This window comes from Streptomyces sp. NPDC017448, from assembly GCF_044330565.1.
GTDB lineage: Bacteria > Actinomycetota > Actinomycetes > Streptomycetales > Streptomycetaceae > Streptomyces.
In genome coordinates this window covers 112,214-156,358 of the sequence record NZ_JBIRLM010000019.1, presented here as the reverse complement: position 1 = coordinate 156,358, position 44,145 = coordinate 112,214, and the positions used below count along the sequence as shown (strand labels likewise).

The 44,145-nt window shown below is 72.2% G+C and carries 34 protein-coding genes, 1 tRNA gene and 4 pseudogenes (1 of these 39 running past the window's edge); 10 read left to right on the top strand and 29 right to left on the bottom strand.

Going from position 1 to position 44,145, the window contains the following annotated elements; all coding sequences use genetic code 11:
* Positions 1 to 149 precede the first annotated feature (149 nt).
* The 3 genes from ACH4K1_RS26770 (at position 150) to ACH4K1_RS26760 (ending at position 2,842) form a co-directional block, all read left to right on the top strand.
* A complete protein-coding gene (locus ACH4K1_RS26770) occupies positions 150 to 827 on the top strand; it encodes a class F sortase (RefSeq protein ID WP_398092110.1) in 678 nt (225 codons plus the stop codon).
* Between the two features lie 162 nt (positions 828 to 989).
* Positions 990 to 1,970 carry a sphingomyelin phosphodiesterase gene (gene sph / locus ACH4K1_RS26765; protein ID WP_398092109.1) on the top strand — a complete coding sequence of 327 codons (981 nt, stop codon included), beginning with the start codon at positions 990 to 992 and terminating at the stop codon, positions 1,968 to 1,970.
* A 68-nt stretch (positions 1,971 to 2,038) separates the two neighbouring features.
* Complete coding sequence (locus tag ACH4K1_RS26760) at positions 2,039 to 2,842, top strand: N-formylglutamate amidohydrolase (RefSeq protein WP_398092107.1); 804 nt, start codon at positions 2,039 to 2,041, stop codon at positions 2,840 to 2,842.
* 62 nt (positions 2,843 to 2,904) lie between these two features.
* Here the strand turns inward: ACH4K1_RS26760 and rbsD are convergent, their stop codons facing one another.
* From rbsD to ACH4K1_RS26725, 7 genes and pseudogenes are all read right to left on the bottom strand, one after another.
* Positions 2,905 to 3,294 carry a D-ribose pyranase gene (gene rbsD, locus ACH4K1_RS26755; RefSeq protein ID WP_398092106.1) on the bottom strand — a complete coding sequence of 130 codons (390 nt, stop codon included), beginning with the start codon at positions 3,292 to 3,294 and terminating at the stop codon, positions 2,905 to 2,907.
* Positions 3,291 to 4,214, bottom strand: a complete 924-nt coding sequence (locus ACH4K1_RS26750) for a ribokinase (protein WP_398092105.1) — start codon at positions 4,212 to 4,214, stop codon at positions 3,291 to 3,293. The genes rbsD and ACH4K1_RS26750 overlap by 4 nt, the downstream gene beginning before the upstream one ends.
* Before the next feature lie 70 nt (positions 4,215 to 4,284).
* Complete coding sequence (locus ACH4K1_RS26745) at positions 4,285 to 6,240, bottom strand: substrate-binding domain-containing protein (RefSeq protein WP_398092103.1); 1,956 nt, start codon at positions 6,238 to 6,240, stop codon at positions 4,285 to 4,287.
* Positions 6,230 to 7,816 (bottom strand): sugar ABC transporter ATP-binding protein, encoded by a 1,587-nt coding sequence (locus ACH4K1_RS26740; RefSeq protein WP_398092102.1) that lies wholly within the window; start codon positions 7,814 to 7,816, stop codon positions 6,230 to 6,232. The genes ACH4K1_RS26745 and ACH4K1_RS26740 overlap by 11 nt, the downstream gene beginning before the upstream one ends.
* Complete coding sequence (locus tag ACH4K1_RS26735; RefSeq protein ID WP_398092101.1) at positions 7,813 to 8,829, bottom strand: LacI family DNA-binding transcriptional regulator; 1,017 nt, start codon at positions 8,827 to 8,829, stop codon at positions 7,813 to 7,815. Before ACH4K1_RS26735 ends, ACH4K1_RS26740 begins: the two co-directional genes overlap by 4 nt.
* Positions 8,830 to 9,126: 297 nt before the next feature.
* Entirely contained in the window at positions 9,127 to 9,771 is a 645-nt protein-coding gene (locus tag ACH4K1_RS26730; RefSeq protein ID WP_398092100.1) for a ScbR family autoregulator-binding transcription factor, read from the bottom strand.
* Positions 9,772 to 10,352: 581 nt separating this feature from the next.
* Positions 10,353 to 10,923, bottom strand: a pseudogene (locus ACH4K1_RS26725) (IS5 family transposase); the annotation flags it as partial.
* On the opposite strand from ACH4K1_RS26725, the pseudogene ACH4K1_RS26720 reads away from it, so the two are divergent.
* Positions 10,897 to 11,196, top strand: a pseudogene (locus ACH4K1_RS26720) (transposase); the annotation flags it as partial. The pseudogenes ACH4K1_RS26725 and ACH4K1_RS26720 overlap by 27 nt on opposite strands.
* 121 nt (positions 11,197 to 11,317) lie before the next feature.
* On the opposite strand, the pseudogene ACH4K1_RS26715 reads toward ACH4K1_RS26720, so the two are convergent.
* Positions 11,318 to 11,722: pseudogene (locus ACH4K1_RS26715) on the bottom strand (hypothetical protein).
* 160 nt (positions 11,723 to 11,882) lie between these two features.
* Here ACH4K1_RS26715 and ACH4K1_RS26710 point away from each other — a divergent pair.
* The 4 genes from ACH4K1_RS26710 (at position 11,883) to ACH4K1_RS26695 (ending at position 15,782) form a co-directional block, all read left to right on the top strand.
* Entirely contained in the window at positions 11,883 to 12,056 is a 174-nt protein-coding gene (locus ACH4K1_RS26710) for a hypothetical protein (RefSeq protein WP_398092099.1), read from the top strand.
* A gap of 677 nt (positions 12,057 to 12,733) precedes the next feature.
* Positions 12,734 to 14,512 carry an FG-GAP-like repeat-containing protein gene (locus ACH4K1_RS26705; RefSeq protein ID WP_398092121.1) on the top strand — a complete coding sequence of 593 codons (1,779 nt, stop codon included), beginning with the start codon at positions 12,734 to 12,736 and terminating at the stop codon, positions 14,510 to 14,512.
* A gap of 243 nt (positions 14,513 to 14,755) precedes the next feature.
* Positions 14,756 to 15,361 (top strand): GNAT family N-acetyltransferase, encoded by a 606-nt coding sequence (locus ACH4K1_RS26700; RefSeq protein ID WP_398092098.1) that lies wholly within the window; start codon positions 14,756 to 14,758, stop codon positions 15,359 to 15,361.
* 58 nt (positions 15,362 to 15,419) lie between these two features.
* Positions 15,420 to 15,782 carry a hypothetical protein gene (locus ACH4K1_RS26695; RefSeq protein ID WP_398092096.1) on the top strand — a complete coding sequence of 121 codons (363 nt, stop codon included), beginning with the start codon at positions 15,420 to 15,422 and terminating at the stop codon, positions 15,780 to 15,782.
* Here the strand turns inward: ACH4K1_RS26695 and ACH4K1_RS26690 are convergent.
* The 4 genes from ACH4K1_RS26690 to ACH4K1_RS26675 all read right to left on the bottom strand — a co-directional run bounded on the left by ACH4K1_RS26690 (position 15,770) and on the right by ACH4K1_RS26675 (position 20,664).
* Complete coding sequence (locus ACH4K1_RS26690; RefSeq protein ID WP_398092094.1) at positions 15,770 to 15,955, bottom strand: hypothetical protein; 186 nt, start codon at positions 15,953 to 15,955, stop codon at positions 15,770 to 15,772. The genes ACH4K1_RS26695 and ACH4K1_RS26690 overlap by 13 nt on opposite strands.
* A gap of 203 nt (positions 15,956 to 16,158) precedes the next feature.
* Positions 16,159 to 16,395 carry a hypothetical protein gene (locus ACH4K1_RS26685; protein ID WP_398092093.1) on the bottom strand — a complete coding sequence of 79 codons (237 nt, stop codon included), beginning with the start codon at positions 16,393 to 16,395 and terminating at the stop codon, positions 16,159 to 16,161.
* Positions 16,396 to 17,212: 817 nt separating this feature from the next.
* Complete coding sequence (locus tag ACH4K1_RS26680; RefSeq protein WP_398092092.1) at positions 17,213 to 18,952, bottom strand: ABC transporter ATP-binding protein; 1,740 nt, start codon at positions 18,950 to 18,952, stop codon at positions 17,213 to 17,215.
* On the bottom strand, positions 18,949 to 20,664 hold the full coding sequence (locus tag ACH4K1_RS26675; protein WP_398092090.1) for an ABC transporter ATP-binding protein: 1,716 nt from the start codon (positions 20,662 to 20,664) through the stop codon (positions 18,949 to 18,951). Before ACH4K1_RS26675 ends, ACH4K1_RS26680 begins: the two co-directional genes overlap by 4 nt.
* 655 nt (positions 20,665 to 21,319) lie before the next feature.
* On the opposite strand from ACH4K1_RS26675, the gene ACH4K1_RS26670 reads away from it, so the two are divergent.
* A complete protein-coding gene (locus tag ACH4K1_RS26670) occupies positions 21,320 to 21,676 on the top strand; it encodes a hypothetical protein (RefSeq protein WP_398092088.1) in 357 nt (118 codons plus the stop codon).
* Positions 21,677 to 21,750: 74 nt separating this feature from the next.
* On the opposite strand, the gene ACH4K1_RS26665 is transcribed toward ACH4K1_RS26670, so the two are convergent.
* Positions 21,751 to 21,838, bottom strand: a tRNA-Leu gene (locus ACH4K1_RS26665).
* 182 nt (positions 21,839 to 22,020) lie between these two features.
* On the opposite strand from ACH4K1_RS26665, the pseudogene ACH4K1_RS26660 reads away from it, so the two are divergent.
* Positions 22,021 to 22,899 (top strand): annotated as a pseudogene (locus ACH4K1_RS26660) (DUF2254 family protein); the annotation flags it as partial.
* Positions 22,900 to 23,163: 264 nt separating this feature from the next.
* Here ACH4K1_RS26660 and ACH4K1_RS26655 read toward each other — a convergent pair.
* From ACH4K1_RS26655 to ACH4K1_RS26580, 16 genes are all read right to left on the bottom strand, one after another.
* The gene (locus ACH4K1_RS26655; protein WP_398092086.1) at positions 23,164 to 24,237 is read right to left on the bottom strand and encodes a type I phosphomannose isomerase catalytic subunit; all 1,074 of its coding nucleotides are present in this window, start codon (positions 24,235 to 24,237) and stop codon (positions 23,164 to 23,166) included.
* The gene (locus ACH4K1_RS26650) at positions 24,234 to 25,073 is read right to left on the bottom strand and encodes an SDR family oxidoreductase (RefSeq protein ID WP_398092085.1); all 840 of its coding nucleotides are present in this window, start codon (positions 25,071 to 25,073) and stop codon (positions 24,234 to 24,236) included. Before ACH4K1_RS26650 ends, ACH4K1_RS26655 begins: the two co-directional genes overlap by 4 nt.
* 436 nt (positions 25,074 to 25,509) lie before the next feature.
* Entirely contained in the window at positions 25,510 to 26,568 is a 1,059-nt protein-coding gene (locus ACH4K1_RS26645; protein WP_398092083.1) for a sugar phosphate isomerase/epimerase family protein, read from the bottom strand.
* 63 nt (positions 26,569 to 26,631) lie between these two features.
* Positions 26,632 to 28,056: a nucleotide pyrophosphatase/phosphodiesterase family protein gene (locus tag ACH4K1_RS26640; protein ID WP_398092119.1), complete on the bottom strand. Its 1,425-nt coding sequence runs from the start codon at positions 28,054 to 28,056 to the stop codon at positions 26,632 to 26,634.
* Positions 28,057 to 28,103: 47 nt separating this feature from the next.
* Positions 28,104 to 29,279 carry a metabolite traffic protein EboE gene (eboE, locus tag ACH4K1_RS26635; protein WP_398092081.1) on the bottom strand — a complete coding sequence of 392 codons (1,176 nt, stop codon included), beginning with the start codon at positions 29,277 to 29,279 and terminating at the stop codon, positions 28,104 to 28,106.
* A gap of 7 nt (positions 29,280 to 29,286) precedes the next feature.
* Positions 29,287 to 30,135: a TatD family hydrolase gene (locus ACH4K1_RS26630; protein WP_398092080.1), complete on the bottom strand. Its 849-nt coding sequence runs from the start codon at positions 30,133 to 30,135 to the stop codon at positions 29,287 to 29,289.
* On the bottom strand, positions 30,135 to 30,836 hold the full coding sequence (locus tag ACH4K1_RS26625) for an EboA domain-containing protein (RefSeq protein ID WP_398092078.1): 702 nt from the start codon (positions 30,834 to 30,836) through the stop codon (positions 30,135 to 30,137). Before ACH4K1_RS26625 ends, ACH4K1_RS26630 begins: the two co-directional genes overlap by 1 nt.
* Positions 30,830 to 31,732: a sugar phosphate isomerase/epimerase family protein gene (locus tag ACH4K1_RS26620; RefSeq protein WP_398092076.1), complete on the bottom strand. Its 903-nt coding sequence runs from the start codon at positions 31,730 to 31,732 to the stop codon at positions 30,830 to 30,832. The genes ACH4K1_RS26625 and ACH4K1_RS26620 overlap by 7 nt, the downstream gene beginning before the upstream one ends.
* Positions 31,729 to 33,348 carry an SCO3242 family prenyltransferase gene (locus tag ACH4K1_RS26615; RefSeq protein ID WP_398092075.1) on the bottom strand — a complete coding sequence of 540 codons (1,620 nt, stop codon included), beginning with the start codon at positions 33,346 to 33,348 and terminating at the stop codon, positions 31,729 to 31,731. The genes ACH4K1_RS26620 and ACH4K1_RS26615 overlap by 4 nt, the downstream gene beginning before the upstream one ends.
* Positions 33,345 to 34,547 carry an inositol-3-phosphate synthase gene (locus ACH4K1_RS26610; protein WP_398092074.1) on the bottom strand — a complete coding sequence of 401 codons (1,203 nt, stop codon included), beginning with the start codon at positions 34,545 to 34,547 and terminating at the stop codon, positions 33,345 to 33,347. The genes ACH4K1_RS26615 and ACH4K1_RS26610 overlap by 4 nt, the downstream gene beginning before the upstream one ends.
* 93 nt (positions 34,548 to 34,640) lie before the next feature.
* Complete coding sequence (locus ACH4K1_RS26605; RefSeq protein WP_398092073.1) at positions 34,641 to 38,348, bottom strand: ThuA domain-containing protein; 3,708 nt, start codon at positions 38,346 to 38,348, stop codon at positions 34,641 to 34,643.
* A 289-nt stretch (positions 38,349 to 38,637) separates the two neighbouring features.
* On the bottom strand, positions 38,638 to 39,642 hold the full coding sequence (locus ACH4K1_RS26600) for a sugar phosphate isomerase/epimerase family protein (RefSeq protein ID WP_398092072.1): 1,005 nt from the start codon (positions 39,640 to 39,642) through the stop codon (positions 38,638 to 38,640).
* A gap of 13 nt (positions 39,643 to 39,655) precedes the next feature.
* Positions 39,656 to 40,894, bottom strand: coding sequence for a Gfo/Idh/MocA family protein (locus ACH4K1_RS26595; protein WP_398092071.1), 1,239 nt, complete (start codon positions 40,892 to 40,894; stop codon positions 39,656 to 39,658).
* Between the two features lie 71 nt (positions 40,895 to 40,965).
* Positions 40,966 to 42,000: a substrate-binding domain-containing protein gene (locus tag ACH4K1_RS26590; protein WP_398092070.1), complete on the bottom strand. Its 1,035-nt coding sequence runs from the start codon at positions 41,998 to 42,000 to the stop codon at positions 40,966 to 40,968.
* Positions 42,001 to 42,071: 71 nt separating this feature from the next.
* Positions 42,072 to 43,124 (bottom strand): ABC transporter permease, encoded by a 1,053-nt coding sequence (locus tag ACH4K1_RS26585; protein ID WP_398092069.1) that lies wholly within the window; start codon positions 43,122 to 43,124, stop codon positions 42,072 to 42,074.
* Positions 43,121 to 44,145, bottom strand: the 3' portion of a protein-coding gene (locus ACH4K1_RS26580) for a sugar ABC transporter ATP-binding protein (RefSeq protein ID WP_398092068.1). Its footprint extends 499 nt past the window's final position; only the last 1,025 of its 1,524 coding nucleotides appear in the window; the start codon falls outside the window, past its right edge; the stop codon is at positions 43,121 to 43,123. The genes ACH4K1_RS26585 and ACH4K1_RS26580 overlap by 4 nt, the downstream gene beginning before the upstream one ends.

The window sequence follows — 44,145 nt, the reverse complement described above, 5'->3', positions numbered from 1 at the left end:
GCGCGGCGGGGCGGCGGCGGGCCCCCCCGGGGCCCCCCCCCCCGGGGCGCGGGGGGGGGGGGGGGGCCCCCCCCCGCCCCGCCCCCCCCCCCACGCCCGCTCCCCGGCCTGCCCGCCCCACGCTCCCCGCCCCGATCCCGGAGTCCTCTGTGCCGTCCCGTACGCCCCGCCGCTTCCGGCGGACCGCCGCCCTGTCGACCGCCCTCACGGCCTGTGCCGTCCTGGCCGCCTGCACCTCCGCCGAGCCCTCCCCGTCCTCTGCCGCCGCGTCCGGCGCACCGTCCGCTTCCGCGACGGCCGAACAGGGCGACGCGCGGACCGAGTCCGCCGGACCGGCCGGAGCGGCAGGGTCGGCAGGGTCCGCCGGGAAGGGCCGTGTGACCCGGCCCTCCCCCGCCGAGGTCTCGATCCCCTCGATCGGCGTACGCAGCACCTTGATGAAGCTGGGGCTGAACGCGGACGGCACCGTCGAGGTCCCTCCCGCGGAGAAGGGCATGACGGTGGGCTGGTACAGCGGGGGTTCCGTGCCCGGAGCGCCGGGGCCGGCCGTGCTGATCGGCCACAACGACACCCGCTTCGGCCGTGCCGTCTTCCACGACCTCAAGACCATCCGCGAGGGTGCCGAGATCCTGGTCCGCGACAAGGCGGGAAAGACCCTGCGGTACACGGTCACCGGCAAGGAGGCGGTCAGCAAGAAGGCGTTCCCCACCCAGAAGGTCTACGGCCCGACGAAGGACAGCACCCTGCGGCTCATCACCTGCGACGGCGAGTTCGACGCGGAGGGCCACACGGTCGACAACCTCATCGTGTACGGCTCCCTGCGGTGAGGGAAGTGGCATCCCCTCGGCCGGAACGGGGGGTGACCGGCCGCTGACCCGGATGGCAGCCGAGCGGACAGACTCGTGCCACCCGATGTCTACCCGTCGGTAACTGCCGCTGCTTGGATGGGGGTCGCCCGGTACGCTCCCCCCTCGACCCCAGGAGACCTTGTGCCGAACACCGCGTTCCGCCGCCTGACCGGCGTGGCCCTCTCCGCCGCGCTCGCCACCGCCGCCCTCGCCGCGAACGCCCCGCAGGCGGCGGCCGCCGAGACTCCGTCCCTGCGGGTGCTCTCGTACAACGCGTTCCTCTTCAGCAAGAACCTCTACCCCAACTGGGGGCAGGACCACCGAGCGGCCGAGATCCCGAAGGCGTCGTTCTTCCGGGGCAACGACGTCGTGGTGGTCCAGGAGGCCTTCGACAACGGAGCCTCCGACGCTCTGCTGCGCAACTCCGCCGCCCAGTACCCGTACCAGACCCCGGTGGTCGGCCGGAGCAAGAGCGGCTGGGACGCGACGGGCGGCTCGTACGCGGCGACGACGCCGGAGGACGGCGGCGTCACCATCCTGAGCAAGTGGCCGATCGTGCGCAAGGAGCAGTTCGTCTTCAAGGACGCGTGCGGCGGCGACTGGTTCTCGAACAAGGGCTTCGCCTACACGGTGTTGAACGTCAACGGCGCCCGGGTCCACGTCGTCGGCACCCACGCCCAGTCGACCGACCCCGGCTGCTCGGCGGGCGAGGCGGCGCAGATGCGCAGCCGCCAGTTCAAGCAGATGGACGCGTTCCTCGACGCCAAGAACATCCCGGCCTCCGAACAGGTCGTCGTGGCGGGCGACTTCAACGTGGACGGCCACTCGTCCGAGTACGCGTCGTTCCTCTCCGACGCCGGGCTCTCCGCCCCGGAGTCCCGGACGGGCCACCCGTACTCCTTCGACACCCGCGACAACTCCATCGCCTCCGAGCGCTACCCCGACGACCCGCGTGAGGACCTGGACCACGTCCTGCACCGCACGGGCCACGCCAAGCCGGCGGGCTGGAAGAACGACGTGGTCAAGGAGGAGAGCGCGCCCTGGACGGTGTCCAGCTGGGGCACGACGTACACGTACACGAACCTCTCCGACCACTACCCGGTGATCGGGTCCGCCGCCTGACGGCACGGATGGGACAATCGGGGGCCCCGGCCCGCCGGGTTCCGCCCCGCCCGTGAAGGACCCGCTCCATGAGCACCGCCTCCCAGCCGTCGTTCCGCATCCGCCCCGGAAGCCCCGGCTCCCCCGTGCTCCTGCACGTACCGCACGGGTCCCGGGCGATCCCCGAGGACGTACGCGGCGGCATCCTGCTGGACGACGGCGCTCTGGAGCGGGAACTCGACCACATCACCGACTCCCACACCGCCGAGCTGGCGAGCCGGGCGGCCGACGCCTGCTCCGTCCGGCCCTGGCGCTTCGTCAACGGCCTCTCCCGGCTGGTCGTCGACCCCGAACGCTTCCCGGACGAACGGGAGGAGATGCGCGCCGCGGGCATGGGCGCGGTGTACACGCACACCACCCACCGCGAACGGCTGCGCGCCCCGGAGGCGGACCCGGAACCGCTGCTGGCGGCGTACTTCCGTCCGTACGCCGAGGCGATGACGGAGGCGGTCGACGCCCGGATCGCCGCCACGGGCCGTGCGGTGATCATCGACGTCCACTCGTACCCCACCGCGCCCCTCCCCTACGAGCTCCACGGGACCGGCCCCCGCCCGCCCGTCTGCCTGGGCACGGACCCGTTCCACACCCCGGCGGGGCTGCGCTCCCTGGCGGAAGAGGCGTTCGCCGGTTTCGGGGGGACGGGCGTCGACTCCCCCTTCGCCGGCACCTACGTCCCGCTGAAGCACTACGGCACGGACCGGCGGGTCACGGCCCTGATGATCGAGATCCGCCGCGACACGTACATGACCGAGCCGGGCGGGGCCGCGGGAGCGGGGCTCGACGCACTGGCGGAGGCGCTGGCGGAGTTGGTGGAGTCGGCGGCTCCGTACTGACCGGACGGAACCACTGGGGATCGTCTCCGGCCTCCTCACCCCTGCCGTCCTCGCTCAGACAGTCAGAAGAAGACCCCGCACCGCAGCAGTACGTTCGCGTACGGCCGGGCCTCCCCCGTGCGGACCACCAGGCGGGCCGTCGCCGTCAGCTCCTTCAACCCGGCGTGCGGGACCAGCTCCAACCAGGGGAAATGGCTGTCGAGGAGCGCCGCGGCCTCCGGGTTGGCCTCGCTGATCTCCTCGGCCGCCGTCGCGCCCTCGACGACCAACTCGTCGAGCAGGCCGTCCAGTACCTCCGCGAACGACGGGGTGCCGGCGCGGAAGGCCAGGTCGACGACGCGGGGGCCGGGCGGGATCGGCATGCCGGCGTCGCAGACCAGGACGCCGTCGCCGTGGCCGAGTTCGGCGAGCGCGCCCGCCAGGTGGCGGTTGAGGATGCCCGTCTTCTTCACAGTGCGTCGACCTCCTCCAGCGTGGGGAACGAATCCTGCGCCCCCCGAGCCGTGACGGCCGCCGCGCCCACGCGGACCGCGAAGGCGGCCGCCTCCCGGAGGTCGTCGCCCCGTCCCAGCCGCCAGGCCAGGGCCGCCGTGAACGCGTCCCCGGCCCCCGTCGTATCGACGGCCTCGACCCGCGGGCCGACCAGGTGGTCCAGGGAGTCCATGCGGCTGTCCGCCACCAGCGCGCCCGCCGCGCCCAGGGTGATGACGACCGAGCGCGGGCCGAGCGCGAGCAGGGCCGGAGCCCACTCCTGCGGGGTCTCCCCCGCACCGTCGCCCAGGATGTACCGCGCCTCGTGCTCGTTGACCACCAACGGGTCGCAGGCGGCGAGGACGTCGGCGGGGAGCGGGGCGGGCGGTGACGGGTTGAGGACGAGCCGGGTCTCCGGCCCCCGGCCGCGCACCGTCTCGGCCACCGTCGCCGACGGGATCTCCAGCTGTACGGAGATCACCCGCGCGGCCGCCAGCAGCGGGGCCGCCGCCCGGACGTCCTCGGGGGTGAGGCGGCCGTTGGCCCCCGGCGAGACGACGATGCTGTTGTCGCCCGACGGGTCGACGGTGATCAGCGCGACGCCCGTGGGGGCCCCGCCGACCAGGACGCCGTCCGTGTCCACGCCCGCCGCGCGCTGGCTCTCCAGCAGGAGGCGGCCGTGGTCGTCGTCGCCGACCCGGGCGAGCAGGGCCGTCCTGGCGCCGAGGCGGGCGGCGGCCAGCGACTGGTTGGCGCCCTTGCCGCCGGGGTGGACGGCCAGGTCGGAGCCGAGGACCGTCTCGCCGGGAGCGGGGCGGCGTTCGACGCCGATCACCAGGTCGGCGTTGGCCGACCCCACGACCAGCAGGTCGTACCGGGCGTCGGGGGCGTGGTCGTGCATGGGCGTGTTCCCTGCTTTCGTCGGTCCGGGAGCGGCGGGGCGGTAGGGGGCGCGGTGCGCGTGGCCGGGGTCAGGAGAAGTCGGCGACGTTCTCCCGGGTGACCACCTTGACCGGTACCTTCACCGTGCTCGCGACCTTCTCGTCCTCCGCCGCCTTCACGGCGTTCCGGACCGCGATCTTCCCCAGTTCGGCGGGCTGTTGGGCGACCGACGCGTAGAGGGTTCCGGCCTCGACCGCCTTCAGGCCGTCCGGGGTTCCGTCGAAGCCGACGACGGAGACCGACTTCCCGGCCTTGCTCCCGAGCGCCTTGGCCGCACCGAGGGCCATCTCGTCGTTCTCGGCGAAGACGCCGGTGACGCCGGGGTGGGACTGGATGAGGTTCGTCATGACGTCCAGGCCCTTGGTGCGGTCGAAGTCGGCGGGCTGCTTGGCGACCACCTTGATGTCCGGGTACGCCTTGAGTCCTTCCGCGAACCCGGCGCCGCGCTCACGGCTGGCGGAGGTGCCGGCCGTGCCCTGGAGGATGACGATGCTGCCCTTGCCGCCGAGCTTGTCGGCCAGCGCGTCGGCGGCGAGCCTGCCGCCCGCCACGTTGTCGGAGGCGACGAGCGTGGCGGTGTCCGCCTTGTTGACGCCCCGGTCGGCGGCGACCACGGGGATGCCCGCCTTGTTGGCGCTGCGGACGCCCGGCCCGACGGCGTCCGAGTCCACCGGGTTGACGATGATGGAGGAGACGCCGGAGCTGGTGAAGTTCTGGAGCTGGTTGGCCTGTTGGGAGGCGTCGTTCTGGGCGTCGGTGACGGTGAGGTCGACGCCCGCCTTCTCCGCCTCCGCCTGCGCGCCCTCCTTCATCTGCACGAAGAAGGGGTTGTTCAGCGTGGACAGCGACATGCCGACCTTCGTCGTGCCGCCGGAGGAGCCGGAGTTGAAGTAGGAGACCGCGCCGACGACGATCACCGCGCAGAGCGCCGCGCCGCCGAGCTTGAGCGCGTTCTTCCGGCCGGAGCCGGGGGCGCCGGGGGCGGCGCCCGCCGAGGAGGCCGCGCCCGAACCGGCCTTGCGGCGCAAGGTGTCGAGCAGGACGGCGAGGGCGATGACGACGCCGATGACGACCTGCTGCCAGAACGCCGACACGGACAGGAGGTTGAGGCCGTTGCGGAGGACGGCGAGGATGAGTGCGCCGATCAGGGTGCCGGACGCCTTGCCGACGCCGCCGGCCAGGCTCGCCCCGCCGATGACGACGGCGGCGATGGCGTCGAGTTCGTACCCCTGCGCGGCCTGCGGCTGGGCGGAGACGAGGCGCGAGGCCAGGACGATGCCCGCGACGGCGGCGAAGAGGCCGGACAGGGCGTAGATGGCGATCTTCTGGCGCTTGACGCGGAGCCCGGAGAGCCGGGCCGCCTCCTCGTTGCCGCCGATCGCGTACATCGAACGGCCGATGAAGGTGCGGCCGAGGATCAGCGCGGTGACCAGGCCCATGGCGATCATCACGAGGACCGGTACGGGGAGCCGGCCGCCGAGCGTGTCGCCGAGCCATGAGACGGAGTCGGGGAAGGCGATCGGGCTGCCCTGCGAGATGACGAGGGAGAGCCCGCGGGCGATCGAGAGCATCGCCAACGTGGCGATGAACGGCGGGAGTTTGCCGTACGAGACGAGGGCGCCGTTCACGAAGCCGCAGGCGATGCCGGTGAGGACCGCGAGGACGACCGCGAGGACGACGGGCACCCCGGCGGAGGTCGCGGACCAGGCGAGGACCGTCGCGGACAGGGCGGCGACCGAACCCACGGACAGGTCGATGCCCGCCGAGACGATGACGAAGGTGACGCCGAACGCGAGGATGGCGGTGACGGCCGCCTGGACGCCGACGTTCAGCAGGTTCTGGGTGGTCAGGAAGTCGCCCGAGAGCAGCGACATCGCCACCACCAGGACGACCAGGGCGCTCAGCGCCCCGTTGTCGAGCAGGACGCGGCGTATCACCGAGGCTCCGCCCGTACCCGCGTCACTCTTGGCTGTCTCAGTGGCCACGGGGGCCCTCCTCTTCCTTCTTCGGTGCGGGGTGTTCGGTGAGGGCGGGGCCCTCGGCAGGGGGCGGGGCGCCGACCGCGAGGGCCATCACGGCGTCCTGGGTCGCCTCGTCGGCGGCCAGCTCCCCGGCGATGCGGCCCTGGGCCATGACGAGCACCCGGTCGCTCATGCCGAGCACTTCGGGCAGATCGCTGGAGATCATCAGGACGGCGTGCCCGGAGGCGGTCAGTTCGTTGACGAGCTGGTAGATCTCGACCTTGGCTCCGACGTCGATGCCCCGGGTGGGCTCGTCGAGGATGAGGACCCGGGTGTCGGCCAGCAGCCACTTGCCGATGACGACCTTCTGCTGGTTGCCGCCGGACAGGGTCCGCACGTGCTGGCCGAGGCCGGACATGCGGACCCCGAGCTGCTCGGCGATGCGGGCGGCGGCGGTGCGTTGCGCCGTGAGGTCGACGAGCCCGGAGCGGGAGGCGGAGCGCAGCGTGACCAGGCCCAGGTTCTCCTGCACGGAGGCGTCGAGCACCAGGCCCTGGCCCTTGCGGTCCTCCGGCACAAGGCCGAGCCCGGCGCCCATCGCGGCGGGGACGTCGTGCCGGGCCAGCCGCTCGCCGCGTACGTCGACGGTGCCCGCGTCGTACGGGTCGGCGCCGAACACCGCGCGGGCCACCTCCGTACGCCCGGCGCCGACGAGTCCGGCGAGGCCGACGACCTCCCCGGCGTGGACGTCGAAGCTGACGTCGTGGAAGACGCCGTCGCGGGTGAGCCCGCGCACCGACAGCAACGCCTCGCCCGTGTCGGGGCGTTGGCGCGGGTACTGCTGCTCGATACTGCGGCCGACCATGAGCCGGACGAGTTCGTCCTCGGGCGTCGAGGCGGGGACCTGGCCGATGCTGCGGCCGTCGCGCAGGACGGTGACGCGGTCGCCGAGTGCGGCGATCTCCTCCAGGTGGTGGGTGATGAAGACGATCCCGACGCCGTCCTCGCGGAGTCGCCGGACGATCGCGAAGAGCTTGTCGACCTCCTCGGAGGTGAGCACGGCGGTCGGCTCGTCCATGATCAGGACGCGGGCGTCCAGGCTGAGCGCTTTGGCGATCTCCACCATCTGGAGCCGGGCGATGCCCAGTTCACGGACCCTGGTCTCGGGGCGCACGTCGAGGCCGACGCGGCGCAGCAGCTCTGCCGCGTCCTGGCGCATCCGGCGGTGGTCGACGAGTCCGAAGCGGCGGGGCTGACGGCCCAGGAAGATGTTCTCGGCGACGGTGAGGTCGGGTACGAGGTTGAACTCCTGGTAGATGGTGGCGATCTTGAGCCGTTCGGCGTCCTGCGCGCTCTCGATGCGCACCTCGCGCCCCTCGGCCAGGATGCGGCCCCGGTCGGGGCGGTAGGCGCCGGAGAGCATCTTGATGAGGGTGCTCTTGCCCGCGCCGTTCTCGCCCAGCAGGACGTGCACTTCGCCTCTGCGGAGGTCGAAGTCGACGTTGTCGAGCGCCACGACGCCGGGAAAGGCCTTGCGCAGGCCCTCGATGCGCAGCAACTCGTCGGGGGGTGTCTCCCGTTGCTTCTGCGGGGTGGTCAACGGTCGCTCCTCTCGTTCGGTGCGGCCTCGCCGCACGAGCGGCGTACGACGAGGCGGGCGGGCAGGGTGACGGACTGCGGGGCCCGTCCTTCGATCCGGTCGGCGAGCGCGCGCACGGCGGCCCGCGCCAGGTCGGCGGCCGGCTGCGCGACGGCGGTGATCGGCGGGTCGGTGTGGACGAACCACGGGATGTCGTCGAAGGCGGCGAGCCCGACGTCGTCCGGCACCCGCAGCCCGCGCGCCCGGATCGCGTCCAGCGCGCCGAGGGCCATCAGGTTGTCGGCGGCGAAGACGACCTGGGGCGGTTCGGCCAGGTCCAGGAAGCGCTCGGTGGCCCGGCGTCCGCTGGCGGCCTGGAAGTCGCCCTGCCCGATGTAGGAGTCGGGCAGGGCGATACCGAGCTCCCGCAGCGCGTCCCGGAACGCCGCGACGCGCTCGTCGCCGGTGGTGGTGGCGGCGGGTCCGGCGATGATGGCGAGCCGGCGGTGGCCGAGGCCGTGCAGATGCGCGACGAGGTCCCTGACCGCGCCGGTACCGTCCGCGCGGACGACGGGGACGTCGATGCCGGGGATCCACCGGTCGACGAAGACCATCGGGGTGCCGCTCAGGGCGACGTCCCGTATCAGGGGGGTGCCGCCGTCCGCGGGCGAGACGAGGAGGCCGTCGATCCTGCGGTCGATGAGTGTGCGGATGTGGTGGTCCTGGAGGTCGGGCCGCTCGTCGGCGTTGCCGATGATGACGCTGTAGCCGAGCGCGCGGGCCTCCTCCTCGACGAAGCGGGCCAGCTCGGTGAAGTACGGGTTGAGCACATCGCTGATGACCAGGCCGAGCGTGCGGGTCTGGGCGGTGCGCAGCGAGCGGGCCACGGCGTTGGGCCGGTAGCCGAGGGCCTCGACGGCGGCGAGGACACGGGTACGCGCCTCCTGGCTGACGGACGGGTGGCCGTTCAGCACGCGCGACACCGTGGCGACGGACACGCCCGCCTCGGCCGCGACATCCTTGATGCCCGCCATGTCCGGACCACCTCCTTGTGGTTTCCGTACACCTCGAAACCCGGGGGCGGCCGGTCGCGGACCGGTGACACGACGCCGTGGAATCGATTACACGGATGATTGGAATCGATTCCATGGCCAAAAACAAGACCCCCTCCCGTGGCCGATACCGGATCGTGACGGGAGGGGGCGGGAACGGGAGGAGGCGGGAGCCGGGGGGCGGCAGGAAGGAGGGGCCGGGCAGGGAGGACGACAAGCGCGACGCGAGAGGGCGGTGTGCGGGACGGCGACCTCAGCCCGCCCGGCCGCCCCGCCGGGTCACGCCCTCCCGGGGGCGCCCGGGTTCAGCAGACCGGCCACCTTCCCCCTGCGGTCGGCCGGGACGAGTCCGAGGAGCAGGATCTCCCACATCTCCTCGACCCGCCGGTCCAGGTCGTCGCGGCCGGACAGGACCGAGGAGACCATCTGGACCCCGGCCAGACTGGAGATCACCAGGTACGCCACCGCTTGAGGAGAGACGTTCGGCACGATGTCGCCGTCCTCGACGGCCTGGCGCACCTTCTCCTCGCACGCCTCGATCCACAGCCGGTACCCGACCGGCAGATCGCCGGTGTAGGTCAACTCCATCAGCAGGCGCGTCCCGGCCCGCACGACGACGTCCTCGTCGATCGTCCGCGCCGTGGTACGGGAGATCTCCACGATCTGCTCCAGGGCCGTCCTGCCGCTCCGCGAGATCCTCTCCACGACGGCGGTCATCCTGTCGTTGTGCTCACGGAGCACGGCGACGGCGAGGGACTCCTTGGCCGGGAAGTGAAAGTGCAACGCGCCTCTCGTGGTCCCGGCCTGTTCGATGATCTTGCCGAGACTCGCACCGGCGAACCCCTCGGCGTCGAACACGGCGGCAGCGCTCACGATGAGATGCTGCCGGGTCGCGATCGCCCGTTCCTGCTGGACTTCCTTCACCCTGGGGGTCCTCCCGACGGCACCTGTCGCTGGCATCGCTCCAACCTAGACGAGTCATTCCCCTGTGATCAGTGGCCGTAGACGATCAGCGAGCGCGCGACGGACGGGCCGGCGCACAGCCCACAGTCCCCCTCAAGGACGTCCGGTACCTCCCGGAGCCGGCCGCACCCTTGAGCTGAGGCCCCGTGAACGAACTGAGGGTCGGGGGCGGACGGGAAGCGGCGAAGGGACGTGCACGGCCAGGACCCCTTGGTAGCGACTGCAGCGTCGAAGCCCCGTCGCGCAAAGAGGTCCCGTCATGCCGTTGTACCCCGCTGTCGCCCCGAAGGGGCAAGCCGACCGCTCGTGCCCGGCCTGCCGGTTCGGTCACGGCCGCCGGCCGCAATCCCGCGAGGGGCCCTGTTCGAGCAAGGTCGGGAACCCGGGGGCGGACGTACCGGGGGCTGCGCCCGGTGCGGAGAAGAGGGCGCCTCCCTGCTCCGCGGGGCCTCCCCTCCTCGAATGAAGTCGAGAGCTCGGGAGCGCGTGCCACGCCCCGCCCGGCAGGCGGGACTTCGGAATGACTCGTTTAACTGATCGTTTCAGAATGAGGTTCGGAGCCGTCTCAAGCAGATGATGCTGCAGGCGAGTTGGAGCAGTGAGAGGTGGAGGTCGGCGCGTATCTCGTAGCGGGTCCGGAGTCGTTTGAACGGGTGGAGCCAGGCGAAGGTCTGCTCGACGACCCAGCGTGTCTTGCCCAGCCCGGAGCCGTGCGGGACGCCTCGGCGGGCGATCTGGGGTGTGATGCCGCGGGCTCGGAGGACGCGGCGGTACTTGTCGTAGTCGTAGCCGCGGTCGGCGAACAGCCGGCCCGGCCGGTGCCGAGGCCGTCCACGGAGGCCGCGGATGCTGGGGATCGCGTCCAGCAGGGGTGTCAGCTGGGTGACGTCGTGCCGGTTTCCTCCGGTCAGCGAGACGGCGAGGGGTGTGCCGTGGCGGTCGACGATCAGGTGGTGCTTGCTGCCCGGCCGGGCGCGGTCGACCGGCGAAGGCCCGGTGCGAACCCCCCTTCAGGGCCCGGATGTGCGAGCCGTCGATCGCGCAGCCGTCCATGTCCAACAGGCCGGCTTTGCGCAGATCGGCCAGCAGATCACCCAGGTCTGGGCCGACTCCGCGTACGGCAGCCAGCTCATCAACTGGTCCGGAAGCTTCCTCAACATCACCCTCAAAACGGTCTCCCGCCCCCGCGGCGCGAAAGGTTTCGTCGTTCTGCCTCGGCGCTGGAAAGTCGAACGGGCCCTGGGCTGGATCATGAAAGCCCGCCGCAACGTCCGCGACTACGAACGCCTCCCACAGCACTCAGAAGCCCATCTAACCTGGGCACTCATCACCTTCATGAGCCGGCGCATCGCTCGCAAGGGCCCCCACCCCAGCTGGTCGAAGAGGGTTTGACCGGCCGACCCCCACCACACCCCGGGACGCCCGCCATTCCCGCTGAGCTCTGCCGCGCAGAAGTATGCCCGGAAACCTCCCACAGGCCATCTACGTGCTGGGATCCCATCAGGGCTCAGGCGGCTGGTTCCGGCAGATGGCCGAGGTGCTCGATGACCCGCTTGCGCAGAAGGAGGTACTCGTCCCAGCGACGCAGAGGGCCCGGTGGGCGCTCGACAACGCGGGCCTCGGTGACGCTCTCGCCCCGCTGGAATTGTTCACGGGTCAAGTCGATTTCGGCGCCGCTGGGCAGCCGGTTCCACCAGTGAAAGCCGTGCTGGTCTTGCTCAAGATGCACTTCGCCGACGACGAGATCCCCGCCGAAAATGTCATGGACGATCAAGGCGGTGATGTCGCAATGGCCCCAGGCAGGGTTGTCGGCCGTCCAGGTGATGCCGCTCAGGTCGCTCGGTGAGCAGGTGTCGGCAGCCCAACTAGCTCACAAGGCGTTGTCCAGGTCGAGAAGGTTCCAAGGAGTCATGCCGACAGCATCACAGCCACCACTGACATCGCTACCACAGGGCTAAACCCTCGCACGACTCCACCAGAGAGGCGCTTGCCCTGGAAATCCAAACTCTGCGCGACAGGCCCAACCACCAGAGGACGAACGTCTCAGATTCCAATCAGGCACTCAGCCCTGGGTGGCCTTTCCGCCTTACCGCATCGTGGTCGACTCGGCGAGCGAGGAAGAGGCCCAGGACATGATGTGGCGGGCCCTGGACGGGGCCGTGACCATCGCTGACCGCTGCCTCGACGTACTGGGCCAGGTGGCCCCCCTGCGCGTGGAACGGATCGCTGAGGCCGACCGTCCCTAGGCTCCCCCGACGAAGACTGCAGCCGCGTGGCCGCGGGCAAGGAGCCGGAAGGGCTGGCGCTCGTCCATCTGCTGCGCCGCGGCCCTCTTTGAGCGGGTCGACATGACCGGAGGCCCCTGGCTCCCCACGGGGGGAGGGCGTCAGGAGCCGGTCGGTGTCCTGCCGCAGCAGGCGCGCCCCCTTCCCGGGGGCGGAGGTCACTCAGGGGGGCGAACTACGCGTACCGCCTCCTCCGGGACCTTATCGACACCGGGGCGCGCACGCCCACAGTTTGGTGGGTTCGGTGAGAAGGCCGGCCCCGGCGGTGAACGTCCCATGGCGTCCGGCGGCGCCCTGCACGTCCTGGTGCCCGCCCCCCTGAAGGCCGGCCCTGCCGCGGTGGCCGCCGAACCGGCTCCGCAGCCGACCGCACCCGCCGTACCCGTGGAGCGCCGGAAGGTGCCGAAGGGCTACCGCCGCGCCCTCGAAGCGCACCGCGAGGCCGCAGCGCCGTCCCGGGTCGACCCGGACACCGCGCAGTGGCGACAGCCGCATAACCCGTGCCCAGGATCGGGGGCCAAGGCCCGTTGCCGAGGATCACGTGGATCGGACGACCTGGCCTCTTCCCGCTTGAGATGATCTGCGGGAGTCCGGCTCGTGTCAGACCGGACATCAGGGGAGGAACAGCGTTGAAGAGAGTGACAACGGCACTGCTGGTACTGGCCGTCGCCAGCGGCTTGCTGCTCGGTGCACCGGTACAGGAGGCGTCGGCAGTCGAAACGACCGCGGCAGCCCAGACGGCACAGGTGACCTCACCGTACCCGGGGGAGACGCGAGTCATCACCTGGAACATATGCGGAGAGGCCGGCAGCCCCCGCGGCGAGCCGGGCTACTGCGCCTACCGTAACGAGCCCGACCGCAAGGCGGAGCAAGTCGCCCAACTGGTCACCGAGCACCAGGCGAACGTGGTGATGCTTCAGGAGGTCTGCGGTTACGACGAGGCCACACCCGAAACCGAGCGCCGTGCCAACTGGCGCAAGAGCCACATGGCGCTCCTGAGGGAACGTCTGGGCGCCGGATGGTCCTTCGCGCACGCGCCCGGCAACCGCGAATCGGACCTGGACAGCCGCTGCCGCGGTGAAGCGCTCGGCGGCGACCTGGGAGTCCTGCTCGCGGTTAAGGGTACGTTCGACGGCCCCGTCGAACGGGTCGAGACGGTGCCAGCCGACCTGTCCTCACGCAAGCTACCCATGGTGTGCGGCCGGGGAACCGGCCTGACCGACAAGTTCTGCAGCGTGCACTTGATCCCCGACGAGTCGGCGATCGCCAAGCGCCAGTCCAAGACCATCGCCGCTCACCTTCAAGACGACATCCCGGTCAGTGTGGTGATCGGCGGCGACTTCAACCGTAACGCCGCGTCCGCCGATCTGGACCCAGTCACGTCGAAGCTGGACCGCTGCGTCAACGGCGACCACACGTACCAGTACTGGGCGTCCACTGCGGCCACGCCCAGCCGCCACTGGCTCGACCACCTGTTCACCACCCCGCGCGCCGACGGCCCCCGCTTCGTCGCCTGCACCGTCGACCAGTCCCGTATGGACCGGACCCGGAACACCGACACCGAGGCGACCAACCCGCCGAACGGCTACTCCGACCACGCCCCCGTCATCGCCTACCTCCGCGACGCACCCGTCCCCGGCGACATGACCGGTGACGGCAAGCCGGACCTCCTGGCCGTCGACGACCTGGGCAAACTGCGCCTTTACCACGGCGAAGGGACCGGCGGTGTGCCCGGCGCCCACGACATCATCGGCACCGGAGGCTGGGGGAGCGCCTCCGTGACGCACCGCGGCGACTGGACGGGAGACGGTGTGGAGGACGTCGTCGCCCGGGTAGGCGGCGACCTACGCGTCTACACCAACCGTGGGGACGGCTCGCTGGCGGCCCCCGTCACGGTCGCTGGCGGCCTGCCCACGGACGCGAAGGTCGTCAGTCCCGGAGATGTCACCCGGGACGGCCACCCCGACACGGTTCTCTCCTACGACGACAAGCTCTGGCTTTTCGCGGGCGTACGCGGCACCGTCCCGGCCGTAGCCGCTCCCGTCCTCATCGGCACCGGCGGCTGGGACGTGATGACCCTCACGGCCCCCGGTGACGCCGACCGAGACGGCCGTCCCGACCTGCTGGCCCGCAACACAGCCAACGGTGACCTTTGGCTCTACCGGGGCCGCGACGGTGGAAACTTCGACGACCGCACCCTCTACGGCCACGGTTACGGCCTCGTCAACCGCCCCTTGATCTCGGGGGCAGCGGACGCCGACGGCAACGGCGTCGCCGACATGTGGACCACGACGAACGAGGGCACCGGCACCCTGCTGTTCTACGCCGGCGCAACCAGTGCAGGGGGCCGCCCGGTGGACGGCGAGCGTACTACGGTCGGCGCGAGCAGCTGGAGCACCATCCGGTCCGTCAGCTGACCCCGGCATGGTCCACGCCGCCCGTCCCCTGTCGACGGCGCCGAGATGACCGGAGGCCCCTGGCTCCCTACGGGGGAAGGGGGCCAAGTGCCAGTCGGTGTCCTGCCGCAGCAGGCGCGCCCCCTTCCCGGGGGTGGAGGTCACTCAGGGGGGGCGAACTACGCGTACCGCCTCCTCCGGGACCTTATCGACACCGGGGCGCGCACGCCCACCGCGCTGCCGCGCCGGCCGTAGAGTCCAGCCATGTATCCGATCAGCCGCCCCAGCCCACGCCTCCACCTGCGGGAGCTGACCCCCCAGGACGCGGAAGGCGTCTTCGCGATCTACGGGGATGCCCGCGCGACCGAGCACATGAGCTTCGAGCCGCGGACCCGCGAGGACGTCGAGGCGATCGTCGCCCGCTCGATCACCTCCGCGGCCGCCGACCCCCGCCAGGAGTACGCCCTGGCCCTCACCACCAACGAGGACGGGCGGCTGATCGGGCTCGGGCGCCTCGCCCTGGACCCCCACCAACCGCGCGCCGCCACCTTCGGCTTCGCCCTCAACGCCGAGATCTGGGGCCAGGGCTACGGCACCGAAACCGTACGACTCCTCCTCTCCTGCGCCTTCGAGGACCTCGGCCTGCACCGGGTATGGGGAGCCCGCTCCCCGCACAACACCGCCTCCGCCCGGACCATGGAACGCGCCGGACTCACCGAAGAGGGCTACATCCGCGAGCACATCCAACGCGCCGGACGGTGGCGGGACTCGGTGACCCACTCCATCCTCGACCACGAGTACCGGCCAAGCGATAGCGGTCCTGCGGCGGCATCATCCACCGGCCCGGCGCGCAGTGATCAACATCGGTGAGTTTTGATGTCGATAGCGTGTACGGTCGCGCGTCGCGGGTCTGCTTCATAATCCAGCTGTGGACATATCCGATGAGGAGCAACCGCTCGATCCCGTCTGGCTGGAGATCAACAACAATGTGTGTGGCGCCCTGACGGAAGCCCCCGGTGCATCGTTGGTGGCCGAGCGGTTCATCGGGGCCGGCTGGAGATCCCGATCCGGCTCGTCGTGGGAGTCGTATGAGGTCGAAACCGGCTGGTGCCGCATCGAGGTCGACCCGACCGACGGGGACACGCTCCTGAACGGCGTTGTCGATCCTCACCGCTTCGAGGAGCTGGCCGCGCTGCTGACCCGGTTCGGTCTGCAATTCAGCCTTGAGCTCTATGACGATGACGGGGAACTGCTGCGGGAGACCGCAGCTGGCCCCCCTCAACCCCTCTGAGGGAGTTCTCCGGGTCGGATAGGCACGAGGGTGACATCGGTGGCGCCGGCGGCTTCGAGGTCGCCCTTCCGGCTGTTGGCACTGCTCTCGTCGTAGGCGACGGAGGATGCTCTACGTCGCCCAGCCGCGTCGGTCCAGGTGAGGGCATAGTTCTGCATGGTGATGATCGGCATGCGGCTCATCATGATCGGTGGGTCTGACACTGCCCCCGCATCGACCGGTACGAAAGCCGCATGCTCGCGGTGACCCTGGCCAGTGCCGACCTCGACTGACCCGCGCCCAGAGCGGCTACGTCGCGCAGTGGTAGCGGGGGGCGTGGCCGATCAGGACAGTCCCCGTGGGGCTGCCCGCCCAACCGCCGTCCTCTGTCTCGCGCTCAGGCAGGAGGCTCGGGGTCGCCGCGACCGAGTTGCTGGCGAGATGCGCGGTCGGCGATCACCTGCGCCCGGCTCGACTGCTCACCCAGCAGGAGTTCTCCAGCGTTCTGTAGTCCGACCGCATCCCGGGCCTGGCGGGCAGCGGCCCGCGCCGCCCGGCGAGCCTCGTTGTATTCGAACGCGTCCTTGAGCCCTTCAAGGGTGTACTCCGCCTCCAGCGTCGCCAGGTCCCACACGGCCGGCTCCCGAGCAGCACGCCGCTCAGCTCTCTCCTTCCGGCGGGCTTCGGTCTTGGCCCGCGCCTCGGCAACCCACTCGGGCGGGGTCCTCCACCGCGGCGAGGACTTGCGCGCCAGTCATCGGAAAAGCGGACTCAGGCAGGTCTTGCGAGGACACACCCAGGCAGCAGGCCGCCCACGACGGCTTGACCTTCCGGTCGCCCGCGCGCGTACAGACGCCGACAGTTCGACGCTGGGCCCTGGTCACCTCGGTGTCTCCTGTCCCATGACTCCACGGTAGCCACGCCGCACTCAGCGCACCCGTCGCGGCGACCTGCCGCACAGCGACAGGAGCGGCCAAAGCCCCCTCCTTCTCCCCTCGACGCGTCGAATAGGTGGCGGCGCCCCGGGCCCCCCGCCGGGTGGAGTCCGGCGGCACTCCGCGTCGGGGCCCTTACTGATCGTTTCAGAATGAGTTCGACGTAGGGCTTGGCGATCGGGTGTGGTGGCGGCAGAGTGGTTCGGGTGTCGGATGATCTTGTGCCTGATGACCTTTGGGAACGTGTCGTAGGGATTTCGATCACCGGACCACGCCCGGACGAGCCGCGCGCCCGGCCGGGCCCTGTCGTCGGTGCCCGCACCGGTGCGAGGGGCCGCCCGGGCGCGAACGCGCCTCCCCCCGCGCCCACTCGGTGGCGACGAGGCGCTCCCCGCACCCGGTCTCGGCGGGGAGAAGCCGAACGGACAAGGACGGCTCGGGAGGCATCCGTGTCCAGGAGGGGGCAGAGCGCGGGCCCGGGGCCTGACCGGCCATGGGCCGGGCGCCGGGCGCCGGTCAGCGTGCCGTCGAGGGTGCGGCGAGGTGCCACCCCCGTGCCCGGCGGCGCTCCCGCCAGAAGCGGGCGTACCGGCCGTCACGCGCGATGAGGTCGTCGTGGACACCCTCTTCCGCGACCCGGCCGTCGCCGAGCACCACGATGTGGTCCGCCTCGCGCAGGGTGTGCAGCCGGTGCGCGATCACCAGGACGGTGCGGTCGCGCGCCAGCGCCGCCATGGCTTCCTGCAGGGCGTGCTCGTTCTCGGCGTCCAGGGCGGCGGTCGCCTCGTCGAACAGCACGATCGGGGTGTTCTTGAGCAGGGCGCGCGCAATGGAGATGCGCTGCCGCTCCCCGCCGGAGAGACGGCTGCCTCCCTCTCCTACGGGCGCGTCCCAGCCCCCCGGGAGACGGTCGGTGATCTGGTCGACGCGCGCGGTGCGGGCCGCTGCCTGGACCTCCTCGTCGGTGGCGTCCGGCCTGCCGAGCCGTACGTTCTCCAGGATCGTCCCGTCGAAGAGGTAGACGTCCTGGAAGACCGCCGAGATGACGGACGTCAGCTCCTCGGTCGTCATCTCGCGCACGTCCACCCCGCCGATCCGTACCGCGCCCGCCTCCGGGTCGGAGAACCGCGCGATCAGCCTGATCACGGTCGTCTTGCCGGCGCCGGAGGGCCCGACCAAGGCCGTCATCCGGCCCTGCGGCACCCGCATCGACAGTCCGTCGAGGACCGGGGAGCCGTGGTACCCGAAGCGCACCCCGTCGAGTTCGATGTCGGTGCCCTCAGGACGGCGCGAGGTCTCCGGCTCGGGCAGTGTCGGGGTGTCGATCAGCTCGTTGATCTCGGTCAGCGCGTTCTGGGCGACCCGGATCGCGCCGCCCAGTTCGGAGGTGAGCATGATGGGTTCGACGAACCGGGCCGACAGCACGAGCAGCGCGATGAACTCGGCCGCGTCCAGCGACCCTCCGAGCGCCAGCCGGGTTCCCAGGGCGAGCAGCAGGAGGAACGACGCCTGCGCGATGAAGGCGGTCCAGAGGAGGCCGGACATACCGGCGCGCAGCATGCCGCGGCCGGCCGCGTGCTGCACGACCAGTGAGTCGTCGAGGGCGGCGTGCCCCTGGGCCGTACGTCCGAAGGCGCGCAGCACCGGCTGGGCCCGGGCGAACTCCACGATCCGCACCGCCGCGTCGGAGTGGACGCGGTCCGCCTCCCGGTCGGCCGCCGCCATCGCGCGGCCGGCGCTCCGGTACACCAGCGCCACCGCGGCCCCGGCGACGGTCATCGACAGGGCCAGCCGCCAGTCGAACAGGAACACGGCCAGCACCACGACGGCGGGGGTGACGAAGGTGTCGACCAACTGGTGCAGCAGGTGGGCGGGGACGCCCATGATGTCGACCACCCGCTGGGACGCGAGGCGGCCGAGCTTGCCGACCCGGTCGGGGGTGAACCAGGCCTGCGGGAGCTGGGCGACCTTGTCACCGATGCGGTGGTGCAGGTCGCGGCTCATGTCCGCACCAGCACCGTAGCCGGCCAGCGTCGCCGGGTAGCTCACCGCCGCGTAGGCGAGCCACAGCACCGCGAGGGCGAGCACCCACGGCCAGGCGTGTTCCGGCCGGTCGCCGAGGAGTTCGCGCAGGGCGGGCACGAGCATGACGAACGCCACGCCCTGGAGCACGGCGGCGACGGCGAACCGGGCGAGCAGCCGGCGCAGCGCACGGTCGTGCTCGGGCCCCAGTGCGGTGAACAGTCCACGGATCATCGCCCCTCCTCCTTCGTCGGGCCGCCGGTGAGGACCGCCGGGTGGTCGCCGTCCCCGGCGCCCGCCCGCTCCTGCAGGCGCCACATCCGCGCGTACCGTCCGTCCGCGGCGAGGAGTTCCTCGTGGGTGCCCTGCTCGACCGTCCGGCCCTGTTCGAGCACGACGATGCGGTCGACGCCGACCACGGAGGCCAGCCGGTGTGCGACGACCAGCACCGTGCGCCCGACCGCCAGTTCCGACAGGGCGTCCTGGACCAGCGCCTCCGACTCGGGATCGGCGTGGGCGGTCGCCTCGTCGAGCACCACGATCGGGGTGTCCGCGAGGATCGCGCGGGCGACGGAGAGGCGTTGCGCCTCGCCGCCGGAGAAGCGGACCTCCATGCCCACCATCGAGTCGTAACCGTGCGGCAGTTCCTCGATGCGCCGGTCGATGGCGGCCGCCCGGGCGGCGCGGCGCACCGTCTCCTCGTCGGCGTCGGGGCGGGCGAGCCGGATGTTGTCCCGCACGCTGGCCTCCAGCAGGTGCACGTCCTGAAGGACGAAGGACACCAGCCGGTACAACTGGTCCGGCGCGATGTCCCGCAGGTCGACTCCGCCGGCCTTCACGGTGCCGGCGGTCGGGTCGAAGAACCGCGGCAGCAGCTTCGCCAGGGTCGACTTGCCCGACCCCGACGTCCCCACCAGAGCGGTGACGGTGCCGGGTTCGAGGACCAGGTCGATGCCGCTGAGCACCGGCCGGTCCACGTCGTAGGCGAACGCGACGCCGGACATCTCCACCCGGACGCCGCCGTCGGTCTCCGGGACGCGCGTCGCGTCGGGGACGGCGAGTTCCGGCGCGGTGAGCAGGGCGCCCACCCGCTCGGCGGCCGATCCGGCCAGCTCCATGTCGTGGCCGTGGAAGTCGAGGGCCTGGAGGGGCGCGGCCACGCTCAGGCCGAGGACGGCGAACGGCAGCAGGTCGAGCGGGTCCAGGGAGCCGGAGGTGATGAGCGCCGTGCCCCCGACCAGGACGGTCAGCAGGATGGTGACCGGCCCGAGGATCAGCGCCGAGGCGGCGGTCGCCCGGTACCCCTGGGAGATCCAGGCGAGGAAGAACGTCGTGAAGTCGTCGGCGGCCCGGGCGTACTGCTGGTGCGCGCGCCGGGCCTGGCCGAACATCTTGACCACGGCGATGCCCTCGACGAACTCGACGACCCGGGAGACGATGCGCTCCTGGGCCTCCTCATAGGCGGCGGTCTGCGCGTCCAGCGTCATCATCATCCGGACGAACAGGCCGACGCCCACGGCCAAGGGAATCATCAGGACCAGCGCCATCCGCCAGTCCACCGCGAACAGGTAGACGAGCGTCGCGAGGGGGGTGACCACGCTCGCGGTGAGGTTCAGCAGGGAGTGGGCGACCAGGTGGTGCATCGTGTCCACGTCGTGCTGGACGGCCTTGCCGATGCCGCCCGCTCCCCGGTCGGTGAACCACCCGAGGGGCACCCGGCCGAGCCGGTCGACCAGCCTGCGCCGTACCGAGAGCTGGAAATCCAGGTCCGCGGCATGGGCGATCGCGCCCGCCGCCGTGTTCAGTACGAGCCACAGCAGCAGCGCGCCGCCCGCCACACCGGCGACCTTCCACGCCGCGCCGTCGTCGACGGGCCCCGCCACCAGGAGCACCCGGGCCAGTTCCGCCACCGCGGCGAACGGCACCACGGCGACCACCGCGGCCACGGCCTGTAACCCGACGGCCGCCGTCAGCCGCGAGCTGACAGGACGCAGTAACTCTCCCAGCCCGACCGTTTCCCGCGGCGGTTGCGTCCGCCCTGTTTCTGTCATGCCCTGCCACCTTCCGTCGCCTTTCCGGGACCGCTCCGGCCGACGGCCGCAGCAGGTGGAACGGGTTCCCGGGCGGTGCCCCCCGCCCGTCACGGGGCGGGGCCGCCGACCGGCCCCGGGCGTACGACCGGACAGGCCGAGGCGCCCGCACGCCAACGTACCAATAAACAGGTCGATCGACCCGTTTTTGCTCCGGAGAGGTACCGTCACCTTCAACAAGCGCGTCGGACAACGCCGTTGAAGGACGTCATGGCGCTGACCGCTTCTCGGAAAACCCAGCACGTCACACACCGGCGTGCACGCCCCCGACGTCGGCAGGGGGCAGAGGGCAGGACGAGGGGGTGATGGCTGCGCCGGCTACCCCGAGCGCGGCACCGAGGAAGGCGAACGCCGACGAAGCGGCCGGAAACGAGACCGATGTGACGTGGCATCAGCCATGGCGTGCGGTGACGTCGCCACGGTGGGACCATCGGTGGAGTGAGTACGGGGGCGCGCTCGGCTGAGTCATCGGCCTCACGCCCGGCGGCGGGGGACCGGCGAGGATCGGGGCATGGACTCTCGCACCTACCACGCCCTCTACGGACCGGCCCGCCTCGCTCCTCCGCCCCGGCGTACCGGCGTGGTGCTCCTCTCCGCCGGGCTGTGGTTGCTCACCTCCCTGTCCGCCTCCTGGCTGGCCTTCGTGGTCGGGATGTCCACTCTGTGGGCCGCGGCGGAGGGGGCGCCGATCGGCGGTTTCCTGTTGGGCTGCTCCGCGGCCCTGTGCGGTGGCACGGGTGCGCTCGTCGCGGTCTGCCGGGCGCCGGCGGTGCGGCGCATGTCGGGCGAGACGCGCAGCCTCCTCCTGGGGGCCCTGGCCTGTCCGGTCCCCCTGGCCCTCTCGATCGCCGCGCTCTCCGCCATGTGACCCGCTCTGCGGGCCGCCGGGGCGCGCCCCCGCCCTGAAACGCAAAAAACCCCACGTGATGTGGGGTTTTCAGCTGGTGTCCGAGGGGGGACTTGAACCCCCACGCCCGATAAAGGGCACTAGCACCTCAAGCTAGCGCGTCTGCCATTCCGCCACCCGGACCGGGTGTGTCGTTCGCGGCGTGTTCCCCGCGGCGACATGGAAAACAATACCAGGGGTTCGGCGTGCCCTTCACCCGCATATCCGGTGGTCAGTGCGGTACGCGGGGCGGAAGCCGCCCGGCTCCCCGGTCCGGGCCCGCCGGCTCCCCGGTCCGGGCCCGGGGCGGGGCCACCTTCGCGTCCATGAGTGATCGCGGCTATCGCCGGCCCCGCCCGCTGTCCCCGCTGCGCGAGCATCTGCGCGACACGTTCTGGTCCGCCCCGACCCTGGGGTTCGTCTGCGTGTTCGTGCTGGGGTTCGTCGCCTCCGAGCTGGACGACACGCTCGTCGCGCTCCTCCTGCGGGAGGGGGCGTACGACCAGCTGGCCGACCTCATCGCGTTCTCCCAGGACACCAGAACGGTGGTGACCACCATCGGCTCGGGGGTGATGACCTTCATCGGTGTGGTGTTCAGCATCTCGCTGGTCGCGGTGCAGATGGCCGGCGGCCGGCTCACCCCCCGCGTGGTGCGGATCTTCGTCCGGAGCCGGATCAGCAAGCTCACGCTGACGGTGTTCCTGGCGACGTTCCTGGTCTCGCTGCTCGTGCTGTCTTCGTACGAGGGCGAGACGGACCCGCGCCGCATGGTGTCGGTCCCCCTGGTGCAGAGCTTGCTCATCCTGCTGCTCGTGGGCACGAGTCTGCTGCTCTTCGTCGTCCACATGAACGCGATGCTCCGCCTCATGCAGGTGGGGCCGGTCGTCGACCGGATCGCCCGCGGCTCTCCCCGGGTGGTGGGCAGGATGCCGCCAGGATCGCGGGGCGAGGAGCACCCGGGGCCGGAGACCGCACGGGTGCTGTACGAGGGGCGGGCCGGGGTGCTGCGGGACGTGAACACGGCGCGGCCGGTCAGGGCCGCGCGGCGGCAGGGCGTCGTACTGCGGCTCGTTCCCCGGATCGGGGACTTCGTCGTACCGGGTACGCCGGTGCTCGCCGTCCACGGCGGGGCCGCGCCGCCGCGCCGCCGGTCGCGGACCGCGGTCTCCGTCTCGCCGGAACGCACCCTGCACCAGGATCTGGCGATGGCGGGGTTCGACGATCTGCTGCTGATCCTCCCCGAGAGCCGCCGAGCGGCGCTGGGGGCACCCGGCAGGGGCACCGGCGGGAGGCGCCCCGGCGGGGCGCCTCTCTGTTCTTCGTCAAGGCAGCTCTGTCCGGTTGATAACGATGTCCAGGGGGGTGCCGGGGCTCGGGACGACGAGGGTCTGCTCGTCGAGGGCGTCGATTTTCTCGGCGCCTCCGTCGGAAGGGGCTCCGCCGACGAGCCAGTACTTCGGAGTCGGGGATCAGCCCGCCCCCAGCGCGTCGATGAGCTCCCGTGAGTATCCGGCTTCGAGGAGGGGGGCGCGGACGTCGCGGTCGAGGTCGGGGAGATAGCCGAACAGGACGTCGGCGGGGCCGGTGATCTCGACCTCGCCGCAGACCGCGGGCAGCAGGAGGGTGTCGGCCCGGCCGAGTTCTTCCGCCCAGGCGCCCGAACGCACGTGGACCGGGGTGCCGACGTTGGAGAGCACCTGTGCGGTGGAGAAGGAGTGGTGCAGCGGCTCGGCCGTTCCGGCCCGCCAGCGTTCCAGGGCGAAGTAGGGGCTTGCGCACAGGAAGACGCGCTCGACCCCGTCGCCGACGGCGATCCGCAGGCCGGGGGTGAAGTCCGGCCGCGTGTGCAGGTTCACTTCCCGCATCAGCATGTCGAGGTTCGCGTCGAACTCCGCGTCGTCCACGGAGGAACCGTCCTCCATGTTCCAGCGCATGGCGTGCTGCTGGATGTCGGAGGTCTGCTCGATCTCGTAGACCAGAATCTCCGGACCGAAACTGTGCGGGGTGCCGCCGGGCACGTAGAGCGTCTCCCCGGCCCGTACCGGCAGGCGGCGGAGAACGGCGTCGAAGTCCTGCGTCTCCAGCGCGGTACGCAGGCGGTCCGGTGTCACCCCTTCCTTGACGCCGCAGAGGGCCGACGCGCCGGGCGCGGCGTCGAGGATGTGCCAGGCCTCGGTCTTGCCGTTGGGCTGGTCCTCCAGCCGTCGGGCGGCCTCGTCGTCGGCGTGCAGATGCACCGGGAGGGAGCCGGCGGCGTCGATGAACTTGGTCAGCAGGGGGAAGTACTCGCCCGACCACCCGGCGCCCATCAGTTCCTCGCCGTGGGCGGCGGTGACCTCGCGCAGTGTCCGTCCGGCCAACGGTCCGTCGACCACGACGCCGACGGCGCCCGTGACGTCGCTGCACTCCCACGTCTCCGCGATGCTCCAGTCCGGGAGTCCCCGCTTGCCCAGGCGGCGGGCGATGGCGTGGCCGCCGAAGACCAGCGGCTTGGCCGTGACGGTCAGCCGCAGCGGGTGGAGGCCCATGGCTCGGCCGCTCACAGGATCGGCTGCCCGCCGGTGACGGCGATGCGGGCCCCGGAGACGTAACTGGCCTCGTCCGAGGCGAGCATCACGTAGACCGCCGCCAGTTCGGCCGGTTGGCCCGGTCGTCCGAGCGGGACCTGCGATCCGAAACTCTCCACCTGGTCCGGCGGCATGGTCGACGGAATGAGCGGCGTCCAAATGGGGCCCGGAGCAACGCTGTTGACGCGGATGCCCTGGGGGCCGAGCAGTTGCGACAGAGACCCGGCCATGTTGGCGATGCCCGCCTTGGTGACGTTGTACGGGAGCAGTTGGGGCGGCGGGGAGTCGGAGTTCACCGAGGTGGTGCCGATGATCGACGAGCCCGGGCCCATGTGGGGGAGGGCGGCCTTGGTCAGGTGGAAGAAGGCGCTGAGATTGATGGCCAGGGTCCGGTCCCACTCCTCGTCGGGGATGTCCTCGACGGAGTCCCGGGTCATCTGGAACGCGGCGTTGTTGACCAGGACGTCCACCCGGCCGAACTCCTCCACCGCCGTGCCGATGATCGAGCGGCAGTGGGCCGGATCCGCCACGTCGCCGGGGACCAGTACGCAGGTGCGGCCCGCCTCCTCCACCCAGCGTTTGGTCTCCTGCGCGTCGTCGTGTTCGTCGAGGTAGGAGACCAGCACGTCCGCCCCCTCGCGGGCGTAGGCGATCGCCACGGCGCGACCGATGCCGCTGTCCCCGCCGGTGATCACCGCCGCCTTGTCGGTCAGCCGTCCCGACCCGCGGTAACTCCGCTCGCCGTGGTCGGGCTGCGGGGTCATCGCGGCGGTGGTGCCGGGCGGCGACTGCTGCTGGCGGGGCTGGGACATGATGCCTCCCGAAGTCCTGTCGGGCGGGGCCGGGGGGTGGCGCGTGGCCGTCCGGAGGGGGTTCCGGGCACCGGGCCGCCCCGACCGGGCCTCCCGACCTCTCGTGCGGGCCGGATTCCGTGCACCATCCATGCTCGCCCACCGGCCGAGGGCCCGCCACGCGAGAACGCACGCGCGGGCGTGCGGGTACGTTCGCGGCCTCGGCGGCTAACACATGTAAGCGTCCCGAACCCCCCGCGCGCCTTGGGCCGGACGATCCCGGCCGGCTTGGGCACGGCGCCCTTCGCGTCGGTCCTGGCCTCGCCGGGCCCGGAGACCGGCGGCCCTCCGGCAGGGCCGCGAAGAAGCCCCTGGGGCGGCCCCGTGGGAGGTGGGGCCCGCGGCGCCCGGTCCGCCGGAGGTTCCGGCGGACCGGGCGCCGCGGGGCGGCCGGGGGTCAGTCGCCGCAGCGGCCCGAGCGCAGGGCGTGCAGGTGCTCGCTGGACTTGCGGGCGAAGGCGAGGGAGTCGACCGGGTTGTCGTGCTCGGTCTGCCAGTGGTGGTAGCTGCGGCCCCGGTGGGTGCGGCCGGTGACCTCGGACAGGAACGTCTTGTAGTCGATGTCCCCGTCACCGACGTCCGCCATGCGGTAGCCGTCGCGCGCCGTGTCGTCCCGTACGCCGTCCTTGACGTGGAACAGCGGGTAGCGGTCGGGGTGCTTCATGACGTACTTCAGCGGGTCGAGCGGGGCCGGGGTGCCGTCCACGCGCTTGCTGAAGCGGAACTGGGCGCAGTACGCCCAGTAGATGTCCATCTCCAGGTAGACGAGGTCCGGGTCGGTCTCGGCCAGCAGCACGTCGTAGAGGCGCACGTTCGGCCGGTCGGTCGCGAAGGAGAACTCCTCGGCGTGGTTGTGCTGGTAGAACTTCATGCCGCGCTCGCGGGCGGCGGCGCCGTACGTGTTGAAGTCCTCGGCCGCCCGTTTCCAGCCGTCGACCGTGGCCCCGTAGCGGAACGGGCCGGAGGCCGTGCCGATGTGCTTGAGGCCGAGGGCCTGGGCGTCGTCCAGGACCTTCTCCAGGTTCTGGGCGAAGGTGTAGGCGCCGGGGTTGTCGTCGTTGTAGTAGCCGACGTGGCTGCCGATCGGGTTGAGGCCGTGGTCCTTGGCCAGCCGCTTGAGCTGGGCCAGGGTGAGGGGGCCCGCCGAACCCTGGGTGTAGCCGGCGAACTCGATCTCGTCGTAGCCGTACCTCTCCAGTTCGGAGAAGACGGGGCCGAAACCGAGCGTGGAGACCTGGTCGCGGAGGCTGTACAGCTGGATGCCGAGGCGGCCGGGGGGCAGGACCGGCTTGCCCTTGCCGTGCCCGTGGCCGTGCCCGTGGCCGTGAGCGGGACCGGCGGCCTGGGCGCTCGCGGTGCCGACGATGGTGGCGGCGGTGGCTCCGGCGGCGACGCCGAGGACGGCGCGGCGGCTCAGTCTGCGGGCGAGTTCGGTGTCCTTGGAGGTGCGGCTCATGTTCGCGTGACTCCCTCGGGTGACATGGGTGACAGGGGGTGGGCGGTGCGGCGCCGGGCGTTGTCAGTGCAGTCCGGCAAGCTGGAGGAGCAGGGACTTCACTTCGGTGGCCCTGACCCGTTCGGTGAACGCGTGGGGGGTGGAGCAGAGGATGAGCGGACCTTCGTCGTCGCTCTCGGGGAGGCGGCCGTGGCTGCCGCGGACGGGCGAGGGGTCCAGGGGGACGACCGCCATGCGGTAGCGCAGGCCGAGCTTCTTGCGGGCGACCACCGTGACTGCCTTGACCCGGACATAGGGGTCCTGGGGGTCCATGAACAGCTCGACGGGGTCGTAGCCGGGTTTGCGGTGGATCTCGACGAGCTGGGCGAAGTCGGGGGCGCGGGCGTCGTCGAGCCAGTAGTAGTACGTGAACCAGGCGTCCTTCTCGGCGACGGCGACCAGTTCGCCGGAGCGGGGGTGGTCCAGGTGGTGGGTCTTCTTGCCCTCGTCGTCGAGGAGCTGCTCGATGCCGGGCAGGTCCGCGAGGGCGGCCCGGACCGCCGCCAGGTCCTCGGGGCGGCGTACGTAGACGTGGGCGAGCTGGTGGTCGGCGACGGCGAAGGCCCGCGAGGCCATCGGGTCCAGGTACTCCATGCCGTCCTGGGTGTGGACCTCCAGCAGGCCCGCCCTGCGCAGGGCGCGGTTGATGTCGACGGGCCGGTCGACGCGGGTGATGCCGTACTCCGAGAGCGCGACGACGGTGCGTCCCTCGGCGCGGGCGTCGGCCAGCAGCGGGGCCATCGCCCGGTCGAGGTCGGCGGCGGCCCGGTGGGAGCGGGGGTCGTCGGGGCCGTAGCGCTGGAGGTCGTAGTCGAGGTGCGGCAGGTAGCAGAGGGCGAGGTCGGGGGTGCGGGTGGCGATGACGTGCCGGGTGGCGTCGATGATCCACTGCGAGGAGACCAGGTCGGCGCCGGGGCCCCAGAAGTGGAAGAGGGGGAAGGTGCCGAACTTGTCGGTCAGTTCGTCGTGCAGGGCGGGGGGCCGGGTGTAGCAGTCGGGTTCCTTGCGGCCGTCGGCGTAGTAGACGGGCCGCGGGGTGACCGTCCAGTCGGTGTCGGCGCCCATCGCGTACCACCAGCAGATGTTGGCGACGGTGTAGCCGGGGTGGGCGCGGCGGGCGGCGTCCCACAGTTTGTCGCCCTCGACGAGCCCGTTGTGCTGGCGCCAGAGCAGGACGTCGCCGAGTTCGCGGAAGTACCAGCCGTTGGCGACGATGCCGTGTTCGGCGGGCGTGGCGCCGGTGAGGAAGGTGGACTGGGCGGCGCAGGTGACGGCGGGCAGCACGGTGGAGAGGGGCGCCTTCGTGCCCCGCTCCCCCAGGGCCCGGAGGTTCGGCATGTGGGCCAGGAGCTGGGGGGTGAGGCCGACGACGTCGAGGACGAGGAGGGGGGTGGGGCCGCTCCCGTCCCCCGCCCGCCGCGGACCGGCCGTGCTGTCCGTGCTGTCCATGCTGTCCGAAGGGTCCGAGGGGTCCGAGGGGTCTGTGCTCTCCGGGGTCATGGCAGCTCCTTGAGGCCGAGGTCGACCAGGAGGTCGCGGACGAGGGTGAGTTCGGCGGCGATGCCGTCGGCGAGCTGGGTGCGGGTGCGGGGCCGCAGTTCGGCGGGCAGGGCCTGCCAGGTGTACGTCTCCACCTCCAGGTGGCGGGTGAGGGGCACGGACCCGCCGACGAGCCGGGTGAGCGCGTCGCGGAGCACGGGGAGCGTCGAGGTCAGCGGGGGCGCGGGGGGCGCGTGCAGCGGTACGTGGAAGTGGGCGCGCCAGGGAGTGGAGTCGGGCAGCGCCCGTCCGGCGACGGCTTCGTCCAGGTCGTCGGTGCCGCGCAGTCCGGCGGCCGTGCTCGTGCGGGTCTGGTGCAGGAAGCGGGGCTCGGCGAAGGCGGCGAGCGCGGCGCGGACCTCGGGCAGGTGGGGGTGGTCGGCGTGGAGGGCTGCGGAGAGCTGGGACTTGACGACGCGGATGCCGGCGGCGGCCAGGGCGTCGAGTGCGGTGCCGGGGTCCTCGAAGGAGGTGGCGAGGTGGCAGGTGTCGACACAGATGCCGATGCGGTCGTGGCCGACGTCGGTAAGCGGGGCGATGGCGTCCGCGGTGGTCTCCACCGTGCAGCCGGGTTCCGGTTCGAGGCCGACGCGGATGGACTTGCCGGTCAGTTCGGCGAGGGCGTCGAGGCGTTGGGCGAGCGTGGTGAGGGCGGCGCGTGCGGTGCGGGCGGCCTCGGGGTCGCCGTCGTAGGGGGTGCGCCAGGCGAGCGGCAGGGTGGAGACGGTGCCCTCGGTGGCGTCGTCGGGGAGCAGGGCGGCCAGGAGGCGGGCGAGGTCGGTGGTGTGGGCGAGGCGGGCGGGTTCGGTCCAGTCGGGCCGGTAGACCCGGTACTTGACCTCGTCGGCGCCGAACCCTTCGTACGGGAAGCCGTTGAGGGTGACCACTTCGAGGCCCCGGCCGTCGAGTTCGGCGCGCAGGGAGCGGAGTTCGGCGGGGTCGTTGATCAGGGCGCGGGCGGCGTCGCGGGCGAGCCAGAGGCCGACGCCGAGCCGGTCCCGGCCGAGTCGGCGGCGGACGGGTTCGCAGTGGTCGCGGAGCTGGGCGCGGACCCCTTCGAGGGTTTCGGCGGGGTGGACGTTGGTGCAGTAGGCGAGGTGGACCGTCGAGCCGTCCGGATGGCGGAAGCGCATGGCCGCCTCACTCCCCGCCGCGCAGGATGGAGTTGCCCTCGTGGAGTGCGTCGGGGGCCGGGGCGTCCAGCTGGAGGCGGCCGCTTCGGCCGTAGAAGGCGACCGGGTTGCGCCACAGGACCTGGTCGACGTCGTCCTCGGTGAAGCCGGCCCCCAGCATGGCGTCGGCGACCTTGCGGGTCGTGAGGGGGTCGCTCTTCCCCCAGTCGGCAGCCGAGTTGACGAGGATCTTCTCGGTGCCGTGGTCCTTGAGGACGGCGACCATCCGGTCCTCGTCCATCTTGGTGTCCGGGTAGATGGAGAACCCGGCCCAGCAGCCGCTGTCGAGGGCGGGCCGCACGGTGGTCTCGTTGAGGTGGTCGAGCAGCACGGACTCGGGGGCGAGGTTCGATTCGCGGACGACGTCGATGGTGCGGTGGAGACCGGCGAGCTTGTCGCGGTGCGGGGTGTGCACCAGGGCGGGCAGTCCGTGGTCGGCGGCGAGTTGGAGCTGCGCGGCGAGGGCGTGGTCCTCGGCGGGGGTCATGGAGTCGTAGCCGATCTCGCCGACGGCGACGACGGAGTCCTTCACGAGGTAGCGGGGCAGCGCGTCCAGGACGGGGGTGCAGCGGGGGTCGTTCGCCTCCTTGGGGTTGAGGGCGAGGGTGCAGTGGTGGGCGATGCCGTACTGGGAGGCGCGGAAGGGCTCCCAGCCGAGGAGCGCGTCGAAGTAGTCGAAGAAGCTGGCGGGCGAGGTGCGGGGCTGGCCGAGCCAGAAGGAGGGTTCGACGAGCGCGCGCACGCCCGCGTCGTACATCGCCCGGTAGTCGTCGGTGGTGCGGGAGGTCATGTGGATGTGGGGGTCGAAGATGCGCATCAGGACTCCTCCGTGGTGGCGGGGACCGCGGCCGGCGGCCCCGGGCGGCCGTCCTCGTCGGGCGGGGCGGTGAGGGCGAGGACCGTACGCAGGTCTTCGGGGACGGGGCGGCCGGCGGCGGTGCGCTCGGCGGCGAAGTCGTGGAGCATGCGGGCGAGTTCGGCGTCGCCGCGGGCCCTCTCGCCGAGCCGGGCGACGGCCGCGACCGGTACGCCGGTGAACAGGCATTTCAGTACGGCGTGGCGCCAGGCGTGCGGGGCGAGGCGGTCGGCGGCGTAGGGGCCTACGGCCGCGGCGACCAGCCGGGTGTCGTTGGTGCGCAGGGCGTCCTCGACGAGAGGGAGGGCGGTGTCGCCGAGGTCGAGGAGGTGCAGGGTGAGCAGGACGGCCCGGCGTTCGGCGGCGGTGCCCTGCTCGTAGAGCCGGATGAGGGAGGCGAGCGGGGCGCGGGCCTCGACGAGCAGGAGGGAGCGCACGGAGTCGGCGTGTTCCGGACCGCAGTGCCGTCCGGCGGCGGCGTAGCGCAGTTCCCACGGCGGGGAGGCGTACGGGCTCGCCGCCGAGGGGGGAGTACCGGTCGCGGCGTCGGCGGGGGCGCCGGTGCGGGCCGCTTCGTGGGCGGCCTCCGCGAGGGCTTCGTCGAGCCAGGCGCGGGCGGCCCCGCCGAGTTCGGCGTCGAGCTCTTCGCGGGACGTCAGCACGGGGCGGCCCCCTTCGACGGGGTGGCGCGGTCCGGGACGTCGCGCGTCGTGGCCCCCCGCGTCATGGCGGCGCGCAGGAAGCCGATGGAGGTGCGGGCCAGTTCGGGTCCGGCGTGCGCGTGGCGGGGCAGTTCGACGACGGTGAGGCCCCGGTACTCCGATGCGACGAGGGCGGCGAGCACGGGCGGGAAGTCGATCTCCCCGTCGCCGAACGGGAGGTGCTCGTGGACGCCGCGCCGCATGTCCTCGATCTGGACGTGCCGCAGCCAGGGGGCGGAGTCCTTGACGCACTGGACGGGTGAGGCGTCCTCCAGGCACTGGCAGTGGCCGATGTCGAGGGTGAGGCCGAGCGGGCCCGGGTCGCCGAGGAGACCGCGCAGGTGGTGGAAGTCGGCGAGGGTGGCGAGGAGGTGGCCGGGCTCGGGTTCGACGGCGAGGGGGATGCCGGAGCGGTCGGAGGCTTCGAGGACGGGGGCGAGTGCCTCGGTGAGCCGTTGCCAGGCGGTGTCCGCCGGGGTGCCGGGCGGGGTGATGCCGCTGAAGCAGTGGACGGCGTGCGCGCCGAGTTCGCCGGCCACGTCGACGGCGCGGACCAGCAGCGCGGTGCGGGCGGCGCGGGCGTCGGGGTCCGGGTCGAGGAGGGAGGGTCCGTGTTTGCGGCGCGGGTCGAGGACGTAGCGGGCGCCGGTCTCCACCGTGACCCGCAGGCCCAGGGAGGTGAGCCGGCGGTGCACCTGGCGGGTGCGCTCGGCGAGGTCCGGGGCCAGGGGGTCCAGGTGCATGTGGTCGAGGGTCAGGCCGACGCCTTCGTACCCGAGGTCGGCGAGCAGGCCGAGGGCGTCGTCGAGGCGGAGGTCGGTGAGTCCGTTGGTTCCGTAGCCGAGGTGGAGGGTCATGTGGGGCTCACCTTCCGGGCGAGGCTGCGGGCGAGGGGGACGAGCCCCATGACGGCGAGACCGGCGCCGGGCGACCCGGCGCGGGCGGCGAGCGCGGCCTGGAGCGGGATCATGGCCCGGATGCCCCCGCCGACCGCCCGCTGGGTCAGCGGTGGTGACGGATGCAGCGCGGCGTGCAGGAGGGGCGGGGCGGCGGTGCGGAGGTAGGCGGCGGTGAGCCCGATGGCCAGGAGGCGGTCGGGGCGGGCCGCCGCCCGGCCGAGCGGGTCGCGGAGGCGGGCGGAACGTGCGGGGCCCGCGCCCGGGGCGGTCGGCCGGCTCCCTCCGGGCCGCGGGGCGGGACCGGTGCGGGCGGGGCGTGTCGCCGCGGGGGGAAGGCCCGTCCCGGTGAGGCCGGCGCCGGGAACGGCAGACGTCGTGCCCGCGGTCGCTCGCGTCGTACCGGTCGCGGCTTGCGCCGGTCCGGTCGCGGAGTGCGCCGGTCCGGTCGCGGAGTGCGCCGGTCCGGTCGCGGAGTGCGCCGGTCCGGTGATGATCGTCGTGGAGCGGGGGCTGCCGGGCGCGCGGCCCCGCCACCGCCACTCCCCCAGGACCGCCGCCGCGAGCACCGTCGTCGTGGCGAGCACCGCCAGCGGTGTGCCGGTGGAGCCGCCCTGCGCCTCGTGGCGGGAAACGGCGGTGACGCCGTACGTGTGCGCTCCGAGGACCAGCGCGGCGGGCAGGGCCGGGAGCGCCGCTGCCAGCGCGTCCGGCAGGGGGGCGGTCTTCGAGGCCGCCCACCCGCCTCCGGCAACGTTGTCGAGCGGACCGCCGCCACGCGCCGTTCCGGCCGGTGCGGGCCCCTCGGCGCCTGTTGCCGTCGCCGTCGCCGTCGCGCCCAGCAACAGGTCCAGCGAACGCGCCGCTGCCATCGCCGCCGGACCCGCCTTCGTGTGCTTCAGACGAAGGTCGTAGGCCCAGACCGTGGTGGCCAGCCCCGTGGCGACGGTCAGCGCGGGACGTCCGGCGCCGGCCGCCAGGGCCAGGCCCGCGGCGGTCAGCGCCCCGGCCGCGCCCAGGGCCGCCGCCGGGCTGACGCGGCCCGACGGGACCGGCCGGTGCGGGCGGTCCACGGCGTCCTCGTCGCGGTCGGCCCAGTCGTTGAGCGCCATGCCGGCCTCGTACAGGCAGAGCGACGCGCCGATCGCCAGGGCGGTGGACCGGCCGGGCCGGCGGCCCACCGCCGCCGCGCCCGCCAGGGCGTCCCCGGGTACGGAGAAGAGGGCGGAGACGCGCAGCAGTTCGGCCCACGCCCGCAGGCGCTCCCGGGCCGTGGCCCGCTCAGGGGCCGGGTCGCGCCCGGCACCCGCGCCCGGCCGGTTCGGCCCGGGGCCCGCGCCCCGGTCGGACCCCGTGCCCCGGTCCGTACCGGCCTGCGCGCCCCGTGCTCCGTTCCGTCCCGCGGGGGCCGGTCCGGGCCTGTCCGGTGGGGGCGCAGTCCCACCCGCACCGGACAGGCGGTCTTCGGCCACGGCGGGTTTCCCCACGCCGTGCGCGTAGCCGTTGCGCCGCCCGTCCGGGGCGGCCGACAGGGCCGGGGCCGGCGCGGCGGGCAGCAGCCTCCGCCGCCGCCTCACGCCCGGCCCCGCAGCCGCTCGGCGAAGGCGAGCAACGTGGCGTACTGCTCGGCGAGCGCCGCCGGGGCGCCGCCGTCCGGGTCCTTGAAGTAGAAGCCCAGCTCCGGCAGGGGGCCGCCGATCCCGACCTCGTGGGCGCGGGCGAGCAGCCGCGCCAGGTCCAGCACCAGCGGGGCCGCGAGAGCCGAGTCGCAGCCCTGCCAGATGGTCTGGAGGACCATGCGGGAACCGAGGAAGCCGTCGAAGGCGATGTGGTCCCAGGCGGTCTTCCACTCCCCCATGGCGGGCACGTCGTCGATGTGCACCTCGCCCTCGGGGGCGGTGCCGAAGGTGTCGGCCAGAACGCGTTCCTTGCCCGCGTTCTTGGCGGCTGCCGCCGCCGGATCGGCCAGCGCCGCCCCGTCGCCGCCGCCCAGCAGGTTCGACCCGGACCACGCCCGTACGGCGAGGGCGCGCTGGAGGAACATCGGGGCGAGTACGGAGCGGAGCAGCGTCTGGCCGGTCTTGCCGTCGCGTCCGGCGTGGGGAAGGCCGCCGGCGGCGACGGTGTCGGTGAGCGCGGGGGTGCGCAGTCCGGTGGACGGGGTGAAGTTGGCGTAGGCGCAGCCGGCGCGCAGCGCGGCGGCCGCGTAGAGGGAGCTGGCGGGCAGCCGGGTGTCGTCGGGCCCGGGCGCGGGTTCGGTGGAGGCGACGTTGACGACGACGGTGCGGGCCAGGCCGTGGCGGCGGGTGAAGTCGGTGAGGTCCGCGGTGAACGCGGCGATGAGTTCCCGGTCGGTGCGGGTGTCGCCGGGGAGCGGTCCGCCGGGCCGGATCTCGACGTCGGCGGCGTCGAGTTCGGCACGTACGGCGGAGGGGAGGCCGTGCGGGAGTACGCCGCCTTCCGCGAGCGCCTCGGCCCGCTTGGACAGGGGGCAGTCGAGGGTGTCGTGGCCGCCGAAGACCAGGTCGGTCAGGGCGGGCAGGCCGCTGTCGGCGAAGGGGGGCGTCTCGGTGACCATGCCGGTCGGCGGGTGCAGGCCCGCGGCGATGGCGGCGCAGCCTGCCGTGGCGGTGGTCGCCACGGAGCCGCGTGCTCCGATGAACCAGACACCGGTGCGTCCCGGGGTTCCCGCGAGGCCCGGGGCCCCGGAGGTGAGCGGGGTGCCGGATCGGCCTGGGGTGCCGGATCGGCCTTCACGGTCGGCGTGAGCGGTCACGGACTGCCTCCCTGGGGCGGGTGGGTCGGGGTGGGGGACGGCGGGCGGGGAAGGTGCGTGCTTCCCCGCCCGCCGCCGGCAGGGGCGGCCGCCCTACTTCGGGGGCAGCTCCTTGAGTTGGATGTTGCGGAAGGACACCTGGTCGTCGGCTCCGTGGTTCTGGAGGCCGATGTAGCCGTCCTTCAGGCTGCGGGCCGGGTCGGTGTTGGTGAAGTCGTTGATCTTCGCTCCGTTGAGGAAGACCTGCAGACGTTCGCCCTGGACCTTGATCTCGTAGCTGTTCCACTGTCCCGGCGGCCGCAGGACGCGGTCACGGGCCTTGATGTCGGCGGATTTGAAGGTGTAGACGGCGCCGGTGGTGCGGTCGGCGGCGTCGGTGGCGTCGATCTGGATCTCGTACCCCTTGTTGACCGCCGACCAGGGATCGTCGGACTCCGGGAAGCCCACGAAGACACCGGAGTTGTCGTCGCCGGCCATCTTCCAGTCGAGCTTGAGCGAGTAGGACCCCAGCTCCTTGGCCTGGTAGGTGAGCAGGCCCATGCCGCCCTCGGAGTGCAGGGCGCCGTCCTTGACGGAGAACTTCCCCGGACCCGCCTGCTTCCAGCCCTCCAGCGTCTTGCCGTTGAAGATCGCCCGGTGGCCGGTGTCCGGCTTGCAGTCGGCCTTGACCTGGCCGGTGGCGTAGCGCAGCCCGCCCAGGACGTGGCTGCGGAAGGCCGGTTCGGCGTAGGACTCCTTGGTGTGGCCGAGACCGGTGTAGAAGGAGCGGCCGCCCTGGTAGCTCTGGCACCAGGAGATCGGGTGGTCGCCCTTCATGTTGCCGCCGGTGTAGGTGGTCTCGTCCAGGGTGGCGAGGACCTTGGCCTTGTCCCGGGGGTTGGTGCGGTAGTTGTACCACTCGTCGGTGCGCTGCCACTCGTCCTCGAGGTGGGCGGTGGCGGGGTGGTCGTGGTCCTCGACGCGGACGGTGGCGGGCTGGATGTGCGGGTGGGAGTCGAAGTGGGCTCCGACGAGGCCGCCGTAGAACTCCCAGTCGTACTCGGTGTCGGCGGCGGCGTGGATGCCGACGTAACCGCCGCCGGTGGCCACGTAGTTCTCGAACGCCTTCTGCTGCTCGGCGTTGAGGACGTCACCGGTGGTGGAGAGGAAGGCGACGGCGTCGTAGCGGGCCAGGTTGCTGGTGGTGAACTGGGCTGCGGACTCGGTGGAGTCGACCGTGATGTTCGCGCCCTTGCCGAGCTCCTTCAGAGCCGCGACGCCCGCCGGGATCGAGTCGTGGCGGAAGCCGGCGGTCTTGGAGAAGACCAGGACGCGCTTGGCCGTCCGGTCGACCGGAGAGTTGAAGAGTTCGAAGTCGTCGACGTCGTAGAGCGCGCCGGAGCCGCCCTTGAAGACAAGGAAGAGTTCGGTCTGCTTCTTGGGGGCGCCGCGCAGCGGGATGTCGATGTCCTGGAAGGTGTCCCAGCTGCCGGTCACCGGGACGGGCCCGGAGCCGAGGATCTTGCCGGTGGGCGATCCGGTGCGCACTTCGAGGAAGCCGCCGGAGCCCGCCGAGGAGATACGGGCGGTGAGCTTGGTGGTGCCGCCCAGGACGTAGGTCTTGAAGGAGATCCAGTCGTCGTTGTGGATGTCCCCGACGGTCTTGCCGCCGTGGGCGCTGGACTTGCTCGGCGTGGTGACGCCGAAGGAGGCGTCGTAGTGCTCGGCCTGGCGGTGCCGGGGCTGGAGCCGGGAGGCGTCCTTGCCGGTCAGCTTGGCCTGGCCGCCGCCGTTGTCGGTGTAGGAGGCCGAGATGCCGCCGTAGATGTTGGCGTTGGGGTCGTGGCCGCCTTCCATGGCGGTCTTGATGGTGCCCTCACAGCCGTGTTCGGTGGTGATGTCGTGGCCGTGGCTGTCGTGGCCCAGGGTGAACTTGACCTCGACCTTGGTGCAGTCGATGGCGCCGTCCTCCGGGTCGGTGACGTTCACCTTGAACGGCACGGCGTCGCCGAAGGCGAAGAGCTGCCCGTCCTCGGGGAGTACCAGTTCCACGGTCGGGGCGGTGTTGCCGACGGTGACGTGGACGCTGGCGGAGCCGGTGCGGCCGGTCGGGTCCTTGGCGGTGACGGTGGCGGTGTAGGCGCCGTTCTTCTTGTACGTGTACGTGGGGTTGGCGGCGGTGGACGTGCCGCCGTCGCCGAAGTCCCAGGAGTAGGTCAGCGGGTCGCCGTCGCCGTCCGCCGTGCCGGCGGAGGAGAACTTCACCTTCAGCGGGGCGGTGCCCGACGTCTTGTTCGCCGAGGCCTCGGCGATGGGCGAGCGGCCTCCGGTGGCGTTCTCGATGCGGTACAGGGCGGAGTTCTCGTCGCCGCCGAACCAGGCGAGGCCGTAGTCGAGGACGTACAGCGCCCCGTCCGGGCCGAAGGCCATGTCCATGATCTGGGTGCCGGACCACGGCACGTCGTTGATGGAGTGGACGGCGCCGTCGGCGTCCTGCTCGATGCGCTTGATCCACTTGCGGCCGAACTCCCCGGCGAAGAAGTCGCCGTCGTACGCCTCGGGGAACTTGACCGGGGAGTCGAGGGCCGCGTCGTAGCGGTAGACGGGTCCGCCCATCGGGGACTCGGAACCGCTGCCGAACTCGGGGACCGATCCGCCGTCGTAGGGGATCCACGCGGCCTGGGCCGGCGGCAGGTCGACCAGTCCGGTGTTGTGCGGGGACTCGTTCCTGGGGGCGGCGCAGTCGAAGGCGGCGCCGGACGTCTTGGTGGCGAAGTCGTAGTCGGTGTACGGCTCGTTGGCGCCGACGCAGAAGGGCCAGCCGAAGTTGGCGGCCTTCGTCACGCGGGCGAACTCGACCTTTCCGGCCGGTCCGCGCTGGGGGTCGGCCGCGCCCGCGTCGGGTCCGTAGTCACCGACGTACAGGATGCCGGTGGCCTTGTCCACGGAGAAGCGGAAGGGGTTGCGGAAGCCCATCGCGTAGATCTCGGGGCGCGTCTTGTCCGTGCCCGGCTTGAAGAGGTTGCCCTCCGGGATGGTGTACGAGCCGTCCTCGGCGACCTTGATGCGGAGGATCTTTCCGCGCAGGTCGTTGGTGTTGCCCGAGGTGCGTCGGGCATCGAACGCCGGGTTGCGACCCGGGCGTTCGTCGATCGGGGTGAAGCCGTCGGAGGCGAAGGGGTTGGTGTCGTCGCCGGTGGAGAGGTAGAGGTTGCCCTCGGCGTCGAAGTCGATGTCGCCGCCGACGTGGCAGCAGGTGCCGCGCGAGGCGGCGACGTCCAGCACCTTCTTCTCGCTGGCGGTGTCGAGGGTGCCGTCCTCCTTGAGGACGAAGCGGGAGAGCCGGTTGACCCCCTCGAACTTCGCGAAGTCGGCGGGGGTGCCCGTCTCGGGGGCGTCGCCGGCGGGGGTGTCGAGCGGGGGCGCGTAGAAGAGGTAGATGGCCCGGTTCTTCGCGAAGTCCGGGTCGACGCCGACGCCCTGGAGGCCCTCCTCGTCGTGCGTGTACACGGGGATCGTGCCGGAGATCCGGGTGTTGCCGGCGCTGTCGGTGATCCGCAGCTCGCCGCCGCGCGAGGTGTGCAGCACGCTGCGGTCGGGGAGGACGGCGAGCGACATGGGTTCGCCGGTCTCCGCCGCGCCCTTGGCGAGGGTGACCTGCTGGAAGTCCTCCGCCACCGGCTCGTCCCGCGCCGGGTGGGCGAGGGCTCCGGGGGCGGAGCCGAGGGTGAGGGTCGCGGCGGCGAGCAGGCCGCCGGTGAACAGCGCGAGCGTCTTGCGGACGCGGGTCCGGGCCAGGAGCCGCTTTCTTGTTCTGTGCACGTAGGTCCTCCGGAGAGTGCCGGTTGTACGGGCGGGTGAAGCCGTGCCGTGCCGCGCGGGGACTGCCGCGCGTGCGACGCCGGGGACGGGAGCGACCCCGGCGACGCGAGTCATGTCGTGTACACGTGGTGGACGGTAGACCTGTTCGTCCTCGACGGAAAGCCCTTGTGCGACACCTGGGCCGAACTTCTTCTTCCGTCAGGACAAAGCGTTTTCCGGGCAGGGCGGAGCAGCCCCGGGGGCGGCGGGGTTTCCTGCCGCCCCATCCCCCGGGACGTGTGCGGAGCCTTTACTCGCCGCCGCCGAAGGCCGCGTCGAAGGAGGCCGACGGCGGCTCGAAGTCGAACCGTTTGAGGCTGGCAAGCGCTTCCGGAGCGCCGGTCAGCCGGTCCATCCCGGCGTCCTCCCACTCGACCGAGACCGGGCCCTCGTAGCCGATGGACCGGAGCATCCGGAAGACGTCCTCCCAGGGCACGTCGCCGTGGCCGGCGGAGACGAAGTCCCAGCCGCGCCGGGGGTCGCCCCAGGGAAGGTGCGAGCCGAGGCGGCCGTTGCGGCCGTCGAGCCGCTTGCGGGCCTCCTTGCAGTCCACGTGGTAGATCCGGTCGCGGAAGTCGTAGAGGAACCCCACCGGGTCCAGGTCCTGCCAGACGAAGTGGCTCGGGTCGAAGTTCAGCCCGAACGCGGGCCGGTGGTCCACCGCTTCCAGCGCGCGCCGGGTGGTCCAGTAGTCGTACGCGATCTCGCTCGGGTGCACCTCGTGGGCGAAGCGCACCCCCTCGGCGTCGAAGACGTCCAGGATCGGGTTCCAGCGCTCGGCGAAGTCCTCGTAGCCGCGCTCGATCATGTGCGGCGGGACGGGCGGGAACATCGCGACCAGGTGCCAGATCGAGGAGCCGGTGAACCCGACGACGGTGTCCACCCCGAAGGCTGCGGCGGCCCGGGCGGTGTCCGCGATCTCCGCCGCCGCGCGCCGCCGTACGCCCTCGGGCTCGCCGTCGCCCCAGATCCGGGCGGGGACGATGCCCTGGTGGCGTTCGTCGATCGGGTGGTCGCAGACGGCCTGGCCGACCAGGTGGTTGGAGATGGCGAAGCACTTCAGCCCGTACGCGTCGAGCAGCCGGCGCCGGGAGTCCAGGTACCCGGGATCGGCCAGCGCCTTGTCGACCTCGAAGTGGTCTCCCCAGCAGGCGAGTTCGAGTCCGTCGTAGCCGAAGTCCCGGGCGTGGCGGCAGACCTCCTCCAGCGGGAGGTCGGCCCACTGGCCGGTGAAGAGGGTGAAGGGGCGGGGCATGGGCGGCAGCCTCCTAGGACGAGGACGGGACCGGGGTGTGGACGGAGTTCTTGGCGGCGCTCTCCTCGACGGCGGCGAGCACCCGCTGCACCTGGAGGCCGTCCGCGAACGAGGGCACGGGCGGGGCCCCTTCGGCGATGGTGCGGACCACGTCGCGGGCCTGGTGGACGAAGGTGTGCTCGTAGCCGAGGCCGTGGCCCGGCGGCCACCACGCCTCCAGGTAGGGGTGCTCGGGCTCGGTGACGAGGATGCGGCGGAAACCCGCGGTGGCGGCGGGTTCGGTGTGGTCGTGGAAGGACAGTTCGTTGAGCCGCTCCAGGTCGAAGGCGAGCGAGCCCAGCTCCCCGTTGACCTCCAGGCGCAGGGCGTTCTTGCGTCCGGCGGCCATCCGGGTCGCCTCGAAGGAGGCGAGCGCGCCGGAGGCGAGGCGGCCGGTGAAGATCGCCGCGTCGTCCACGGTCACCTCGCCCCGCTCCACCGCGTCCGCCCCGCCGGAGAGCCCGGCCGACGCCCCGGCGAGCAGGGGCCGTTCCCGTACGAAGGTCTCGGCCACGGCGGAGACGCCGGTGAGCAGTTCGCCCGAGAGGTACTGGGCGAGATCGACGATGTGCGCTCCGAGGTCCCCGAGCGCACCGGAGCCCGCGTGCTCGCGCTTGAGCCGCCAGGTGAGCGGGGAGGCCGGGTCCACCAGCCAGTCCTGGAGGTAGACGGCCCGCACATGGCGCAACGGGCCGAGCCGGCCCTGGGCGATGAGCCGGCGGGCGTAGGAGATCGCGGGCACCTTGCGGTAGTTGAATCCCACGATCGCCGTCTGCCCGCGGGCCTGCGCGGCTTCGGCGGCGCGGACCATCGCCTCCGCCTCGGCGACGGTGTTGGCGAGCGGCTTCTCGCACAGGACGTGCTTGCCCGCTTCCAGGGCGGCGATGGCGATCTCCGCGTGGCTGTCGCCGGGGGTGCAGATGTCGACCAGGTGGACGTCGTCCCGGGCGATCAGGGCCCGCCAGTCGGTCTCGGCCGCCGCCCAGCCGTGCCGGGCGGCGGCGGCGTCGACCGCCGCACGGTCGCGCCCGCAGATCGCGGCGAGAGCGGGGCGCAGCGGCAGGTCGAAGACGTGTCCGGCGGTGCGCCACCCCTGGGAGTGGGCGGCGCCCATGAACGCGTATCCGACCATGCCGACCCCGAGCGTTCCCGGCGCCTGCTGCTGGGGCGGCGGTGCCGGGGGGTGCGCTTCCGTCTCTTGACTACGGGCCATGCGGACTTCCTCCTCGTCGGTGTGCGGTAACGGGCCGGGGGACGCGCTCTCCGCCTCCCCCGGAGTCCCGGTCAGTTGAAGCCCGTCGGCAGGTACTGGTCGACGTTGTCCCGGGTGACGACCGCGGAGTACAGGGTCAGGGAGGTCGGGATCTCCATCTCGGAGAGTCCGCTGAGGCCCTTGGACTGGCCGAGCGCGCGGGCCAGGTCGATGGCGGAGGCGGCCATCGTCGGCGGGTAGAGGACGGTCGCCTTGAGGACGGAGTCGTCGGCCTTGATGGCGTCCATGGCGGACTTGGCGCCGGCGCCGCCGACCATGATGAACTCGTCGCGGCCCGCTTGCTCGATGGCGCGCAGCGCGCCGACGCCCTGGTCGTCGTCGTGGTTCCACAGGGCGTCGAACTGCTTCTGCGCCTGGAGGAGTTGGGCCATCTTCGCCTGACCGGACTCGACGGTGAAGTCGGCGGCCTGGCGGGCCACCAGCGTGATGTTGGAGTAGTTCTTCAGGGCGTCGGCGAAGCCCTGGCTGCGCTGCTTGGTGAGCTCCAGGTTGTCGATCCCGGCGAGTTCGACGACCTTGGCGTCCGGCTTGTCCTTGAGCTGCTCGCCGATGTAGTGGCCGGCGTTGAGGCCCATGCCGTAGTTGTCGCCGCCGACCCAGCAGCGGTACGCCTGCGGGGAGGCGAAGATGCGGTCCAGGTTGACGACGGGGATGCCCGCCCTCATGGCCTCCAGGCCGACCTGGGTGAGCGCCTTGCCGTCGGCGGGGAGGACGACGAGGACGTCGACCTTCTTGTTGATGAGGGTCTTGACCTGGCCGATCTGGGCGGCGGTGTCGTTGGAGCCCTCGGTGGTCTCCAGGGTGACGTCGGAGTACGTCTTCGCCCGGGACGTGGCGTTCACGTTGATCGCGTTGAGCCAGCCGTGGTCGGCCTGCGGTCCGGCGAAGCCGATGGTGACGGCCTTGCCGGGCTTGTCGTCGGCCGGGGCGCTGTGGGCGGCGGACTCGGTCTTCTTGGGCTCGTTGCTGGTGCAGGCGGTGAGGAGCGCGCCCGCGGAGACGGCGGCGGTTCCGAACAGCAGTCCTCTGCGGCTGGTTTCTGGCATGGCGGTGGGGCCCTTCATCCGGTGGGTGCGTGGGAGGTGCGGGTGCGGGGGGCGTCGGGGAGCCGGGGTGCTCAGGTCTCCCGGCCGCGCATGGTGCGGCCCTGGACGAGGACGGCGGCGACGATGATGGCGCCCTTGGCGATCTGCTGGACGTCGCTCTGCAGGTTGTTGAGGGCGAAGATGTTGGTGATCGTGGTGAAGATCAGAACGCCGAGGACGGAGCCGACGATGGTGCCCCGGCCGCCGCTGAGCAGGGTGCCGCCGATGATCGCGGCGGCGATGGCGTCCAGTTCGTACAGGTTGCCGTTGGTGTTCTGGCCCGAGCCGGCGAGCACGATCAGCATGAAGGCGGCGATGCCGCAGCACAGCCCGGACAGCAGGTAGAGGTACAGGCGCTGGCGGCGGACGTCGATCCCGGCGAGCCGGGCGGCCTCCGCGTTGCCGCCGACGGCGACGGTGCGGCGGCCGAAGGTGGTCCGGTTGAGGAGCAGCCAGCCGACGGCGGTGACCACGGCGAACATGATGACCAGCGGCGGTATCCCGAGGATGTAGGAGTCGGGGAGCCCGAGGTCGAGCACGGAGTCGACGGTGACCATCTGGGTCTTGCCGTCGGTGATCTGGAGGGCGAGTCCGCGGGCCGAGGCCAGCATGGCCAGGGTCGCGATGAACGGGACGAGACGGCCGTACGCGATGAGGACGCCGTTGACGAGTCCCGCGGCGAGGCCGACGATCACCGCGGTGAACGCGATGCCCGCGAAGCCGTACTCCTGGGTGGCCACGGTCGTCGCCCAGACGGAGGCGAGGGCGACCATCGCCCCGACCGAGAGGTCGATGCCGCCGCTGATGATGACGAAGGTCATGCCGACGGTGACGACGCCGATGACGGACGCCTGGGTCAGGATCAGCTGGAGGTTCCCGCTGTCCAGGAAGGCGTCGGGCTCGGTGACGCCTCCGACCAGGATCAGTACGGCGAGGACGCCGAGCAGGGACAGGATCCGGACGTCGAGCCGCAGACCGAGGGGCGGCGCGCCGCCGCCCGGCTTGGCGGGCGGCGTGTCGGAGGGGGCGGCGACGGCCCCCTTCTCCGGCCCGTTGTGCTGCGCCGACGGGGCGGGCTGTGTCATGGCGTCGGGCTCCCTTCCATCACGAGGTCGAGTACGCGGTGCTCGTCCAGCTCTCGGGCGGGGGCCGTGTGGACCACTTCGCCCTCCCGGAGGACCAGCACCCGGTCGGCGAGGCCCAGGACTTCGGGCACTTCGCTGGAGACGAGCAGGACGGCGAGCCCTTCGTCGGCCAGCCGGCGGATCACGGCGTAGAGCTCGGCACGGGCGCCGACGTCGACGCCGCGAGTGGGTTCGTCCAGCAGCAGGACCCGGCAGCCGCGCAGCAGCCAGCGGGCGAGGACGGCCTTCTGCTGGTTGCCGCCGGAGAGGGTGCGGACGGCGGCGTCCGGGTTGTCGGGCCGCATCTGCAGTTCACGGGTGGCGCTCTGCGCCGCCTTCCGCTCCCCCGCGCGGTCGATCCAGCCGAACCGGGCGAAGCGGGAGAGAGAGGAGACGGAGACGTTGCGGGTGACGGACTCGGTCGCCAGCAGGGCCTGGGCCTTGCGTTCCTCGGGCGCCAGGCCGATGCCCGCGGCGACGGCCGCCCTGACGCTGCCGGGGCGGAGCCGTTCGCCGGCGACGGTGACGGTCCCGGTGGTCGCCTTGCGGGCCCCGTAGATCGTCTCCAGGATCTCCGAGCGGCCCGAGCCGACGAGCCCCGCCAGGCCGACGATCTCACCGGGCCGCAGTTCCAGATCGACGGGGGCGAACTCGCCCTTGCGGGAGAGCCCTTGGACCCGGAGCACCGGTTCGGCGGGGGCGGCGGCCGGTTCGTCGGGGCGCGGCGGGAAGACGTAGGCGACGTCCCGGCCGGTCATCATGGCAACGATGTCGCGTGTGGGGGTGCCGGTGGCGGGCAGCCCCACGGCGACGGTCCGGCCGTCCTTGATGACGGTGACCCGGTCGCCGATGCGGCGGATCTCCTCCAGCCGGTGCGAGATGTAGACGACGGCCACCCCGTCGGCGGTCAGCCCCTCGACGATGCGGAAGAGGTTGCCGACCTCCTCGGGGTCGAGGGCGGCGGAGGGTTCGTCCATCACGA

What these genes read in the sequence shown, in the direction of transcription:
- ACH4K1_RS26620 (WP_398092076.1), bottom strand. Translation starts at nt 31,732, where the DNA reads ATGACCCTCCACCTCGGCTACGGAACCAACGGACTCACCGACCTCCGC.
- ACH4K1_RS26735 (WP_398092101.1), bottom strand. Translation starts at nt 8,829, where the DNA reads ATGGCGGGCATCAAGGATGTCGCGGCCGAGGCGGGCGTGTCCGTCGCC.
- eboE (WP_398092081.1), bottom strand. Translation starts at nt 29,279, where the DNA reads ATGCGCTTCCGCCATCCGGACGGCTCGACGGTCCACCTCGCCTACTGC.
- ACH4K1_RS26630 (WP_398092080.1), bottom strand. Translation starts at nt 30,135, where the DNA reads ATGCGCATCTTCGACCCCCACATCCACATGACCTCCCGCACCACCGAC.
- ACH4K1_RS26645 (WP_398092083.1), bottom strand. Translation starts at nt 26,568, where the DNA reads ATGAGCCGCACCTCCAAGGACACCGAACTCGCCCGCAGACTGAGCCGC.
- ACH4K1_RS26760 (WP_398092107.1), top strand. Translation starts at nt 2,039, where the DNA reads ATGAGCACCGCCTCCCAGCCGTCGTTCCGCATCCGCCCCGGAAGCCCC.
- ACH4K1_RS26595 (WP_398092071.1), bottom strand. Translation starts at nt 40,894, where the DNA reads ATGGCCCGTAGTCAAGAGACGGAAGCGCACCCCCCGGCACCGCCGCCC.
- ACH4K1_RS26680 (WP_398092092.1), bottom strand. Translation starts at nt 18,952, where the DNA reads ATGATCCGTGGACTGTTCACCGCACTGGGGCCCGAGCACGACCGTGCG.
- ACH4K1_RS26670 (WP_398092088.1), top strand. Translation starts at nt 21,320, where the DNA reads ATGGACTCTCGCACCTACCACGCCCTCTACGGACCGGCCCGCCTCGCT.
- ACH4K1_RS26585 (WP_398092069.1), bottom strand. Translation starts at nt 43,124, where the DNA reads ATGACACAGCCCGCCCCGTCGGCGCAGCACAACGGGCCGGAGAAGGGG.
- ACH4K1_RS26640 (WP_398092119.1), bottom strand. Translation starts at nt 28,056, where the DNA reads ATGGACAGCACGGACAGCACGGCCGGTCCGCGGCGGGCGGGGGACGGG.
- ACH4K1_RS26650 (WP_398092085.1), bottom strand. Translation starts at nt 25,073, where the DNA reads ATGTCCCAGCCCCGCCAGCAGCAGTCGCCGCCCGGCACCACCGCCGCG.
- ACH4K1_RS26690 (WP_398092094.1), bottom strand. Translation starts at nt 15,955, where the DNA reads ATGCCGATCATCACCATGCAGAACTATGCCCTCACCTGGACCGACGCG.
- ACH4K1_RS26590 (WP_398092070.1), bottom strand. Translation starts at nt 42,000, where the DNA reads ATGCCAGAAACCAGCCGCAGAGGACTGCTGTTCGGAACCGCCGCCGTC.
- ACH4K1_RS26700 (WP_398092098.1), top strand. Translation starts at nt 14,756, where the DNA reads ATGTATCCGATCAGCCGCCCCAGCCCACGCCTCCACCTGCGGGAGCTG.
- ACH4K1_RS26600 (WP_398092072.1), bottom strand. Translation starts at nt 39,642, where the DNA reads ATGCCCCGCCCCTTCACCCTCTTCACCGGCCAGTGGGCCGACCTCCCG.
- ACH4K1_RS26750 (WP_398092105.1), bottom strand. Translation starts at nt 4,214, where the DNA reads ATGCACGACCACGCCCCCGACGCCCGGTACGACCTGCTGGTCGTGGGG.